Genomic DNA, 45,467 nt, shown 5'->3' with positions numbered 1-45,467 from the left:
CGTCGGCATCGTCGACACCACGGCCGATCAAGCGGTCGCCCTGTGGCGGCTGGTGGCCGAGCGGGCCGTCTGCGTCAACACGACGGCGGCTGGGGGCAACGCAAGCCTCATGACGCTCGGAGATTAATGCTTGAAGGAACTGGCGACTCTCGAGGATTGTACGTTCGTAACTGTGGCAGGACCAGCAGCATGCGATGACCGCAAACGTGCGAAAGATTCGAGATTCGCCGCGCGCTTCACAACACCTCTCGCGCCAGCAGATTCAAACAGACACATCGACTGTTCGGCCATCACGCTGTCACACGTCCATACCGCTAAGGGCTTTCATTCGCGCGCGCAGCCGTGTCGATATCCAGATAGCGCCACACGGTCAGCTCCACCGGGTGCCGCTTGTAATGCTTCAGCCATGGGTGCTGGATGTCGGCAGAAATGGGATGCGTCAATGGAATGATCGGGTTGTGCGCATGCAGGATCTGGTTCATCTGCCGGTACAGATCCTGGCGCGCCTGCGGCTCCGGTGTCGAACGCGCACGTTCCAGCAGATGGTCGTAGGACTTCATGCGAAACCGTGCATAGTTCGACCGGTCCGTATTCGGACCATAAAGCAGCTGCAGGAAATTATCTGCATCGGCATAATCGGCGATCCAGTTCGTTTCAAACATCTGCACCTTTCCTTGGCGCGATGCCTTGATGATTTCACTCTTCTTGTCCGAAACAAAGTGGACGCGGATGCCGATCGATTGCATGACGCGGCGCCACATCTCGTCGCGCAGGCGTCCGGCCACCGTCGCTTCACTGTGCATCGTCAGCGTCAGCGGCTTGCCCTGCGGGTTGCGCCGGTTGCCGTCGGCATCGCGCCTCGTGTAGCCGAACGTATCGAGCAGTTGGTTCGCAAGATGGCGATCCTGGACGACGCTGCTGCGATAGGCTGGGTCGTATCCGATGACGCCGGGCGGCACGAGCGACTCGGCTTTCATGGCGAAACCCTGTTTCAGCAGCCCCACGTCCACTTCGCTGCTGTACGCCATCGCGATCGCCCTGCGCAACGCGATTTTCTCCTTGCTGCCGCCCCCGATGACAGGGTCATCCATGTTCATCCACATATAGTAGGTTTGCAGCACGGGGAAACGATGCAGGCGCATTCCCCGGGCCGCCAGTTCGGGCCGCAGTTTCCCATGCTCGACGACCATCGATGTCATCGATTCAGGCACCTGCTCCACATAATCGAACTGCCCGTCCAGGAAGCCCAGCATCCGGCTTTGAAACTCCTCGGCCACCTTGATGTCGATACGGTCTACCAGAGGCAGCTGCTTTCCGGCTAGCGCTGCTGCGATCGCCCGGTCCTCCGGCCCTCGCCCCGATGTGCCGTCGAAGGCGGTATGGGGCTGCCGGTTCGCGAGGAGCACGATGCGGTCGCTGCGCTTCCACTCGCCCACCCTGAACGGCCCAGTTCCTACCGGGTGATTGCCTGCCTGTCCCGGATAGAATTCGATGACTTCGCGCGCCACCACACCTGTAGCGGGCGCAGCCAGGTAATACAGGAAATGATTGTCCGGCTCACGCAAGCTGATGCGCAGGGTGTAGCGGCCGGTGGCCTGGAGACCGGGCACCGGCGTGTCGTAGTTGAACTGCCTGCCGGCTCCACGCAGGGCCTCATCGCCCGCGATCTTGCCTTCGAACAGGGATAACCAGGGTGAACGCAGCCGCGGGTCATACAGCCGCTTGAGACTGTAGACGTAGTCTTGCGCAACCAGTTCGCGCCGTTTGCCCTTGAACGCGGGGTCGGGCGAAAAATAGATGCCGGGACGCAGACGGAAGGTATAGGTCCGGCGATCCCGACTGACGTCCGGCAAACCCATGACCGTGTTTCCACGCAGCGCAATCGGCCGTGCCAGGTAATCATAGCGAAGAAGCGGATCGAACACGTTGTCGATGAGACCGAGTGTGACGATATCCGAGGCGGCTGCCGGGTCCATCCCGCTTTCGCTCGTGTTGAGGTAGACGCGCAACACCTTGTCCGTCGCTGCCGGCTCGGCCCAGCACGCCGGCCCAAGCAGGACCAGCAGCACATGCAGGCCGGTCAGGAAGTTTTTCAGCATACCGTTCATGGTACGCGCCGGAAATCGCGGCGTACCTGGGCCCGGTCGCCAAAGTCGAAATGCCACCACTCGCTGTCGATGCCGCAAAAGCCGGCGTCAAGCATGGTATCCCTCAGCAGGCGCCGGTTGCCGAGCTGCTCGGCGTTGAGCATGCCGCGCACGAAATGCGCGGTCTCCAGGGCGGGATGGGCCAGTTCCCCCATGTAGTCGAAGGGTGTTCCCATATCGAGTTCGTCGCCGTCGGCCCCTACCAGGCACAGGTCGACCGCCATGCCGAACGAATGCATGGAACCTTGTGCCGGGTGCGCCAGGTAACGCTGCAGCCCGGTCCCCTCCAGCGCCGCCCACATCTGTTCCTGGACGTGCTGGGGACGAAGCGCATCGAGAATCTTGAGGCGTATACCGGGGGCCCGGAGGCGAAGCAAGGCGACTGCATGCCGCAGCCCTTGCGCGGCGGACGCATGAAGCCAGGCATAATCGATGCTTCCATACAAATTGCGCTGTGCGAAATTGTCGACGGATGCATAGCGCAAGTCGACGACAATGCCGTCGATGCTGGACAGATGCCGGAACTCTGCATCCGGCCTCCACTTTGAATCACGGCTTGTTTTCATCATGAGACTTTCCCCTTGCAGCTTCGACTGCAACGGATGGGCTTGCCGGATCGCCGATCCGGCGCCGAGCGCAGCGATGCAGCCGTCACTCGGGACTTCCTGAGGCATCTTCGATGTCATATTCACTTTCGAGTAATAAAAATCTGCGGCCCACAAGACCGATGCGACCGGACGCAAACCGGTCTTGTCGCTTGGGTGCGTCGCGAGAATGCCATTCACGACCATGGCGCTCGATCCTCCCCCATCGACATTGATCGCATCCTGCGCACCGAGCTCCAGCAACATATCGGCCAGCTCGTCCAGGGTGAGCCCGACGCTATGTTCGCTTCTGCCGTCGACGACCAGGAACAGGACGCGTCCGCCACCAAGCACAGCCACGGCGGTGCGTGGGGCCCGGACCTCGGCCTGGATGCCGCTGTGCGCATCGAAGCCCTCCTCCCGGTCCCGGACATGCTTCACGCCCCCTTGCACCAGGACTGGACCGCCTCCGATCGCCCACACGGGATTCCACGCTAGTGGAACATCGTCCGGCCCGACCACCCGGATTTCCGTGCGCCCGTCTGCCATCTTTCCCAATGCGGCACGCGCGACCGGCTTCGCATTGCCAGCCCGGACCAGGTGGCCGACTCCTCTGGCGCGTACTACCGAATCCTCGACCGCCAGGCTCAGGATCGAGCGGGCGTCGAAATATCCACCATTGATGACCACGGCCGGCTGCCGTGCCTGGCGCTGGGCGAATTCGAGTGGTGTCAGCCGGTGCTGCCCGAACGAAGCGCTGCGCCACTGCGCGGGTGTTTCGACGAGCGCATAGACGGCACAAAGATTGTCGCCGGTGCCGCGGAAGACCTTGATCCCAGCCGGCAGGGCACGATTCAATGCGGTATCCGGCCGCCAGACCACCCCCGATGCCTCGCAGCACAGGCAGATCGCCCAGGTACAAGCGAGCAGCAGGCCGCGTACCGGATACCCCGACAGTCGCACGCCGCGCATCATGCGCTTTCACCCAGCCCTTCGAGGGCGAGCAGCTCATCGAGGCGCTGGCGTCGGCGTATGAGGCGCTCTTCTTTTCCATCGATCAGTACCTCGGCCGCCAAGGGGCGCGAGTTATAGCAGGATGACATGCTCGCCCCATAGGCACCGGCATCATGGAAAACGACGGTGTCGCCGACATCGGCGGGCGGCAGCGGCACCGCAGCCACGACGCCATCCGGGGTCTGCGTAAACACGTCGCCGGATTCGCACAAGGGTCCCGCGACGATCGCAGGACTTGTGCCGGATGCATCCTTTACATGACCGTCCGGGCCGAGCACCGTGATTCCGTGATAGCTTCCGTACATGGCGGGCCGGGCCAGGTCATTGAAGCCGGCATCCACCAGCACGAAGCGGTTCGCACCAGCTACCTTCGTGGCGCGCACCTCCGCCATCAGGACCCCGGCTTCGGCCACCAGGAAGCGTCCCGGTTCGATCTCGAGTTTCACCGCATGGCCCAGGTAGCCCTCGATTTCTTTCCGGGCCGCGTCCCACAGATGAAAATAGTGCCCGGTATCGACTGGCGCCTCGCCCTCCCGGTATGGAATCGCAAGGCCGCCACCGGCCGAGATCGATTCCAGATCGACATCGGCCCGACGCACCAGGTGGACCATGGATTTGCAGACCTCGAGCAGGTGGCCGTAGTCGGCTCCCGAGCCGATATGCATGTGCAGCCCCACCAGGTGCAGTTGCTGGCGCCGGAGCGTGGCGAGTGCATGCGGCAGGTCCTCGTGCCAGATCCCATGCTTGCTGTTTTCTCCGCCGGTATTCGTCTTCGTGCTGTGCCCATGGCCGAATCCAGGGTTGATGCGAAGCCAGACGCGGTGGCCGGGGTTGACCGCTCCCAGCTGCTCCAGCATATCGACCGAACCCGCATTGACTTCGATGCCATGCTCGACGACCAGCTCCAGACTCCCCCGGTCGAACACATCGCAGGTGAATACGATCTCGGACGCGTCGTAACCGGCTGCCAGGGCGCGCCCGATCTCGCCGGCCGAAACGGCATCGACCAGCACGCCCAACCCGTGCAGCAAGCGCAGGATATGGGTATTCGAACATGCTTTCTGCGCGAAGCGGATGACGTCGAATGGCGCCAACTGCGCCACGCGCTGGGCGATGATGTCTGCCTGGTAGACCCATACCGGGGTACCGGTCGCGACGGCGATGCGATGCAGTCGGCGAGGGTCGTCGATCAAATCTGGATACATGCTTGCTCCATATTGGCGAAGGAAGGGCCTGCGGCGCCGCCGATGCGCGGCTGTGCCAGCAGGAGACGCTGCGTGTAGGGATGCGCCGGCTGCCGGTACAGGGTGTCGGAATCTGCCATCTCGACCACCCGTCCGTCGGACATCACCATGACCTGGTCGGAGATATGCTTGACCACCGCCAGATCGTGCGAGATGAAGAGATAGCTCATGCCGAATTCGTCTTGCAGGTCTTGCAGCAGATTCAGCACCTGTGCCTGAACGGAGACATCCAGCGCCGACACCGATTCATCGCAGATAAGGAGGTCGGGCTGCATCGTCAGGCAGCGAGCGATCGCGATCCGTTGGCGCTGTCCGCCTGAGAATTCATGAGGGTACTTTCCAATGGAACGGCTTGGCAACCCGACCTTGTCCAGCAGGGCCCGTGCCATGCCGGCCCGTTCGGCCGGACTGGCGCCGAGCCCATGGATGCGCATCGGTTCCGTGAGAATATCGCCGACGGTGAAACGTGGATTCAGGGACGCATACGGATTCTGGAAGATGATCTGGATCCGGCGCTTGACTGCCATGTATTCCTTCCGTCCCATCGCAAGGAGATCCTTGCCTTCGAAGTGGACCTTGCCCGACGTCGCCTGGTGCAGCCGCACCAGGGTCAGGCCGAGCGTGCTCTTGCCGCAGCCCGATTCGCCGACGATTCCCAGGGTGCGCCCACGGGGCAGGATGAAGGACACGTCCTGCACAGCCTTGAATTCCCGCGTACGAAACAAGCCGTCACGCACGAAGAAGCTCTTGCACAGCCCGTCCACGACGAGCAGCGGCGTATCGCCGGCAGCATAACCTCGCCGCCGGTCTGGCAGTCGGTCGCTGGAGAACTTGCCGCACAGGTGATCCTCGATGACCGGCAGGCGCACGGGACGCCGGTCCAGGCGCGGCCGGCATTCCAGCAGTGCCCGGGTATAGGCGTCCGCCGGTTGTTCCAGCACCTGCCGCACCGTCCCGGTCTCCCGGACTTCGCCGTGGCGCATGACGACGACATGGTCCGCGAATTCGGCCACCAGGGCGAGGTCGTGGGTAATGAAGAGTACCGACATCCGGCGCTTGCGTTGCAGGCTCCTGATCAACTCCATGACGCTGCGCTGAACCGTTACATCGAGCGCCGTCGTGGGTTCATCTGCGATGAGCAAAGTCGGTTCACAGGCGACTGCCATGGCGATCATGACGCGCTGCTGCTGCCCCCCGGAGAGATGATGAGGATATGCGTCGATCTTTTTCTCCGGCTGGGGTAGCCCCACTTCTGCCAGAAGGCCCAGTGTGCGCTCGCGTGCCTGGCGGGCGCCCATGCCCATGTGCTTGCGCAGTACTTCGCCGATCTGGAAGCCGACCGTGAGAACGGGGTTCAGCGACGACATGGGGTCCTGAAAAATGATCCCGATGTCCTTGCCACACAGGGCCCGCCGCTGCGCTGGAGACAGCGCCAGCAGATCGCGCCCCTGGAAGCGGATGCTGCTCGCCTCACCGACGGACGCCTGCGGCGCCGGCAGCAGGCCCATGACCGCAAGTGACGTGACGGATTTCCCGCTGCCGGACTCTCCCACCAGGGCGACGGTCGCATGATGCGGGACATCAAAGCTGACTCCCTTGAGCGCCTCGAAGGTCTCGGTCTTGTCCAGCCTGAAGCTGACCCGAAGGTCTCGTACTTGAAGCAACATTCAGGTTCCTATGTCATTTTGGGGTCGAGGGCGTCACGGAGCGCGTCGGTGAGCAGGGAAAACGAGGTGACCAGCAGCGCCATGGCGCCTGCGGCAGCTGCGAGCTGCCACCATATCCCCAGGATCAGCTCGTTCTGGGCTTCGTTCAGCATGCTGCCCCACGAGACGACGCCGACCGGGACGCCGAACCCGAGGAAAGAGAGGATGACTTCGGATTTGATGGATCCGACCACCAGGATCGATAGCTGGACCAGTGCGACGTGGCTGACGTTCGGCAGGATGTGACAGACGATCTTGCGGCAGCTCGATGCGCCGATGGCTTCGGCTGCCATGACATACTCGCGCGCCTTGTGCTTCATGTATTCTGCGCGGATCAGACGATACGGTCCGGTCCAGCCCGTTAATCCAAGGATCAGTACGATCGTGCCGACGCCGCGTTGCTGCAGCACCGCGGCCACGGTGAGAATCATCAGGATGCTCGGGATCGACGTGAATATGCTGTAGAACCAGAGGAAGAAGTCGTCTACCTTGCCTCCGTGGTAGCCGGACAGGGCGCCGAACAAGGTCCCCAGTCCCACCGCGAGAACGGCCGCGACGACCCCCACGGCGATCGACGTCTCGGCGGCCTTGACGGTCTTCTTGAGCACGTCACGCCCCCACTTGTCGGCGCCGAGCGGAAGCGGTTCGCCGGGGGACGCCTGCCGCTGGTCCGTCGCCTGACGGCGCTCGCGCAGCCGTGCCAGCTCGTCCGAGAGCGGATCGTATTCGTTCGCCGCGGCCGGCACCTGGCCGCGGGGCATCGCATGGCTGCCCGCCGCAGCGTCCAGGAACGCGGGTTGTGCGTAGCTGACGGCGACTTCCCTGTCCCAATCTGCGGCAATCAGGCCCCCAAGAGACATCATCAACAGGACGCCGAAGCATCCCAGCACACCCATCGAGAGCAGCGCGATACGGTCGGCGCGCAAACGGCGCCAGGCCAGGCTCCATGCACCAGGCGATTCACGTTCTATGGTCATTCGATCAATTCTTATCTATTCAGACTAGTGTTGGCCGCTGTCGCCGGGCGACAGACAGGCCGCACGGGGGAGCCGACATTCAGCGCAGGACGATGCGAGGATCCACGGCGCGATACGCGAGATCGGCCAACAGATTGAACACCATGGTCGCCGCCGCCACGTACACCGTGATGGCCTTGATGACCGGGAAGTCGCTGCGCTCGACGGCGAGAATCACTTCCCTGCCGATTCCCGGAATGCCGAAGAAGCGTTCCAGCAAGAACGCACCGATCAACAGCGAGGGCAGATTCGCCATCACATGCGTAATAATGGGAATCGACGCATTGCGCAGCACATGGATCCACATCACCCGGGATTCTCCCAAGCCTTTGGCGCGCGCCGTGCGGACGTACTCCTGCCCTGCCTCGTCGAGCACGAAGCTGCGGTACAGGCGCAAGGTGGGTGCGATCGCGACGGTCAGGCCGATGAGGATCGGCAGCGGTGCGTAGCGTCTCAGGTTCTCGCCGAGGTCGTCGGTCCAGCCCTGGACGGGAAACAGGCCGAGCTTGAACGCGAGTCCGTACTGGAAGACGATGATGTACACCAGAATACTGACCGACATTCCCACGGTACACGCGACCATGACGGCGCGGTCGGTCAGGGAACCCCGAACGAAGGCGATCGACAGCGCCAGTGCGACACCGATGAGCGTCTCCAGCAAGGTCAGTGGAACCAGCACGGTCAGCGAAGGTCCGAGGCGGGTGGAGATGATCGACGATACGGGCTCGCCCGTGCTCCAGGCCTGGCCGAAATCGAATGACACGATCTGCTTCACGAAGATCCAGAGCTGGGTATGCGCAGGCTGGTCCGTACCGAGCTGCCGGCGTATGTTGGCGATCTCGCCGGCGTCGGCCATTTTTCCAGCCAGCAGATAGGCCGGGTCCCCTCCCACCCAATTGAAGAGGACGAATACCAGCAAGACGACGCCCGCCATCGTTGGCAACATCTGAACGAGTCTGCGGACAATGAATGTAAACATGAGTCATCCTAAAGTTGCGCACGGGACGGCATGCGTCCCGTGCGCCGGCCCTGTCAGCGACCGCTGTGACGGGGATAGTTCTCGAACGATCGTTGAGGAGGCCGGTCGGCCGCCTGCGTGACGGCGACCGGCTCCTGCGGAATCGCTACCGCTTCGAACGGCCGCAGCGCTGCCGCGCCTGACGGTTCTCGCGCCTTTGCAGATGCAGCGCCGGCGGACGGCACCGGCACCGCAGCGTCAGCGTGGACAGGCATCTGCGAGCGCGCATGCCAGGCGGCACCCAGCCAGATGCCGGCGGCAAGCGCTGCGACCGCCGCAAGCCAGCCTCCGGCCACCTTTCCGATCCGGCTCATTCGAAGATGTGCAGCCATAGATCGTTACCGAGGCCGTTGTCGTTGATGGCCCGCTCGAAGGCGTCTTTCGGGTATTTTTGGTTCTTGCCCGAAACGCTGGTATCGTAGCTTCCCTTGACCAGCAACCATTTGCCATAGGGGTCGTGGACGGTGTAGTTCACGCCGTCGTAGCCGGTCACCACCAGGATATGGCCGGGATTGGTGAACCAGCCGTGCACGATCGTGGGCTTGCCCTGGCTGGCGCGCTGGCGCAGCTGGTCGAAGGTACCTGTCTGGGTGCCGTAATCGCGCAAACGGCTGCCCTTTTCGGCGGCGATGGTATTGAAGACGGCGGCGAGGGTCGGCACGGTCTGCTGGACGCCGAAGCGGTTGTTCAGGTAATCGGGGGTGCGCTGTCCCAGGTTCGCCGCGCTCGTCAGGCCGTAGAAGTCCGTGATCATGGCCATCGAGGTAATGCTGCAGGTGCCGCCCGGGTTGGAGGCGTTGGCCAGCTGCGACCAGTAGGGAACGACAGGGCTCGGTACCGGCTCGGAAGGCGTGGCAAGGTAGTTGGTCACGGTATTGTTTCCGGCACCGCAGGCGGCCTCGGTGAACGTGTTGCGATTCCAGTCGATCTGCGCCCAGTCGTTCCAGATAGCGGTCGGCGTTCCGCCGCCCGGAATGCGCCAGATCGACGCGTTCGGTCCCGCCACGTTCATGAAGGTCTCGAGCTGGGGACCGGTGATCTGGTCATACTCGGTCGAGACGATATTCCAGATCGGCTTGGCCGCGCCCAAGCGCCTGTATTCGCAATTGGTCGCTTCGATCCATTTCTTCGGATCGGCCATGTAACTGCTTCCCCAGACCTCCAGATAGGTTTGCGGCATATGGAAGTCGACATACTTGTCGATCAAATCGACGCGCATGCCGTGGTACTCCGGGTTGCCCCAGGTCGTCGCCCCGATCGGGAAGCTGGACGCGGCGCCGGCGATCAGCCCGGCAGTCTTGGCGCGGTCGCGTGCGGCTTGGAATTCCTGGAACAGCGTTTCGAGCGTGCCGGTCTGGTTGTTGAATTCCACCTCGACGTCGCTGACGAAGCCCACATAACCGTACTTCGCGGCCTGGTACAAGGCATCGGCCTGCGCGGTCGCGTTGTTCGGCCGGTTGTACGCCCAGGCCCATGGTTCGATGCCGCGCGCGCGGTAAATGTCGGTCGTCGACTTCAAGCAGGCATCGGGGAACAGCGAGCAGGCCGAAGCGCCGTCCGCGATCTTGATGTAGATCCGCTTGACGCCCAGCGCCTTGAGCTGGTCGGCGATCTGGGTGTGGGTCTTGCCGAGCTGGTCGGCATAAAAGAGCCAGGCGCCGTACTTGTTGCCGACCGCCGGCGCCGGCGCCGACGTACTCTTCACGCGCAGGTAGAAGTCCGAGTTCCAGCGGTTGAGGTAGCAGGCCGATCCGCCGCCGAGCGATTCGCAGATCGAGACCTCCTCCGCCGTGAAGTTCCCATGCACGTTGTTCGGTACGCCGTTGCCTTGCTCGAAGCAGTGGCCGCCGTAGGTCGGCGAGCGGACCGACCCCACAGGACAACTGCCGGTGCCCCGCAGGTTCTGGGCGAAGGTCCTCGACCAGCGTTGCACATTGACGGTCTTCCCGTTGACCAGGTAAGGATAGGTCGCCGTGCATGAACCGCCCGCCCCGGCGTTGACGCATCCCTGCACCATCTGGGCAGTAAATGGCCCGAAGGTGTTGGTGGGGGTGACACATGCCGTCGCCGCCGCGTCGAATACCGCCCCGTCGGGACAAAGCGCATGCGCATTCGATATGCCGAACATCAGCGCCGCTCCTGCGGCGAAAGATCTCCAAAATCGCATTTCCGTCTCCTGATGATAAGGCCGCAGCAAGGAAGCCGGGACGAGGGAATTCGCCCGGCCCGGAACGGCCGTGAACCCGTCTTGCGGGTATTTCTGGTTTTTATGTGACTATCTAGCGCGGCGCAGCCCGCAGCACCTGCTTGTGCAGCGCGGTCAGCACCAGCTCCTCCTGGCGCGACAGGGCGGAATAGCTGCCCGGGGTCGCGGCCGGATTGCTGGCGGTACCGCCGATGAGGACGACCATGCCGCTGCGTTCCTCGAAGTTCACGGCGAATACAGAGAGCAGGCCGTAGGCTTCGCCCAGGTGTCCCCAGGCGGAATAGGCCCCGCCCGGCACCAGGCTGCTGCCCGCGCCGGGTGCGCGATCGAAATGCTGGGCGCCGAGCCCCCACTGCGAGAACAGCCCGTGATGCGTGTCGCCGTTGCGTAAGACCGGGTCGTAGCGCCACTGTGTGGAGAACATCTCCCGCAGGCTTGCGGGGGCCAGAAACGCCTTGCCGCGGTGGCGGCCCTCGTCGAGCAGCATCAGCACGATCTTGCCGAGATCATTGGCCGATGCACGCAGCCCCCCGGTCGGGCTGAATACGGTTCCATTGCTGCCGATCACATAACTGTCCAGTCCGGGCGGCTCGGCCGCCTTGCCAGCGCTGAGATCGTCCACCTGTGCGACCCAGGGACCAAGGGGATTCCATCCTGACGAGGCGGGGCTTTGCTTGCGATACAAGGTAGCCAGGCGGCTGGCCGCTGAAGGCGGGAGCGCAGCAACATTGAAGCCGCCGTCCATGTCCAGCGGCGACAGGACGAGACGCTGCATCAGTCGGTCGAAGCGCTCACCCGTCGCGGCCTCCATGACGGTTCCGATCACGCCCCAGTTGAGGTTACTGTAGGCGAAATAGCTTCCTGGCCGATGCTGGTCATCCCAGACGCGCGGCTTGTCCTGCAGGGCCTTCTGGAGTGACAGCGTGGCGCTCCAGCTGTACCCTCCTTCGTCGCGCAAGGAGGATGTATGGCTCAGCAGCATCCGCAAGCTGAGCGGCTGCTCGGGGAAAGCCGGATTACGCAGGCGGAAGCCGAGGTAATCGGAAACGTCCCGGTCGAGCGCCAGCTTGCCTTGTTCGACAAGGCGCATGACGCCCAGGGTAGTGACGAACTTCGATACCGACGCGATGCGATACAGGGTATCGGGGTCGGCAGCCCGGTTCAGCGCCGGGTCGGCCGGGTGGATGAACCGGTAGCCCCAGCCCTGCCGGTAAGCGATCTGGCCGTCCCGAACCGCAAGCACGGCCAGGCTGGGCATTCCGTGCACGGGGTCGGCTACGACTGCGGCAAGGCTGCGGTCGAGCTGCCCCTCCCCGGTGGAGTGCGAAGACGCCAGCCTGGACGGCGGGACCGAGCAGGATGCCATGCACATCGACAGGCACAGGCAGCCGGCAGTTTTCCAGTGTGCGATGCGCATGGCGTGACCCGGTCTTAATAGAACTGATAAGAAAGATTGACGCCAACCGTGCGCGGCTGCGCGAGGATCGGCCGCGCTCCCGTAATGCCGATCGGCTGGGAGGAAACCTGCGCCTTGCTGTTCGCGATGTTCCGCACCCACAGCCCGAGGTCCCAGTTATCCTTGCTCAGCGAAACGTTGCCGTTGAACAAGGAATAGGAAGGGAAGACGGTGGCCGGGACGCCGTTCGTATCGCGGTTGGTGAGCACCGCACCGACGTAGCGGGCATTCAGGCCGGCGCTCAGGTACATCCCGTTGTCGAAGAAGGTGTTGTAGCGAACGCCGGCATTGTGCTTCCACTTCGCCCCGCCGCCCAGGCGGTCTCCTTCATACCAGGTGGTGCAGCCGGTCGTGGTCGACTGGTACAGGCAATGCTTCTTGGTTTCGTCGAACTCGCCCTTGTTGGTGGCGGCGGCGTAGCTCACGCTCCAGTTGGCGTTGACCTTGAAGCGGCTGCTGAATTCGAAGCCCTGGGTATGCGCATCCGGACCGTTCGCGGTGCCGTTGATGGGGAAGCCGTTCTCGACGTCCTGGCTGCGGTAGGTCTGGGTATCGTTCCAGTCGATCCGGTAGATGCTCGTCTCGATGTACAGCTTGCGGTTGAACAGGTACCCCTTGATGCCGAGTTCCTTGTTCAGCGTCGAGTCGGGAGCGTATTCGTTGCCGACCTTGGTGATCTTGTTCGCACCGAAATCGCGGAAGCCATTGACCCCTCCGCGGCGATAGCCCTCCGACAGGGTGGCGTAGGCCAGCAGATTATCGGTGAACTGGTAGGAGGCGTTCAGCTTGTAGTACGATTGTCCGCTGTCGCTCGTGGTGTTGGTCTTGTCGCTGTTTACCAGGTCATAGGTGAAGTCCTTGATGAAGGAACGCGCCGTGTCGTCATACTTGAACAGGCGCCCGCCGACGGTGAACAGCCACCTGTCCGTCGGCCTGTACCCGACTTCACCGAATACTGCAGTTTCCGAATACTTGCTGGCCAGGTCCTCCGTATAGCCCTCGTCGACGCGTCCTCCCTTGGTGGCGCGCTTGATGCCGTTGTAGGCGTCCAGCCCTTCCATCATTTCCGAGAATTTCAGACTCTTGTTGGTACGGGTATAGAACACGCCGGCAATCCAGCTGAATGGACCGTCGCCGTTCGAGGTCAGCCGCGTTTCGTGGCTCAGGCCCGTGTAACGGTTATCGAAGGTCATATAGGCAGAGCGGCCGCTGCTGATCTTCGCGCCGGAGTCGCCGAGCAGGTAGTAGAACACGTGCCCACGGTCGGTGTAGTCGGCCTGGCCCGCGCGCTCGTCGCTGAAGTAGGAAGTCGAGGAATGCAGCTTTGCAAAGCTGAAGTTCCAGTCCAGGTCGATCGAGTCGAGCTTGAACTTGCGGTCCGAGAATTCCTCGTAGCGGGACAGGATGGTATGGTCGTTAACCGCGTAGGGCGTCTTGAACGGATCCGTGTAGAGCGAACAGGGATCCTTGCCCTCCTTGCCGCAACGGTCGCCGTAGCGGTCATTGTTCCAGATCGCCAGCTTTTCCTGCGGCGTAGCGGCATTCGCGATGCCCAGCGGGGTCAGGCTGGCGCCGCTGGTACCATGCGCCAGCTGATCCTGCTGCGTGTGGGCGAAGGTCAGCGACACGTCCTTGTGGAGCTGCCACAGCAGGCTGACCCGCCCGCCGTTCACCTTCTGCCAGTCGTCGTCTTCATAGACGTTCCGGTTGGGATCGGGCTTGGTGACCCAGGTGCCGGCGCCGTTGTTCACGTTCCATGGCGGATTCGAGACGCGGTCGGTATATCCCTTTTCGTCGAGCCGGGCGAGCGATGCGCGCAAGGCGAGCCGCTGGCCCAGGGGCAGATTGACGACGACGTCGGTATCGTTGCTCACGCCGCCATGCTTGGTCTGGTAGAAGCTGGTATTGACCCTGAACTCGGTCTTGTTCAGCCTAGGCTGGTTGGTAATGTAGCGGACAGTCCCACCCAGGCTGCCGCTTCCATACAGCGTGCCTTGGGGGCCGAGCAAGGTTTCCACGCGGGCGATGTCCTTGATGCGGTAACCCATGAATGGCAAGGCAGTGTCGTCCAGGTAATAGGCCAGGGTGGAACGGACGAACTGCTCGATGTTGTTGGCGTTCACCGGCGACACATTCAGCCCGCGCACGGTAACGGAATCGGTGAAACGGGCGCTGTTGCCGGGTGCGCTGATGCTGACGCTTTCCTGGATCAGGCGCTTAGCGTCCGTAATGTTCTCTCGGCGCAGCGCTTCTTCCGAGATGGCGCTGACGTTGTACGGCACCTTCGAGGCCAGCTCGCTGCGCTTGGATGCGGTTACCACGACTTTGGTGATCTTGTCATCTTTCGCCTCGAGCTTCGCGGCGTTCGCGTTTTTCGCATCTTGTGCGGCGGCGGCTGTCGCCGCGACCGGCGCAGCAGGCGCTTCCTGTGCCATGACCTGATGGGCGTACGTTGACAGTAGCGCTGCAGATATGGCTGCGGCAAGCGTGCTTGGTTTGGTCTTCAATGGAGTCTCCCCTCGTTTGTTATGGTTTCTCATCGACGGCATGTGATTTTGCTTAGCCGAAACCATCTTAAGCGGGAGCTTTTTCTACTTGAATAGCCGAGCCCGAAAGTTCAGTTGCCTGGCATGACAAGCAATGAAAGGACAATGCGCCGTCGGGAGGGCGTGCAAAAACTGGTTCTGCCTATGGAAAGCAGGTGAAAGGCGACCCGGGCCGCTGGTCCTGCAGGAATATGGCGCAGTGCGATTCAAGCACATGAAATGGTCGCTTCATGCCATAACTTCAAGATATCGGCCGCCAGGGAGTACAGGCGCGCCGTGCACACTCGCCGATCGCATCGATCAGCGCGAGTGCTTCGCGCGGCAAGTCGGCTTCCTCACGCTGCAACAGCCAAAGGCAGACCGGAAACCGGGGAATGGAGGGTCGCGTCTGCAGGCTCATTGATCTCGCGGTAAAGGGATCGATCAGGCTGAGTCCATGGCCGGATGCGGCAAGGGCAGCTGCCAGCTGGTGTGTTTGCGCGACCGTCGGCCGATTCCACGTAAGGGCATGGGCATCCACGGCGGCCAGCACCATGCATTCGAGGGGGTCGCTGGGTGCAATGCCCACGAGCTGGTCAAGTATCTCGGCCAATGGCAGCGCATCGTTGCAACCCTGCTGCCAGGTACCGGGCCGGGCCGCCACCAGCATATGGTATTCTGCCAGCAGGCGTGCCTGGATCCCTTCCGTCTTCGGGTTCTGCAAGCTGATTCCGAAGTCGGCCTCGCCCAGCAGGATCCGGCGAAGCATCGCGGCCGTGTGATCGCTCGACACCTCGCAGTCTGCGTAAGGAAAGTGCCGGCGCCAACGCATCATGGCATCCGGCAGAAGCGCCGTGGACAGTGAAGGCGTCGCCATCACGCGTACGAGCCTGGCCGCGCGACGCGGCAAGGCGGCGGCAACGCGCCGCACCGACTGCAGATGCAGCACAAGCTTGCCGGTTTCCAGGTGGAGCGTTCGCGCCTCGGGGGTCGGCACCAGCCTTCCGGACTGCCGAATGAACAGCGGGAGTCCCAGCTGGAGTTCGAAGTGCTGGAGCACCTTCGACACCGAGCCCTGAGAGATGGAGAGCGCCGTGCTTGCAGCGCTTATCGTGCCGACTTCCATGAGGGTGTTGAATACTTCCAGATGGCGCAATCGCATCAAGGCTCCGTACATGTTAAGCGTCGATATTCACCGGACCGGCAGCAAAACCTGGAACCATCCAAGTTTTTCCTTATCGCAAGTGCCAGCACCCGCGTGCTTTTGATACACTCGGACAAGACCGCGATCATGCGGAAAATCATGTTAGCGTTCCGATTACATTGCAAGAATGACCAGCGCAACAAGTACATTTGAGTCCAGGGGCAAGCAAGCAGAGGGTGTCAGCCAGTTCATTGGCGCGGTTACGGACAGCGACATACGGCTGTTGCGGATTTTTTGCACCGTCGTCTCGGCTGGCGGATTGTCTGCCGCAACCGGCGAACTGCAGGCAGACCTGTCGACGGTCAGCCGATATCTGAAGGAGCTGGAAGACACCGTCGGCACGCGTTTGTGCAATCGCGGCCGCTCCGGATTTTCATTGACGCCGCATGGCGTGCTCGTGCACAGCGCGGCACAGGAACTGTTCCGCGCCCTTCAGACTTTCCGCGAGGGGATCAACAGCCTGCACGCGGATCCGGTGGGTGAGCTCAAACTCGGCGTCATGGACGCACTCCTGTCCGATCCTCAATTCCGCATGCCCGCGGCATTGCACGCCTATCGATCCAAGGCACCGCGCGTCCGTATCAGCCTGTCGGTCAGCAGACCTCTGGACATCGAGCGGCAGGTTCTCAATGGCGCACTCGATGCCGGTGTCGTCGCATCGGTCGAGCGCCTGGCCGGCTTGCGCTACCATCCCCTGTACAAGGAAACGAGCAGCCTGTACTGCTCCGAACGCCATCCGCTGTACTTCAAAAACGATCCGGCGATCCATGTCGGCGATATCGGACTCCTCGACCTCGTCGAGGATCCCTATACCGAGAGCATGCCGGAACAAGCCTGGGCCTCCGTTTTCCGGCGCGCAGCAAGGGCGGACAGCCTGGAGGGAGTCGCTCTCCTCGTCAAAAGCGGCGACTATGTCGGCTTCCTGCCTGACCACTACGCGCACATGCTGAAATCGACCGGCGGCTACCGCAGCATCCGTCCGGACCTGTTCCGCTATGAGCAGGGGATCGACCTCGTCTGGCGCAACGGTCCGATGAACCCTTTTGTCCAGGGCGTTGTTGCTGAACTGTTCGCAGGTATCGTCGTCTCTCCGTCGCGACCGTCAAGCAGCGCCTGACGCCCGGATGATACGCGCCAGTTTCTCGAACAAGGGATCGATCTGCGCTTCGGGCACGGCCGCGTAGCCGAGCATCAGCCCTTTTCTTGCCGTGGCAGGATCTGCATAGTAGGCAGAAAGCGGACGCGTCAGGATCTGCTCGCTTCCCGCAGCCGCGCTGACGCGCGCGTCGTCCGCGTCGTCCTTCAGCCCCAGGACGAGATGCAGTCCCGCAGTGCCGCCGCTGATCGCCGCGCCGGCGCCGAGGTGGTGCCGGATCGCCCCCTGGAGGCAACGCAGCCGCTGCGCGTACAGCTGCCGCATGCGCCGGACATGCGAGGAAAAATATCCATCCCGGATAAAGTCGGCCAGAACCGCGTGCAGGAAGCCCTGTCCATCACGGAACAGCTCGGCATTTGCGCGCACGAAACTCGGTGCCAAGGGTGGGGGCACGACCATGAAGCCGATGCGAAGACCCGGGAACAAGGTCTTGCTGAAGGTACCAAGATAGATTACCCGGTCGGCCTGGTCCAGACCCTGCAGCGAGGCCAGCGGTGGCCCCGCGTAGCGGAACTCGCTGTCGTAGTCGTCTTCGACGATCCACACCCTGTGCCGGGCCGCATACTCCAGCAGCAGGCGGCGGCGGGTCAGGCTCATCACGGACCCGAGCGGGTACTGGTGCGACGGGGTCACGAAGATGAAGCGCGGAGGCGTGCGCATCGCCGCGTCATCGAGGCGCATGCCTTCACCGTCGACCGGGACGGCACGGGGCTGCAGTCCGCTCGAACGGATCACGTTGCGGGTGCCCCAGTAACAGGGATCTTCGACCCAGGCGCTGTCGCCGCTCTCCCCCAGGAGCATGGAAACCAGCTGCATCGACTGGTGCGTGCCCGTCGTCACGATCACCTGGTCGGCGGTGCAGTTGACCGAACGTGCCGTGCGCAGATGGCCGGCGATGGCCTCGCGCAAGGGGCGGTACCCGGCGCCATCGCCATAGGTCAGCAGGCCCGGCGCGGCGCAGCGCCAGTGCCGCTGCTGAAGCTTGTTCCAGACCTCGTGTGGGAAGCGGGTGAGATCCGGGATGCCGGGCATGAACGCGCCCCACTGCATCGCGCCGGCCCCGACGCCCGACAGCAGCCTGCTGCCGCGTGCGCTCAGCGCCCCCGCCAACTCTTCCTTCTCCGCTCCCGGACGCGCACATGCCAGGCGCGCCATGTCGGGCTCGGTATCGGCCACGTAGGTGCCGTCGCCGGTGCGCGCCACCAGATAACCCTCCGCGCCCAGCTGTTCGTAGGCGTAGCTGACGGTATTGCGCGACACCGCCAGGTCTGCCGCCAGTGCGCGCGAAGGAGGCATCCGCAAGCCGGCGTCAATGACACCGGCGAGGATACCGTCGCGCAGCAAGGCATAGATCTGCCGGTTCATCGGCTGGCTCGCGCCGCGTTCCAGGTGCGTCTGCAGATAGTCGGAAATCGATACCTCACTCATATTGGCTCCATTGATTAGAGGCCAATGGCCCTATCTCATGAGTCCATCATATCCTACGATAGTTCCGCCAAGAACTTTTATCAGGGAGATACCATGAATAACGCCGAGCTGGCACAGCGCAAGGCCGCCGCCACTCCACGCGGCGTCGGTGTCATGTGCGATTTTTATGCCCAACGCGCCCACAATGCGGAGTTGTGGGATGTCGAGGGCCGCCGCTTCATCGATTTCGCCAGCGGCATTGCGGTGCTCAACACCGGCCACTGCCACCCCCGTCTGATGGCGGCCATGCGCAAACAGCTCGAGAAGTTTACCCACACGGCCTACCAGATCGTTCCTTACGAGAGCTACGTCAGTCTGGCCGAGCGCATCAACGCCCTGGCGCCGGGAGACTTCGCAAAGAAGACCGCGCTGTTCTCCACCGGCGCCGAGGCGGTGGAGAACGCCATCAAGATCGCCCGCGCCCACACGGGCCGCAGCGGTGTGATCGCCTTCAGCGGCGGTTTTCATGGCCGCACGATGATGGGGATGGCCTTGACCGGCAAGGTGTTCCCCTACAAGGCGGGGTTCGGGCCCTTCCCCGGCGAAACCTATCACGTGCCCTTCCCGGTGCCCCTGCACGGCGTTCGCGTGGAGGACTCGCTGGCGGCGATCGGGGCGCTGTTCCGTTCCGACATCGATCCGCAACGCGTAGCGGCGATCATCATCGAGCCGGTCCAGGGCGAGGGAGGCTTCTATCCAGCTCCCCCGGAGCTCATGCGGGCCCTGCGTCGTCTCTGCGACGAGCACGGCATCGTACTGATCGCAGACGAAGTACAGACCGGCTTCGCCCGCACCGGCAAGACCTTCGCAATGCAGCACTATGATGTCGCGCCCGACCTGACCACGATGGCGAAGAGTCTTGCTGGGGGCATGCCGCTGTCTGCCGTGTGCGGACGCGCCGAGATCATGGATGCACCGGCTCCGGGCGGTTTGGGCGGAACCTATGCCGGCAACCCGCTTGCGGTCGCCTCGGCCCATGCGGTGCTGGACGTGATCGTGGAAGAGGGCTTGAACGAACGCGCCGTGGCATTGGGCGCGCGCCTGGCGCGCGTGCTGAACGGCCTGCGCCGGTCGGTACCCCAGATCGCCGAAGTGCGGGGATTGGGCGCCATGGTGGCCGTCGAATTCAACAAGCCGGGAAGCGGCGAGCCGGATCCGGATTTCACCAGGAAAGTCCAGCAGCAGGCACTTGCCTCGGGACTGCTCCTGCTGAGCTGTGGGGTATTCGGCAACGTGATCCGCTTCCTGTTCCCGCTCACGATCGAGGAAGAGGTGATGGAAGAAGCGCTTGCCATCCTCTCCGCGGCCATGCACGCCTGAAACCGACCAGGAGAAGAACGACATGCCAGTCCTGAAAGATCCCGGCTTGTTCAAGCAGCAAGGCTATATCGACGGCGTCTTTTGCGACGCCGACGATAAGCGTGTCATCGAAGTCAGCAACCCTGCCAACGGCGAGCTGCTCGGCACGGTGCCTGCCATGGGCGCCGCAGAGACGGCACGCGCAGTGGCGGCAGCCGATGCGGCGTGGCCAGGCTGGCGCGCCAGGACCGCCAAGGCGCGCGCCGGCATACTGCGCGCCTGGTACGAGCTGATCATGGCTCATGCCGAGGACCTGGCCCTCATGATGACGCTCGAGCAGGGCAAGCCGCTCAAGGAAGCCCGGAGCGAAATCGGATACGCCGCGTCCTTCATCGAGTGGTTTGCGGAGGAAGCGAAACGGGTGTCCGGCGATACCCTGCCCTCGCCCTGGGACGACCGGCGCCTGCTGGTTATCCGGGAGCCGATCGGTGTCTGTGCCGCCATCACGCCCTGGAATTTCCCGGCTGCGATGATTACCCGCAAGGTCGGGCCGGCGCTGGCGGCGGGCTGCACGATCGTGCTCAAGCCGGCCGAGGCAACGCCCTACTCGGCGCTGGCGCTGGCGCTGCTGGCCGAGCGCGCCGGCGTGCCTGCCGGTGTGTTCAACGTGGTCACCGGCGAGGCGCGCGCCATCGGCGCCGAACTGTGCGCCAATCCGGTCGTACGCAAGCTCAGCTTCACCGGATCGACCGAAGTGGGCCGCATCCTGATGCGGCAGTCGGCACCCACCGTCAAGAAGCTGTCGCTGGAACTGGGCGGCAACGCGCCTTTCATCGTATTCGCCGACGCCGATCTCGATGCAGCGGTCGAGGGCGCGATCGCGTCGAAGTATCGCAATGCCGGCCAGACCTGCGTCTGCGCCAACCGCATCTACGTGCAGGACGGCGTCTATGACGCCTTCGCGGAAAAGCTTGCCTCGGCCGTCGCGCTGCTCAAGGTAGGCCCCGGCATCGGGCCGGACGTCGACCAGGGCCCGCTGATCGACAACCGCGCGCTGGAAAAGGTCGAGCGGCACGTGAGCGACGCCCTGGCCAAGGGAGCGCAGCTGCTCGTGGGAGGCCGCCGTCATCCACTGGGCGGCACGTTTTTCCAGCCGACCGTGCTGGCCGGCGTGACGAGTGACATGCTGCTGGCGCACGAGGAGACGTTCGGCCCGGTCGCTCCGCTGTTCCGGTTCCATGCCGAAGACGAGGTGCTGGAACTGGCAAACGCCACCGAGTTCGGCCTGGCCAGCTACTTTTATACACGCGACATCGCCCGGGTCTGGAGGATGGCCGAACGCCTGGAGTCCGGCATGGTCGGCATCAATACCGGCCTGATCTCGAACGAAGTGGCGCCCTTCGGCGGCGTCAAGCAGTCGGGCCTCGGCCGCGAAGGATCGACGTACGGCATCGACGACTACCTCGTCGTGAAATACCTGTGCATGGGCGTCGGCTGAGGCGGCGAAGGAAACTTTCCGTTTTTTCAATGTTCAGTTGCACAACCAGCTATTCTTCGAACCCGATGGCAAGGCTAGACTTCCGTCATCATTGCGCTGCAAGCAGGAGCCCCGAGTGACGAACGCCATAAGAAAACATTTCGAAGACGTCAAGCTGTTCCCCTATTGGCTGGACAGTCCGGCAGCGCCGCCGGTCGAGCGCGAGCTGATCGGCCCGCTCGAAGCGGACCTGGCGATCGTGGGCGGCGGCTTCACCGGCCTGTGGGCTGCCATCCAGGCCAAGGAACTGATGCCGCACCTGGAGGTGGTGCTGATCGAAGCCGGCAAGGTCGCCTATGGCGCCTCGGGCCGCGCCGGGGGCATCATTTCCACGTCGATCATGCACGGCCTGCCGAATGCCACCCGGGTGTTTCCGAAGGACCTGGACATCCTGGAGCGGTTCGGCCACGAAAACCTGGACGGTTTCAAGGCCAGCGTGGCACGCTACGGTATCGATGCCGACCTGGAATGGAATGGCGAAATGACGGTGGCGGTCGATCACAGGCACCTTCCGCACCTGCGCGAAGACTATGAATTGCATCGCAGGCACGGTCACGACGTCGTCCTGCTGGACCGCGAACAGGCCCAGGCCCAGCTCGCGTCCCCTGTCTACGCCGGAGCGATGTGGTCGCGTAACCGCAGCGGCATCGTCCATCCGGCCAAGATGGCCTGGGGCCTGAAGGCCGCGGCGCGCTCCCTGGGCGTGCGCCTGTACGAGATGTCGCCGCTCACCCGACTGGAAGACTGCGGAGACACGATGCTGATCCATACCCAGGCCGGACGCGTACGCGCTTCCCGCGTCCTGCTCGGGACCGGTACTGCGCAGGTGGGAATCAGCGACATCCGAAGCCGCGTCATGCAGGTGCGCGATCATGTCGTGGCGACCCACCCGCTGACGCGCGAGCAGATGGACCGGATCGGCTGGAAGAACCGCCAGGGGGTCTACGATACCCGTACCCAGCTGAACTACTACCGCCTGACAAAGGACAACCGCATCATCTTCGGCGGGCTGGTGAGCTACCATTTCGGCGGCAACGACAATCCCGCGGGCGACCGTAATGAAGCCACTTATTTCAAGCTCGGCCAGGCCTTCCTCAAGACCTTCCCCCAGCTGCGCGACGTCGGCTTTTCGCATGCATGGGGCGGGCCGATCGACTACTGTTCGCGCGGCGCCGTATTCACACGGCGCTATTTCGGGGACAAAGTGGTGTACGTGGCCGGCTACACCGGTTTCGGCATTGCCGGAAGCCGCTTCGGCGCTCTGATGGGGCTGAATATCCTGTACGACCGCGACACGCCTGAACGCAGGCTCGACATCTCGACCCAGGGCCCGTCCTGGATCCCGCCCGAGCCTTTACGCTGGGCCGGCGCCAAGATCACCTTCCACGCGTTCGACGGCGCCGACGAACAAGGCGGCTGGAAGCGGATGTGGATCAACGGGATCAAGCGCATCGGCTTCCCCATGTAGCCCCCCGTCCGTGCCACTTCCCCGACAAACAAGGACCCATCGCATGCAAACACCCGAATTCAATCAACCGCTGGGCGGCAACGTCATGCCGCGCAGCGGCGGCATCGCCACCATGATGCGCCTTCCCCACGTCGCCACAGCGCGAGACCTGGACGTCTGCTTCGTCGGCGTGCCCTTCGACCTCGGCACCTCCAACCGCAGCGGCGCGCGTCTCGGACCGCGCCAGGTGCGCAGCGAGTCCGTACTGTTGCGTCCATATAACATGGCGACCCGCGCCGCGCCCTTCGATTCCCTGCAGGTGGCGGACATCGGCGACGTGGCGATCAATCCCTACAACCTGCTCGACTCGATCGACCGGATCGAGCAAGCCTACGACGCCATCCTGGCCCACGACTGCACCCCCATCTCGCTCGGCGGCGACCATACCATCACCTTGCCGATCCTGCGCGCCATCGCCCGCAAACATGGACCGGTGGCGCTGGTGCACATCGACGCCCATGCCGACGTCAACGACACCATGTTCGGCGAGAAGATCGCCCACGGTACGCCGTTCCGGCGCGCGGTCGAAGAAGGACTGCTGCAATGCGAGTACGTGACCCAGATCGGGCTGCGCGGCACCGGCTACGAAGCGGAGGACTTCGACTGGTGCAGGCGCCAGGGTTTCCGCGTGGTGCAGGTCGAGGAATGCTGGAACCGCTCGCTGGCGCCGCTGATGGAAGAAGTCCGCAGGCGCGTGGGCGATCGTCCGGTTTACCTCAGCTTCGACGTGGACGGCATCGATCCGGCCTTCGCGCCCGGCACCGGCACGCCGGAAATCGGGGGGCTCACGGTCACCCAGGGCCTGGAAATCGTGCGCGGCATGCGCGGCCTGAACATCGTCGGGGCCGACGTGGTGGAGGTCGCTCCGGCCTACGACCACGCCGGTGTCACCTCGCTGCTGGCGGCCAACCTGGCGTTCGAGATGCTGTGCGTGCTGCCTGGCGTGAAGTATCGATAGGACCCGACGCCATGACCTTGATTGAATCAAGCCGGCATTTCATTACCGGGCCGGCCGAGCTGGCCAGGCAGCTGCGGGACGGCACTGCCTTGACCCTCCCGGGCGCCCTGATCCACGGCGTCTGCGAAAGCGGCACCGGCGCGCAACAGCCCGTATTCGACCCATCGACCGGCGCCCCGGTCGCCTGGTTCAACGCCGCGCAGCCGGGCCAGGTCGAACGCGCCGTGCAGGCAGCGAAGCGGGCGTTGCCCGGGTGGCGCAGCCATAACCGGCTGGAACGGGCGCGGGTGTTGCGCGCGATCGCCGCACGCATCGAACAGGATCGCGATGTCCTGGCCACGCTCCAGATCCATGGCAACGGCAAGCCGGCCGGCGAGGCCGAGGTCGACGTGCTGGACGCGATCAACACCTTCCGCTACTACGGCGACCTGTGCGCCGGCATGAACAAGCTGCAGGCCGAGGACCTGGACCTGGGCGTCGGCAGCTACAGCGCGAGGATGCACTACGAACCCTGCGGCGTGGTTGCGCTGGTGGTGCCATGGAACTTCCCGATGGTGACCACCGCGTGGAAGCTGGCCGCCGCACTCGCCGCGGGCTGCACCGTGGTCCTCAAGCCCAGCGAACTGACCCCGGTCGCCGAGCTGGCCCTGGCCCGCCTGGTCCACGACGCCGGCCTGCCGGCCGGGGTGCTGAATCTCGTGTGCGGCGGTCCGGAGACCGGACGTGCGCTGGTGCGCCACCCGGACATTGCCAAGGTGTCCTTCACCGGCAGCACCGAAGTCGGCGCCGCCGTCATGCGCGACTGCGCAGACCGTACCGCCCGTGTCAGCCTGGAACTGGGCGGCAAGTCGGCGCTGATCGTATGCGCCGACGCCAACCTGTCGCTGGCCGCCGAGCTGGCCCTGGGCGGCGCCTTCTGCAACGCCGGACAGATGTGTTCCGCCACCTCGCGCATCCTGGTGCAGGAAAGCGTGTACGACGAATTCCTCTCGCGCATCCAGGCCGGCGTGGCCGCCGTCCAGGTCGGAGGCCGCCTGCACCCGGAGGCAAATATGGGGCCCTTGATCAGCGCGTACCAGAAGGAACGTGTTGAACGCTACATCGAGGCTGCCCGCGCCGACCGTATCCCCCTGGTGGCCGAAGGCGCTTTGCCTGCCGGCATCGAAGGCGGCTACTTCGTAGCGCCGCGGGTCTATGCCGACGTGACGCCCACCCATCCCTTGTGGACCGACGAGATCTTCGGCCCCGTCGCCTGCCTGCGCCGCTTCAAGACCACCGACGAGGCGGTAAGGATCGCCAACGACAGTGAATACGGCCTGGTCGCCACCATCGTGACCGAGGACGCGCAGCTGGCCGACTCCATGTCGCAGAACCTGCAGGTGGGCCTGGTCTGGATCAACACTCCCCAAGTGATCTTCACTGGCACGTCCTGGGGCGGATTCAAGCGCAGCGGCCTCGGACGCGAACTTGGCGTCGCCGGCATGCGCGCCTTCCAGGAAACGAAGCAGGTGCTGCGCACAAGCTGAAGCAACGATACATTCGACACGAAGCACTACGATATCCAGGAGACCAACATGAGCAAGACCGTAGCCGACATCATCGTCCTCGACGCAGGACTCGCCCAGTTCCAGAAACTCGACTATGGCATGGACGAAGGCGACTGGCGCGCCGCCAGTGGCCGCAACGCCGCATATTCGGTCGGTCTGTGGGAAGGAAAACCGGGGGAAGTCGATTTCCCCGCCATGCCCTACGACGAAGCCTGCTGGATCGCGGCCGGCCGCATCGCCTTGATCGACCAACAGGGTGGACGGCGCGAATTCGGCCCCGGCCAGGGCTACCTGCTGCCCAAGGGCTTCGCCGGGCGCTGGGTCACGCTGGAGGAGGCGCGCAAGTTCTACGTCGTGCTGGAGTAAGCGCAGCGGCGATCCGCCACCCGCCGCGAGAGGCGCCGGACGATCGGCATGCCCGATGCCCTGCCCTTCCAGACCACCAGGAGAACCGACTTGATCACAGCGACATCCTCCCTGATCCGACGTTGCACCAGCTTCGGGGCCGCCGCCTTGCTGGCCTGCTCCAGTGCGTGCGCCCAGGAAGAGAAGGTCCTCAACATCTATAATTGGGCCGAGTACATTGGCCCCGAAACGGTCGCCAATTTCGAAAAGGAAACCGGCATCAGGGTGCGCTACGACGTCTACGACAGCAACGAGATCCTCCACGCCAAGCTGGCCGGTGGACGCACCGGTTATGACATCGTGGTGCCGAACTCGGTCTGGGCCAGGATGCAGATCGACGCCGGCCTGTTCCAGAAGCTGGACAAGCGCCAGCTGAGTAACCTGGTCAACCTCGATCCCGACATCCAGGGCCAGATCGCCAGGATCGATCCAGGCAACCAGTATCTGGTGAGCTGGCTGTGGGGTTACACCACGATCGGCATCAACGTCGACAAGGTCAAGGCGGCGCTCGGCAAGCAGCCGATGCCGGCCAATTCCTGGGACCTGCTCTTCAAACCAGAGTACGTCTCGAAGCTTAGTTCCTGCGGCGTGTCGATGCTCGATGCCGCATCCGAAGTGCTGCCATCGGCCTTGCACGCAATCGGCAGGAACCCCTATTCGAGAAACCAGGCCGACTACCAGGCTGCCTTCGCGGCATTGCAAAGGATCCGGCCCTACGTTACCCTGTTCTCGACCACCGGCTATATCAACGACATGGCCAATGGATCGGTATGCGTGGCCCTTGGCTGGTCCGGCGACATCAACGCGGCGCGCCAGCGTGCCATCGACAACCGCACCGGACAGAATATCGAAGCCCTGGTGCCACCCAACGGTGGCCTCCTGACCTTCGAGTCGATGGCGATCCCGGCCGATGCCCCCCACCCGAAGAACGCCCATCTATGGATCAACTACATCCTGCGTCCGGAAGTGCATGCCGCGATCACCAACAAGGTCCTGTACGCGAACGCGAACAAGGCGTCGCTCAAGCACGTCAAGCCGTCCATCGCCGGCAACAAAGCGGTATTCCTGGCGCCGGATGACATGAGGAAAATGGTCGCCCCCGATACGGTCGATTCGTACACCAGGCGCCTGATGACCCGCCTGTACACCCGTTTCAAGACCCGGATGTGAAGCCGTGGCGGCCCGGCCGCCGCAAGGCGCGATACACATCCCCGGATGCACTGGAGAAGATATGGCGGAACATAATCAGTACAACAGCTTGCGCGACAATGGCAGCTTCCTGTCGATCGAAGGATTGACCAAGAGGTACGACCAGTCCGTAACGGCGGTCGACGATATTCATCTGAGCGTCGGGAAAGGCGAGATCTTCGCCCTGCTCGGCAGCTCGGGCTGCGGCAAATCCACCTTGCTGCGCATGCTGGCCGGCTTCGAGACGCCGAGCTCGGGCCGCATCCTGCTGGCGGGGCAGGACATCGCGGCCCTGCCGCCGTATGAACGTCCGATCAACATGATGTTCCAGTCCTACGCCCTGTTCCCACACCTGTCGGTCTGGGACAACATCGCGTTCGGCTTGCGCCGCGAAGGCCTGCCGAAGCGCGACATCACCGAACGCGTCGAACAGAACCTGCGGCTGGTCCAGCTGGACGCCTATGCGCGGCGCAAGCCGCACCAGCTGTCCGGCGGCCAGCAGCAGCGCGTGGCGCTCGCCCGGTCGCTGGCCAAGCGCCCACGGCTCCTGCTGCTGGACGAACCGCTCGGGGCGCTCGACAGGAAGCTTCGCGAGCAGACCCAGCTCGAGCTGGTGCGCATCATCCAGCAAGTCGGCGTCACATGCGTCATGGTGACGCACGATCAGGAAGAAGCGATGACGATGGCTTCGCGCATCGCCATCATGAACAACGGACGAATTCTCCAGGTGGGCACGCCCGAAGACATCTACGAATCGCCCACTTGCCGCTTCGTGGCCGATTTCATCGGCAACGTCAACCTGTTCGAGGGCAGTTTCGCCGATGTCCGGCCCGACCACGCCCTGATCCGTACCGGCAACTGCGCGATTCGCGTCGGCCGAGGCGTCGCCGGCGCGCGGGGAGCGGCTGCAGGCGTGGCGCTGCGGCCGGAAAAGATCTCGATCTCGCGGCACCCGGTCGACCAGCGCCATAACACCGTGCCCGGCACGATCGAAGAGTTGTCCTACTACGGCAAGCTGACCACCTTTCATGTGCGCCTGGGCGACGGCCAGCGCGTCAGGGTGACGCACCTGAATCACTACCGCCACGACGACCTCGGCTTCAACCCGGGCGACGGGGTGCACCTGTACTGGAGCGACGACGCGATGGTCGTCGTCACCCAGTAGGGGCATGCGGATGAGCGCATTGCGATTCTCCCTGCTGCGCCATGGCGGTCGGCGCCTGGTGCTGGCCCCACCCATGCTGTGGCTGCTCGCCCTGATAGGCATTCCGGCACTGATCGTCCTGCAGTTCAGCATTTCGCAGATGGACGTCGTCACTGCGGCCCGTCCCTGGTCGTACGCGGACGGCGTGCTGAACCTGCGTGTCGACTTCAGGAACTACCTGTTCCTGTTCAGTGACCCGCTGTACGTGTCGGCTTATCTGTCGTCGGTCAAGTATGCCCTGGTTACCACCGCATGCTGCCTCCTGATCGGCTATCCCTTTGCCTGGTTCATGGCCCGTTCGCCCGAACACCTGCGGCCCTTGCTGCTGATGGCCGTCATGCTGCCGTTCTGGACTTCCTTCCTGATCCGCATCTATTCATGGAAAGGCCTGCTGGCCAACAACGGCGTTGTCAACAACGTGCTGCTCGGCCTCGGCATGATCCAGGAGCCGCTCGCGATATTGCACACGCCGTTTTCACTCAGCTTGGGAATGGTCTATACCTACCTTCCCTTCATGATCCTGCCGCTTTACACCACCCTGCAAAAGCTCGACTGGCGCCTGCTCGAGGCCGCTGCCGACCTGGGGGCGAAGCCCTGGCAGACGTTCTGGCTCGTGACCGTGCCGCTGTCGAAGAACGGCATCATTGCCGGCGCCATGCTGGTGTTCATCCCCTCCGTCGGGGAATACGTGATCCCGGAGCTGCTCGGCGGTCCGGAAACCTTGATGATCGGACGCGTCCTGTGGGATGAGTTCTTCGGGAATAATGACTGGACCATGGCCTCGGCCGTCGCCGTACTCATGATCGTTCTGGTGCTGGTCCCGATCGCGCTATTCAACAAGGCGCAGGAACGCAGTGCGGGAGGCCGGCGATGAACAAGTGGTTTCCGCGCGCCTGGATGGCCGCCGTGTTCGCCTTCCTTTACCTTCCCATCGTGTCGCTGGTCGTGTTCTCGTTCAACGAGTCGCCGCTGGTGACGGTATGGAGCAGGTTCTCCCTGAAGTGGTACGAGGCCCTGCTGCGCGACCGCGAACTGTTGGATAGTCTCTTCCTCTCGCTCAAGATCGCCTTTTTCTGCGGATTGCTGTCCCTGGTGCTCGGCACCCTGGGCGCCTACGCTTTGGTGCGATTCGGAAGCTTTCGGGGCCGTACCCTGTTTGGCGGCATGCTGAACATGCCATTGGTGATGCCCGAGGTAATTCTCGGCCTGTCGGTCATGCTGCTGCTGGTATCGGTGCAGGACTGGTTCGGCCTCGGCCAGCGCAGCTGGATTGCGATCCTCGTCGGCCATACCCAGCTCGGCATGGCCTATGCCGCCGTCGTCATCGCGGCACGCTTGCGCGAACTCGACGCTTCGCTCGAGGAAGCGGCGCAGGACCTGGGAGCGCGTCCGCTGCAGGTGTTCTTCCTGGTCACCCTGCCCCTGATCGCTCCGGCACTGGTCTCGAGCTTCCTGCTGACCTTTACACTGTCGTTCGACGATGTGGTGATCTCCGCCTTCCTCGCCGGCCCCGGTGCTACGACTATGCCGGTGGTAATTTTCTCGCGCGCCAAGTTTGGGATGAACCCGACCATTAATGCAGTTGCGGCCGTGACAATCCTTGTCGTCACGCTCTGCGTGATTCTGTCGACACTGGCTGAAGCAAGGAGGCGACGCCCGCGTCTGCGAGAGCAGCGCGCGGGTTTGGCGGCTCGGCCAAACCGAGCATGCGGGGAGGAGGCCCTGCTTGACCTGCCGAGGGCGCCGTCTTCCCGGTCTGCCGCGCCGGGCCTGTCGCATTTACGGCAAGAACAACCCGAGCAGAGCCCATAAGGGAATCCGCTCGACATCGCTCGAGACCTACGGCATACGCGGCCTCGCCGGACACAAGGCTTTTTGATCGAGCATACGGGTAAGATGACAAGCCGTTCCGGCAGCGATGAATGCAACGGAATCGCTTGTCGGCAATAAAGGCGGCTATTGGCGCCGGCGCCTTGCGCGCTTGAGTCGGCCCTCTTTTACTTGGGGCCCTGAGGGTGCGCGGGCGCCGCTGAACAACGCGGTCATTCGACCGCCTTGACCATCGATTCGATCACCTTCTTGGCGTCGCCGAAGACCATCATCGTGTTCGGCTGGTAGAACAGGTCGTTGTCCAGGCCCGCGTAGCCGGAAGCCATCGAGCGCTTGTTGACGATGATGCTCTTGGCTTTGTAGGCCTCGAGGATCGGCATGCCGGCGATCGGCGATTTGGGATCCTTGGCCGCCGGGTTCACCACGTCGTTCGCGCCCAGCACCAGCACCACGTCGGTCTGGCCGAACTCGCCGTTGATGTCTTCCATCTCGACCACCTGGTCGTAAGGCACTTCGGCCTCGGCCAGCAGCACGTTCATGTGGCCCGGCATGCGGCCGGCCACCGGGTGGATCGCGTAGCGCACCTGGACGCCGTGCTCGGTCAGCTTGTCGACCAGTTCCTTCACCGAGTGCTGGGCGCGCGCCACCGCCAGGCCGTAGCCGGGGACGATGATCACCGATTCCGCATTCTGCAGGATGAAGGCGGCGTCGTCCGCCGAGCCGGATTTCACCGGTCGCTGCTCCTTGGCGCCGTCCTCAATCACCACCGCCTCGCCGCCGAAGCCGCCCAGGATCACGTTGAAGAAGGAGCGGTTCATCGCCTTGCACATGATGTACGAGAGGATCGCGCCGCTCGAGCCCACCAGCGAGCCGGCGATGATCAGCATCGAGTTGTTCAGCGAGAAGCCGATGCCCGCCGCCGCCCAGCCGGAATAGGAATTCAGCATCGACACCACCACCGGCATGTCGGCGCCGCCGATCGGGATGATGATCAGCACGCCCAGCACGAAGGACAGCGCGGCCATGATGATGAAGGGGGTCCAGGCCGGCGCCACGTTGGCGTCGAAGCAGAACATCAGACCCAGCGCGATGATCGCGATCGCCAGCACCAGGTTCAGGATGTGCTGCCCGGCGAAGCGCACCGGCGCGCCCTGGAACAGGCGGAACTTGTACTTGCCCGACAGCTTGCCGAAGGCGATCACCGAACCCGAGAAGGTCACCGCGCCCACGAAGGTGCCGATGAACAGTTCCAGGCGGTTGCCGAAGGGGAGCGGGGTGTCGCGGGTGGCGATGTTGAAGGCCCAGGGCTCGGACACCGCGGCGATCGCGATGCAGACCGCGGCTAGGCCGATCAGCGAGTGCATCGCCGCGACCAGCTCCGGCATCTTGGTCATCTCGACCTTCTTCGCCGCCACCGCGCCGATGGCGCCACCGACCACCACGCCAAGGATCACCAGCGGGAAACCCATGCCGCGGCCGGTCGCCAGTTCGGCCTGCAGCTTGAAGATCAGGGCCACCGTGGTCAGCACGGCGATCGCCATCCCGGCCATGCCGAAGGTATTCCCGAGGCGCGCCGTCGACGGCGAGGACAGGCCCTTGAGCGCCTGGATGAAGCAGATCGAGGCCACCAGGTAGAGCAGGGTCACGGCATTCATGCTGATGAAGTTCATGCCCGTTCCTCCGCCGCAGCCTTGGCAGCCGGATCGCCGGACCGCTTGGGCTCCTTCTTCTTGAACATCTCGAGCATGCGGCGCGTGACCATGAAGCCGCCGAACACGTTCACCGCGGCCAGCGCCACCGCGAGGGTGCCGGATACCTGCCCGGCCAGCCCTTCGGTGAGGCCGGCGGCCAGCATGGCGCCGACGATGATGATGGCCGAGATCGCGTTGGTCACCGCCATCAGCGGCGTGTGCAGCGCGGGGGTGACGTTCCAGACCACGTGGTAGCCGACGTAGATCGCCAGCACGAAGATGATCAGGTTGATGATGGTATGGCTGATTTCCATGCTTTTCTCTTATCGTTATTTGCGCAACACTTCGCCGTTCGCGCACATCAGGGTGGCGCGCACGATCTCGTCCTCGCGGTCGATCGCGAACTTGTCTTCCTTGTCGATGACCAGCTTGAGGAAGTCCAGCACGTTGCGGGCATACAGCGCCGAGGCGTCGGCCGCCACCATGGAGGCCAGGTTCGGCTCGCCGATGATGTGCACCCCGTGCTTGATCACCGTGCGGCCCAGCTCCGTCAGCGGGCAGTTGCCGCCCTGCTCGATCGCCATGTCGACGATCACCGAGCCCGGTTTCATGGCTTGCACCGTCTCTTCGGATATCAGGGTCGGCGCCTTGCGGCCCGGGATCAGGGCGGTGGTGATGATGATGTCGGCCAGCTTGGCGCGCTCGTGCACCAGCGCCGCCTGGCGCTGCATCCAGCCGGCCGGCATCGGCCGCGCGTAGCCGCCCGCGCCCTTGGCGATCTCGCGTTCCTCGTCGGTCTCGTACGGCACGTCGATGAACTTGGCGCCGAGCGACTCGACCTGCTCCTTCACCGGCGGGCGCACGTCCGACGCTTCGATCACGGCGCCCAGGCGCTTGGCGGTGGCGATGGCCTGCAGGCCGGCCACGCCGACGCCCATGACCAGGACCCGCGCCGCCTTGACCGTGCCGGCCGCCGTCATCAGCATCGGCATGAAGCGGCCATAGGTGTTCGCGGCCAGCATCACGGCCTTGTAGCCGGCGATGTTGGCTTGACTCGACAGCACGTCCATCGACTGGGCGCGCGTGATGCGCGGCGCGGCCTCGAGCGCGAAGGCGGTCAGGCCGGCGCCGGCGAGCGCGGCGAGGTTCTCGGTATCGAAGGGGTTGAGCATGCCGACCAGGACGGTGCCGGGCCGCATGCGGGCGCGCTCGGCGCCGTCGGGACTGCGCACCTTGAGCACCATGTCGGCGCCCAGCGCGGCCGCGGCATCGACGATGCCGGCACCGGCCGCCTCATAGGCGGCGTCGGGAATCGATGCCCTCAGCCCGGCGCCGGCCTCGACCAGCACCTGGTGCCGCGCGGCCAGCTTCTTGACGGTTTCGGGAGTTGCAGCAACGCGGGTCTCGCCCGGCCTGGTCTCGGCCGGTATGCCAATTTTCATGAATCCCTCCTTTCAGAGGACGTTCGTCCAAGCCGAACTTGAATTTGTTATGAGTTGGATCCGCAGCTTGCCAACAGGCGCAACAATCCTGCTGGCTTACTGAGATTCAGACGTGCCACTAAGCGAAGCTTCGTGCCTGGACTGGTCTCGCCAGCGCTGGTGCATTTGCACAATGCATCGAAACTGTCGAAAACAGATCTTTCGGGTTATCGAGCGATGGTATCAATGCGATCTTTTCGCCGATGCCATGTGCCGTAGCACTGTCGAACATGAAGCGCAATGCCGAAAAATCTTCAAGGGCAAAGCCGACAGAATCGAAAACAGTGACATCGCTTGTTGAAGTGCGCCCTGTTGCCGAGCCCGTAAATACTTCCCAGAGTTCGGTGACAGGGAAGTCGTCCGGCATCTGCTGGATTTCGCCTTCAATGCGTGACTGAGGCGCATACTCGACGAATACCCTTGCGCGGGTCAGAATATCGGGGTGGAGCTCCGTCTTGCCTGGGCAGTCGCCGCCGACGGCGTTCATGTGCACGCCGGGTGCGATCATATCGGGCGTCAGGATGATCGCCTGTGCCTTGTCCGCGGTCACCGTTGTGATGATATCGGCGCCCTGTGCTGCCTCGGCGGCACTTGCACAGCACAGAATCGTGAAACCATAACCGGTGAGGTTGGAGATCAGCTTCGCGGTGGCTGCCGGATCGACGTCGTAGAGTCTGAGCGTATCGATGCCGACCAGGAATTTGAAGGCGAGTGCCTGAAACTCGCTCTGTGCGCCATTCCCGATCAGAGCCATGGTACGGCTATCGCTGCGCGCCAAAGACTTTGCGGCCAGTGCGGACATGGCGGCGGTGCGCAAGGCGGTGGTGAGCGTCAGTTCCGACAGGAGCAGCGGCGCCCCGGTGTCGACATCGGCGTAGACGCCGAAGGCCATCACCGTCGACAGTCCGATTCCCGTGTTCTGTGGATGACCGTTGACGTATTTAAATGCGTAGCGGTGATCGTCCGAAACCGGCATGAGTTCGATCACACCGAATTTGGAATGATTGGCGACACGTGCGGACTTGTCGAAGTCTTGCCAGCGTGAGAAGTCTTCGCGGATGTTCGCAGCGATGCTGAGGATGGCGTATTCCAGCCCGACTTTGCGTACCAGGGAGGCAGCGTCGGGGGCACTCAAGTAGAGCGTGCCAGTTGTGGAAAATTGATTTACGGCGGAGTTAATCATGGTATGAGGCTACATTGGTAGAAAGAATTAATTAAGAGGAATCAAGTTCTGCTCAAAAGGGGCGACAAGTCATCTTGCTAGCTGATCGATCCGCCCCACCGGACCAACGGGTCACGCTGCCGTCAGCGCATCCCATCGGGCGCTGCGCACCGGCCAGGCAGTTCCGCCTGGCGGTGGCAAGCTTCGACTAGAACCTGTAGCCGACTGACAAGCCGAACGTGCGTCCCTGCGCGTAGGTCACCAGTTGCGAACGGTGGTTACCATAGACTGCGCGGGTGATGACTGCCTCGTCCTCGATGTTGTTGACGAAGGCTTGCACCGTGACGTTGCCGTCGGCTGTCTTGAAGGTCAGCCTGAAGTCGGTCTTGGTGTAGGCATCGTTCTTACCGAAATTCGGCGTCAGGTCGCTGAGGATATAGCCGGAGTTGTAATAGGTCTGGATCTCCGGGGTCAGGGTCCCCAGGTCGCCCAGGAGGAAGTCGTGGGCGAAGCCGAGCTGGAAGGTATGCTTCGGCGAGAACGCTTTTTCGCTGGTGTAGCGCGTACCGTCGCGCCCACGCCCGGCAATGACGTACTTGAACTGCGGCACGCCACCGACGACCGTCTGGTTGCCACTGGCATCCGTCACCGGGACGAAACGGTTCGCATCGGTGCGCGGGTTGGGGAACGGCGTACCCTGAACTCCATTGGACTCGCCGGTCGATGGAACGCAGCTTGGCGTGATGCCGCAGAAGCTGGCTGCGCCGCCATAGTTGAAGGTATTGACCGCGTAGTCGATTTCCTTCGCGTTCAGGTAGTTGTACGCCAGGTTGATACGCATCGCCTTGGTCGGACGGAAGGCAGCGTCGAGATCCAGGCCATAGGCGCGGTCTTTGCCGATGTTCTGCACCAATGCAATGGTGCTGATGAGTGGAGCATTAGGATTCGGGATCGACGTTTGTGCGTGGAGATCGGTATAGTCGTTGCGGAAGACAGCCGCATTCAGCGTCATGCGATTGTTGAAGAACGAGTTCTTCGTACCGATCTCGTACGCCTTCACCTTTTCCGGCGCGAACGCCAACAGTGTCGGCACGCCGCCGATCGTCACCGGGCCCGTATTGAAACCGCCAGCGTGGGTGCCGGTCGAGAAGCTGGCATAGATCATGTGGTCGCGATTGAACTTGTAGTCCACCGCTTGACGGAAGCTGGTGTAGCTCACCTTGTTGTTACCACAAACGAAGTTGTACGCCTTGTCGACAGGGGTCGTGGAGACCGACGCCGGGTTGGCTGCAATGAACCCGCCGCAGGTGTAATCGATAGGATCGTTAATACCGAACACCAGATAGCCGCCCGGTCCGGTTGCGCCGGCATTGAAGCGCGACGACTTCAGTTCCTTTTTGTCGGTGGTGTAGCGCGCGCCGGAAGTCAGGGTCAGCTTATCGAAGAAGGTGTAGGAAGCCTGTCCGTACACTGCCGTGGAGCGGGTATTCTGTTCAGCCGTGTTGAAGCCGTCTCCCGTAAATCGCTGATCGAAGCCGGCGCCGGACGTGGCGTACCTGAAGTCGAACGGATAGTACTTTTCTCCCGCTGGTGCGGTGGCGGCGTTATAGGCGCGATTGGTCTCCGAGGTGTTGTGATCGCGCGCCGTGTCATCGAAGTAATAAGCGCCCGCGATCCACTGCAGCGGACTGGCATCCTTGTTGTTCGACAGGACCTGCAGTTCCTGGGTAAACGTCTTGGACGTGGTCTTGTAGTACTGATAGTTCAGCAGCACAGGGGTCAGGCTTCCGACGCCCCGGTTGACGTCGAAATCGCTGTAGCTGGTAATCGAACGCAGGCGTACGGAGCCGGTGTCGTAGTTGATCGTGGCACCGTATTGCTTCTGGGAACCATCGCGCATGTTCTTGCCGGCATAGTTCACCGTGTACGGGTCGGCGATGGTCGCGATGCCCACGTCCGCGCCATTGATGTCGGGGATGCCGTCGCGATAACGCGAATCGTAGAACGCCGGCGTGCCGGTCCAGCTGTTGCCGTTAAAGCCGTTGGGCAAGTCGTAGGTAACGCCGTTGTAGGTCAGCGACTGGCCGGGAGCCCGGATCATGTCCCGGTCGACCAGGGCGCCGACGTACTTGTAGCCAAAGCCACCCAGGCCCGCGCCGCCGAGATCGAGATAGGAAGCGCGCAGCAGCACTTCGAGCCCGGGGACGGAAGCCGGCGCGAAGCGCAGTGTACCGCGGAGAAATTTCTGTTCTTCGCCGCCGAAATCGCCGCCGGTCCCGATGTTTTTGACATAGCCGTTCGATTTCTCGGTCAGGCCCGCAATGCGCAGCGCCAGGCCTTCGCGCAGCGGAACGTTGACAAAGCCTTCCAGACGCTTCTTGCCGAAGTTTCCAACGAGCGCATCCACGCCACCTTCGAAATGGTCGGTCGGCTGAGCCGAGTGAAACACGATGTTGCCGCCGAAGCTATTGCGGCCATACAGCGTACCTTGCGGGCCTTTCTGCAATTCGACACGCGCCAGGTCGACGACTGGCGGCACCTGACTGGTACGCGACTGGTAGATGTCGTCGACGTAAATGCCGAAGCGCGGATCGCCATTGGCCGCGACGTTCTCGGTATAGGTGCCGCGCATTGCCGGGCGCAGGTCCGACCCGGAACGTCCCATCCTTACACCCGGCATCAACTGTTCCAGGCGGTCCACGGTCGTGACGTTGGCATTCTTGAGCTGCGTGCCGCTCAGCGCCGAAATCGACAAGGGCACTTTTTGCAGGGACTCGGAGCGACGCTGCGCGGTGACCGTCACCACCGCGACGCCGGATTCGCTTTCCGCTGCGGTTTTCTTGGATTCTTCCTGCGCATGCACGCCCATAGGAAACATGCAGATCGGTACCGATGTGCAGATGAGCGCGCGGATCTGGCTGGAAAGTTGTGACCTTTTCATTATATATCTCCCCTCTAAGACAATAGCCTGTCGGCAAAAGTGATTTGTTGCAAACGAAGTCTTCAACTAAGACATGTATCTTGATGAATCTAAAGCTGTTTTACACCTGCCTGGACAGCGGCTCCAGGCAAACGATCAATTTTATGCATTCGTAGTCACGACGACACGCGCGAAAGCAAAGGGTTGGTGAAATACTGCAGGTCCTCGAGGATGTCCAGACCCATCTGATCCAGCATGTGGGGAATGTCGATCATCACCCAGTTATCGACGATCTTGTTGTTCTGATCGAGCCAGTACCAGTCGCCTACGCGCATCTCGACCTTGCGCCCGCTCGGCGGCAAGCCAAGCCACTGCCCGCCCGTATGAGTCGCATAGATCGACGGCCAGCCCGCGGTGACGGCAAACCCACCGTCCCCGAGGCGGGTATAGTGGCCCGGCCCGTCTTCAGGTCCGTTTTCATCACGCTTGATGCCTGCGCGGTCAGGGAAGGCCTTCAGGAACAGCGCTCCGTGGAATTCGCGGAATCCACGCAGGCCTCGGGCCGATCCGATACCGGCTGGACCATACCAGTTCATGTTGTCATGCCAGTGAGGGCTGTGGAGGGCAGCAGACGATTCTAGAGTCAGCTTTTTCCCGGAGGGCGGCAAGCCCACCTGCATCTCGCGCACGATCCGCAGGGACTGCGCGCCGCGCTCCGGATCGACGCTGTCAAACGTCGCGCCACTTCCCATCGCCGGCAAGGGCCATTGTTCGGCCGAGCCAGGCATCTGGCGCAGCGGCCAGAAGCCGGCCTGTCGCATCAGATCGGGAATGTCGAGCAGGATGTAAGCCTTGGCGAATTTTCCATCCCGTACGATGACATTCAAGGCGAACCGCAGATAGGCCATGCCATGGGTCGGCGGAATGGTCAGCCACTTGGCGTCGAAGGTGCCCAATACATAACCGAGGGTACTCACCTGCTCGCGTCCCTCGTACTCGCCGGCGATTACCTGGCCCAGCCGTTGTTCGTAGTCGGGAAACGCGCGCTTGAGCGGAGCCCAGAACTGCTCTGCGACATTGGCCAGCCCATCGATGCGATTAAAAGGATGGAAGATTTCGAAGCGGCAGTCGGCGTGGCAGTAACGCTCGAGGACGGCAGTAATGTCTTGCACGGGCGTATCCGCCAATTCGGTCAGGAAGCGCGCGGTAAGTTGTTTGTTGGCGAGGTGATTACTCATACTTTGTCTCCATAAAAGGCGTGCTTGTCTGCCACAGAAAATCAGCAACGACAGCGGCGGTAACCAGGCAAGCTGTCGTTACCCAAACGGTGTAAAAAGGATCGACGGCGCGGGTACGGCGCCATCGATCAAACGGAGCCGGGAACCTTGTCGGGAACAGGCAGCGCCGGATTCTCCAGCTCCGCCTCGCGCTGCAGCACCAGCGCCGCCTTGGTGTCGTCGTGCGTTTTGCGCGTGACGCGCAGCATGCCGTAGAAGACCGCGGCGATTAACCCGGGAACTGTCGAGAGCACGAAGGCGGCAGCCAGATCCATCAACACCGGCTGCGGCACCTGGCCCGGCGTCGCCTTCACGGGGAAAGCGATATACGCCAGAACGAAGCCCGCCAATGCCGTCCCCAGCGCCTGGTCGACCCGAGCGAACAGGGTGCGCGTCGAATACAGGATGCCTTCCTGGCGGATGCCGTACTTCAGTTCGTTTTCATCCGCAATGTCGGCCAGGGCGGAGTAGATCGTGGTCGTCATGATGCTGTACGGCGCGTGCTGCAAGGTGGAGAACGCGATCAGGATCGCCAACAGGCCCGGCGTATCGCGGGTCAGTATGCCGAAGTAGCCGAGCGCCAGCGGCAGCGCGGGGCCGACGCTGTAGACGATCAGCGCCACCGTGCCGGTCCAACGCTTCTCGAAGCGGCGGTGCAGCGCCGTCACCGCGGCCGAGCCGAAGGCATAGCCTGCGAGGCTGCCCAGCGCGAAGAACGCGATCTGGTCGTTCTTGAGGCCCCAGAAGAAGGTGGCGCCATAGAGCCACAGCCCGCCGCGCACACCGTTCATGAGCGACTGGAAGAAGAAGCCGATGAGCAAGACCACGTAGTTGCGGTTCGTCAGCGCACGCCCCATGTCGCGCACCCACTCGGCCAGGCCGAAATGCGGCTGCATTGGCTTGGCCTGGGCGACATACGGGATGCGTTTGCTGGTGATCAGGCTCGACACGAGCAGGCAAACGATGATGACAGCGGCGACCGTGGTCGCGAATACCGGCCAGCGCGCAGGGTCGAGCGCGCCGTTCGGATAGCCGGGCCCGGCGCGGAAAAACCAGGCAAAGCACAGGACCCAGCCAAGCGTGTCGCCGATCCACAGGAAAAACGTGTTGTAGCTCATGATGCTCGAACGTTCCAGGTAGTCGTCCGACATCTCGGCGCCCAGCGCAAGATGCGGCGTATGGAACATCGTCATGCACTGCAACAGCAACACATTGATCACCGCCAGCCAGATCAGCATGGCCAACTGACTCATGCCCTGTGGCGGATTGAACAGGAAGAAGAAGCACAGCGCGGCCGGCAGGATCGATGCAAACATGAAGGGGTGGCGGCGACCGAAACGCGAGCGCGTTCGGTCCGACCACGAGCCGACCAGTGGGTCGAACAGCGCGTTGACGACCAGACCAAGTGAGAGCGCGACGCCAACCTTATCGGCCGGCAAGCCAAGGACTTGGTTGTAGAAGAGCAGGAGGAAGCTGCTGGTCGTGGTGTAGACGATGGCCTCGGCAGTGCTGCCGAGACCGAAGGCCATTTTCATCGGCGCCTTGACAGGAGGCGCAACGCGTTGCGGGGCAAGGTGTTCAGCCATGACTGACTCCTTCAAATCGAAGCAGACCCGGCGAACTGCCGTGCCTGTACCGTGCCGGGCGCCGGCTCATCCGGTCACCCGCGGCAGCCACGGTGCCTGCTGGGCAGCAGCCTCGCCGGCCAGGTCGCGCACCATCGCATAGCCGGCCATGGTCCCGGACGCCAGCTGGAAACTGGCCGCCGCCAGGGAGAATCCCGCACTTCGCTGGGCCAAGGGACCGAGACGGTGCACCGCGAACAAGGCCGCGCCCTGCTCGCCCTGGCTGAACGCCCGCAGCAGGAATGGCCGGACGCGGTAGTCGCCCGGTCCATTGCCCGGTTCCCAGTGACGCGCCAGGTCACAGCCGATGGCGTGAACGGCGCCGGCGCCCTCTTCCGACAACTGAGGATGGTCTTCCCGGCGCCACGCCAGTTCGCGGCGCGCCTGCCACAGGTCGGTATCGAAAGGCACGCCGACGGCCGGCTCGGCCTGCGCCGGCTGGCCGGGACCCAAGCGCCAGATGCGCGCGATGTCTTCGCCGTACAGATCGGCGAACACGGCCTGCTCACCGATGAACACGGCAATGTGACCCGGAACGCGAATTACCTGGGCCAGCGCCGGAATCTCGAGCGGCGCCTGGCGGAAGCTCTGGACGATCGCTTCTTCGCCGTACACCTCGACGCCGAAGGCTTCGAGGCGGCAGGCTGGCAGCAGCTCGCCATGCGGGCGCTTGCCAGCTGTAATATTACTCAATGCCGTCAATGCATTCATGCTCCCAGCCCTCCGCTAATCTGGCGCAGCACCGCCAACTCGTCAAATACCGTGATGTCCTCGATGATCGTTCCAGCCCGAAGCCGGTAATGCGAGATCGCCAGCACCAGCACCTCGCGGCCGGTCGGAGCGCCCCACACACCGCCGCCGGCATGCACGCCCGTCAGGCACCAGCGCAGGGCAACCGCAATGTCGCCGTCCGGCAAGGGCCGCGCTGCGATGTGGTCGATGGTGAATGCAGGCCGGTGCAAAGCTCCTCGCAACTGGGTGAGGCAGCCGATCCAGTAGCCGCGACCATAGCCGTGGCGATTCGAAGGCCAGCGGATCTCGGCGGCCGGGGAAAACGCTCCCGCTGCCTCACCGAACAGGTCATGCCGCAGGGCCTTGATCAAGGCGTTGGCGGGCACTCGCGCCGGATGGTCGGCCGCGATCGGCACATCGCCGCCCGCTCGCACGCGGTCCATGTCGGCCCTGCGCCATTGATGGCGGGACTGGTCGCCTTCGCGGTCGGCCGCGGCCTGCCGCTGTGCCAGCTGCCACGGGTCCCCGCCGACCTGCCAGACAGCCCGCAGGTTATCGCGTACCAGCCATTCTTCGACGATGCGGTTTTCGCGGCACAGGCAATCGGCGATCGTGCGTGCGCCGGCCTCGTGGCGCGTCGCCGGGCCCAGCGTGGCATCGTCTCCCAGGTGGGTCGAGCTGCTGACGATGCGGTGCGAGCTGTACAGGTTGCCGTCGCCGTCGTCGCTCCAGATGACGTCCTCGGCGATGACCTGGCGGTCGCTCGACATCGCCAGCGCGCCGATGGTGTTCTGCACCACCACTTCGCTGCCGACCTGCGGACCGGCAAGCGTGTGCATGACGCAGTCCTCGCTATAGTGCGTGCGGCAGAGCCCGATTTCCTTCTGCTCCCAGATGCGGTGGGTGCAGCGCACGATGTAGTCGACGAAGTCGCGGTACACGGGCTCGTAACCGGGCAGTTCCTGGCGGCGCGGGCCTTCCTGGATCAGGTCGGCGAAACGCCGCCCGACCGGCGAGCGCACCTGTGGGTGATCGTTCCAGGCACTCATGAGCGATACGCCTGTACAAGTACGCCGACTTCGTCGAACACCATCCACTCTTCGACAATCCGATCGCCTGCAAATCGCATATGGCTTATCCCCATCATGAAGACCGGACGGCCGGCCGGACAATCACCGAGCACGCCGCCCGGTGCGGTGGTTCCTTCATAGACCCAGCGCACGGCGACGATAACGCCATCGTTTTCTTCGCTGTGGCAGACATGTTCGACCCGCAGGACCCCATCGGGTATGGCGGCCTGGATGTGGAGATGGAGCGCACCGATGTTGCGCGCGCCCTGGGCAACCCGTCCTCCTCCGGCATGGACGGTGGCGGTGGCGGCATAGTAGCGGTCGAGCCAGTCGAAGCGCTTGAGGTTCCAGATATTGTGGAACATGTGCCTTGCCCAGCCATCGAGCGTATCCGTCGGCAGATCGAGCAGCTTGCGCGGAACCTGGCCTTCGAGGCGGGTTTCGGGCGACACGATGTAGGATTCGAGCGCACGGCGTTCCGCAGCGCGCTTCGCCACCTCGTGGGGATCGAAGCCCAGCTGGCGCACCTGGGCTCCGCTGTCGCGCACCAGCCATTCCGTATGAATGCGGTTGTCGCGCACCATGCAGTCGGCGGCGAAGCGGATCGACGAGCGGCGGCCGGTGCCGGGCCCCAGGCTGCTCCAGCCGACATGCGTGGAGCGGCTGTGTCCAAGATGCGAGGTATAGAAGCTATCTTCTTCGTTGCCGCTCCAGGCGACGTTGAGATGGTGAATTTCGCCATCCGGGAACGCGTTGAGGGTGGCGATGGTGCCGGCGATGACTTCCTCGACCGAGCGCACTACGCCGTTCGACGTATAGACTGTACAGCTGGCGTCGTACGTATCGTAGATGCGCCCGACCGCCCGCTCCATCCAGATCTCGTCGGTGATCCGGACGATGTAATCGACGATATCGACGAATTGTTCTTCGAAACCGCGCATCGGCTGGGACCGCGGCCCCAAAGGAGAACGCAATTCCGCAACATCGCACTGGCGAATGCGTGTGACGCTCGGCCGCTGGGGTAAGGTAAATGGAAGGTTCATTTTGGGTCTATACCTCGTATGAATCTGGAAAAAAACCTGCGCATCCGAGTTTGGCGGAGAAATCATGACAGCAAACACTGCCGCCAAGCCCTGTCACCCAGAAATTTTCGCAAGCGTGTTGCATGCGAAGTCAAAGCGACGCTATCGACTTCACCGCGCTACGTTCTCTACTATCAGGGCTCTCCGTTGAGCACCCTTGCAACCAATAATAGATTCTTTTTGCATTCGAAGTCAATGCGTTTAATGCGTTGTTGTGAAAAAATAGTTTCAACCTCAAGGGAGAGGCTGATTGCAGGCCCGTGCAGACCAGCAGCCCCCACTGCCTTCGCCTGCCGACGGCGAGGGCGGGCGCGCGGAATTCCTGCTGCTCGACTGAAGATATCCCTGCGCCAGCTTCGGCTCAGTCATGGCTTGGCCAGTGCAAAGGCTGACGGAGCTCGCGGGAATCACGGATGCGCTCGCACACAGCGTGATCACACGCCGGTCGCCCACTCGCGGCCGTGATCTCCAGCCTGACGAGTTGCCCCTTCCCAAACTGCGCCAGCAGTTCGTTGCGCGCCGCATTCGCGCGCTGGTGCGTGTGGCATCATGAGCCCGCACCAACGACGCCAACGGCCGGGCCTGGCCATATCAGGCACCCGGCATGGGGTCGCCAGCCTGCGCTCACCTGGCTGCAGGCATAGGTCGCCCGGCCGCATGGAACCCGCCCTCCCGGCTTCTCAAGCGAGGCCCAACCCATCAAGTTCACTGCACCACATTAAGTGCAAGATTACTGCCCGAGCACCTGCATCCACAGGGCGACCTCGTCGAGGAGCACCCACTCGCGCAGGACCCTGCCGCGGAAGAACTCGACGTGGTTGATGCCAAGTAACTCGACCTGCCGCCCGGTGGCGGGACCCAGCATGCCGCTCCCCGAATGCACGGCTTGGGCCCGCCAGCGCAGTGCAGCCCGGTCCGCGCGACCACCCCCACGTTGCATGGCAAGATGCTCGACAGTAAACTCCTGCACGTGCAATGCGTCGAAAAGCGTGCCCCAGTACGTCGCCACCTCGTGCTGCCCGAAACGGGCCTGGTTTCCCGGGCCGATGTGGTGCACGGCATCGTCGTACGCAGCAGCAAGCGTGCCACCGCCGCGGGCGAGATTTTCCAGGGTGCGCGCGTATTGCAGCGCCATGGAGTCGGTGCTTATGTGGGAGATATAGCCACCAGGCGCCGGCCCGGCGGCAGGCTTGCGCCATCCGCCCGCCCTGTCGAGCCAGCGCTGCGCCATTTCACGGGGCTGGATGCCGATCTGCCGGGCGATCGCTCCCTGGTCGCGCACCAGCCACTCGTGGATGATCCGGTTCTCCCTGCAGACACAATCGGCGATGGTGCGGGCATGGATCGGCTTGCCGGTCGGCGGTCCGAAAATGCCGTCCCCGAGGTGGGTCATGGTCGAGATGATGCGGTGCGAACTCAGGAAGCCCCCGATCTCGTCGCCGGAAACGATGATGTCCTCGGCGAGCAGGCGGCGGTCGGGGAATTGCGCCAGCGTGGCACGGGTGCCCGCAACGACAGCAGCCAGCTCAGTGCTCACCGCGGCCGGAGTTTCGACGACGCAGGGATCGGAGTAGTAGGTGGCAATGTCATCAATGCGCCCTCCCTCCCAGATGCGTTCAGTGATGACCCGGATGTAATGATCCAGATCGACGAATTCCTCATCGAACCCTCGCATGCCACCTGCCCCTTCACCCATAGCCACTCCTTCAGTATCGTTGTTGGACTTCGAATGCAAAGAGTGTACCAAGATTTCATCTGGCTGCGAGCAAGCTATTTCACACAAATTTGGGGAAAGTGCAAAATATTGTTTGCATTCGCAGTCATTGCGACGCATGGATGAAGCTTGTTTCAAGTAAAGTAATCATTCCGGGCAGCCAGCATGATTCGGGGCCGCACCCAAGGCAGGCCGGCAGAGAAGCAACGCGACATTGCGAGCTTCGGCGAGAGCTGACGACCGGCATGTAACCGTGACCGGCTGTGCAGAGATGGCCGCTTCCATCCGCCGGTCCACCGCACATCGCAAGCCAAGGTCGCGACGACAGCTCGCGTCAGGCCGCCCCGCCAAGCCCCCTCGGTCGGCTCGCATGTGAATTCTGAGGTGTACTGTCAATAACGGACACGCATGTCTTAAGCCGCCTGCGGCTGTTCGCTGAAGGATTCGGCGAACAACGCTGGCGGAACAAAGCCGATGCGGGAATGGCGCCGCTGT

The 45,467-nt window shown here is 63.2% G+C and carries 34 protein-coding genes; 11 read left to right on the top strand and 23 right to left on the bottom strand.

Going from position 1 to position 45,467, the window contains the following annotated elements; genetic code table 11:
* Positions 1 to 314: 314 nt before the first annotated feature.
* The 11 genes from AC56LK_RS23830 to AC56LK_RS23780 all read right to left on the bottom strand — a co-directional run bounded on the left by AC56LK_RS23830 (position 315) and on the right by AC56LK_RS23780 (position 16,078).
* On the bottom strand, positions 315 to 2,108 hold the full coding sequence (locus tag AC56LK_RS23830; protein ID WP_497186936.1) for an ABC transporter substrate-binding protein: 1,794 nt from the start codon (positions 2,106 to 2,108) through the stop codon (positions 315 to 317).
* Entirely contained in the window at positions 2,105 to 3,706 is a 1,602-nt protein-coding gene (locus AC56LK_RS23825) for a phosphodiester glycosidase family protein (protein ID WP_497186935.1), read from the bottom strand. The genes AC56LK_RS23830 and AC56LK_RS23825 overlap by 4 nt, the downstream gene beginning before the upstream one ends.
* Positions 3,703 to 4,950, bottom strand: a complete 1,248-nt coding sequence (lysA, locus tag AC56LK_RS23820) for a diaminopimelate decarboxylase (RefSeq protein ID WP_497186934.1) — start codon at positions 4,948 to 4,950, stop codon at positions 3,703 to 3,705. The genes AC56LK_RS23825 and lysA overlap by 4 nt, the downstream gene beginning before the upstream one ends.
* The gene (locus tag AC56LK_RS23815; protein WP_497186933.1) at positions 4,935 to 6,656 is read right to left on the bottom strand and encodes an ABC transporter ATP-binding protein; all 1,722 of its coding nucleotides are present in this window, start codon (positions 6,654 to 6,656) and stop codon (positions 4,935 to 4,937) included. Before AC56LK_RS23815 ends, lysA begins: the two co-directional genes overlap by 16 nt.
* 8 nt (positions 6,657 to 6,664) lie before the next feature.
* Positions 6,665 to 7,672: an ABC transporter permease gene (locus AC56LK_RS23810; RefSeq protein WP_497186932.1), complete on the bottom strand. Its 1,008-nt coding sequence runs from the start codon at positions 7,670 to 7,672 to the stop codon at positions 6,665 to 6,667.
* 79 nt (positions 7,673 to 7,751) lie between these two features.
* Positions 7,752 to 8,690: an ABC transporter permease gene (locus AC56LK_RS23805; RefSeq protein WP_497186931.1), complete on the bottom strand. Its 939-nt coding sequence runs from the start codon at positions 8,688 to 8,690 to the stop codon at positions 7,752 to 7,754.
* A gap of 53 nt (positions 8,691 to 8,743) precedes the next feature.
* Positions 8,744 to 9,043 carry a hypothetical protein gene (locus AC56LK_RS23800; protein ID WP_497186930.1) on the bottom strand — a complete coding sequence of 100 codons (300 nt, stop codon included), beginning with the start codon at positions 9,041 to 9,043 and terminating at the stop codon, positions 8,744 to 8,746.
* Positions 9,040 to 10,857: a C39 family peptidase gene (locus tag AC56LK_RS23795; protein ID WP_497186929.1), complete on the bottom strand. Its 1,818-nt coding sequence runs from the start codon at positions 10,855 to 10,857 to the stop codon at positions 9,040 to 9,042. Before AC56LK_RS23795 ends, AC56LK_RS23800 begins: the two co-directional genes overlap by 4 nt.
* Before the next feature lie 151 nt (positions 10,858 to 11,008).
* Entirely contained in the window at positions 11,009 to 12,352 is a 1,344-nt protein-coding gene (locus tag AC56LK_RS23790; RefSeq protein ID WP_497186928.1) for a serine hydrolase domain-containing protein, read from the bottom strand.
* Between the two features lie 14 nt (positions 12,353 to 12,366).
* Complete coding sequence (locus tag AC56LK_RS23785) at positions 12,367 to 14,826, bottom strand: TonB-dependent receptor (RefSeq protein WP_497186927.1); 2,460 nt, start codon at positions 14,824 to 14,826, stop codon at positions 12,367 to 12,369.
* Positions 14,827 to 15,178: 352 nt separating this feature from the next.
* Positions 15,179 to 16,078 carry a LysR family transcriptional regulator gene (locus AC56LK_RS23780; RefSeq protein WP_497186926.1) on the bottom strand — a complete coding sequence of 300 codons (900 nt, stop codon included), beginning with the start codon at positions 16,076 to 16,078 and terminating at the stop codon, positions 15,179 to 15,181.
* A gap of 169 nt (positions 16,079 to 16,247) precedes the next feature.
* Here AC56LK_RS23780 and AC56LK_RS23775 point away from each other — a divergent pair, with 169 nt between their 5' ends.
* Positions 16,248 to 17,237, top strand: coding sequence for a LysR family transcriptional regulator (locus AC56LK_RS23775; RefSeq protein WP_497186925.1), 990 nt, complete (start codon positions 16,248 to 16,250; stop codon positions 17,235 to 17,237).
* Here the strand turns inward: AC56LK_RS23775 and pdxR are convergent.
* Positions 17,223 to 18,704, bottom strand: coding sequence for a MocR-like pyridoxine biosynthesis transcription factor PdxR (pdxR, locus tag AC56LK_RS23770; protein WP_497186924.1), 1,482 nt, complete (start codon positions 18,702 to 18,704; stop codon positions 17,223 to 17,225). The genes AC56LK_RS23775 and pdxR overlap by 15 nt on opposite strands.
* Before the next feature lie 93 nt (positions 18,705 to 18,797).
* Here pdxR and AC56LK_RS23765 point away from each other — a divergent pair, with 93 nt between their 5' ends.
* From AC56LK_RS23765 to AC56LK_RS23720, 10 genes are all read left to right on the top strand, one after another.
* The gene (locus AC56LK_RS23765) at positions 18,798 to 20,063 is read left to right on the top strand and encodes a 4-aminobutyrate--2-oxoglutarate transaminase (protein WP_497186923.1); all 1,266 of its coding nucleotides are present in this window, start codon (positions 18,798 to 18,800) and stop codon (positions 20,061 to 20,063) included.
* Positions 20,064 to 20,085: 22 nt separating this feature from the next.
* Entirely contained in the window at positions 20,086 to 21,540 is a 1,455-nt protein-coding gene (locus tag AC56LK_RS23760) for an NAD-dependent succinate-semialdehyde dehydrogenase (RefSeq protein WP_497186922.1), read from the top strand.
* Between the two features lie 115 nt (positions 21,541 to 21,655).
* Positions 21,656 to 23,047, top strand: a complete 1,392-nt coding sequence (locus tag AC56LK_RS23755) for an NAD(P)/FAD-dependent oxidoreductase (RefSeq protein WP_497186921.1) — start codon at positions 21,656 to 21,658, stop codon at positions 23,045 to 23,047.
* A 43-nt stretch (positions 23,048 to 23,090) separates the two neighbouring features.
* Positions 23,091 to 24,044, top strand: a complete 954-nt coding sequence (gene speB, locus AC56LK_RS23750) for an agmatinase (protein ID WP_497186920.1) — start codon at positions 23,091 to 23,093, stop codon at positions 24,042 to 24,044.
* Positions 24,045 to 24,055: 11 nt separating this feature from the next.
* On the top strand, positions 24,056 to 25,570 hold the full coding sequence (locus tag AC56LK_RS23745; RefSeq protein ID WP_497186919.1) for an aldehyde dehydrogenase family protein: 1,515 nt from the start codon (positions 24,056 to 24,058) through the stop codon (positions 25,568 to 25,570).
* A gap of 48 nt (positions 25,571 to 25,618) precedes the next feature.
* Complete coding sequence (locus tag AC56LK_RS23740) at positions 25,619 to 25,957, top strand: cupin domain-containing protein (protein WP_497186918.1); 339 nt, start codon at positions 25,619 to 25,621, stop codon at positions 25,955 to 25,957.
* 93 nt (positions 25,958 to 26,050) lie between these two features.
* Entirely contained in the window at positions 26,051 to 27,166 is a 1,116-nt protein-coding gene (locus AC56LK_RS23735; RefSeq protein WP_497186937.1) for a polyamine ABC transporter substrate-binding protein, read from the top strand.
* Positions 27,167 to 27,227: 61 nt separating this feature from the next.
* A complete protein-coding gene (locus AC56LK_RS23730) occupies positions 27,228 to 28,349 on the top strand; it encodes an ABC transporter ATP-binding protein (protein ID WP_497186917.1) in 1,122 nt (373 codons plus the stop codon).
* A 4-nt stretch (positions 28,350 to 28,353) separates the two neighbouring features.
* Positions 28,354 to 29,262: an ABC transporter permease subunit gene (locus AC56LK_RS23725; RefSeq protein WP_497186916.1), complete on the top strand. Its 909-nt coding sequence runs from the start codon at positions 28,354 to 28,356 to the stop codon at positions 29,260 to 29,262.
* Positions 29,259 to 30,200 carry an ABC transporter permease gene (locus AC56LK_RS23720; RefSeq protein ID WP_497186915.1) on the top strand — a complete coding sequence of 314 codons (942 nt, stop codon included), beginning with the start codon at positions 29,259 to 29,261 and terminating at the stop codon, positions 30,198 to 30,200. Before AC56LK_RS23725 ends, AC56LK_RS23720 begins: the two co-directional genes overlap by 4 nt.
* A 230-nt stretch (positions 30,201 to 30,430) precedes the next feature.
* Here AC56LK_RS23720 and AC56LK_RS23715 read toward each other — a convergent pair whose 3' ends face one another.
* From AC56LK_RS23715 to AC56LK_RS23665, 11 genes are all read right to left on the bottom strand, one after another.
* On the bottom strand, positions 30,431 to 31,888 hold the full coding sequence (locus tag AC56LK_RS23715; protein WP_497186914.1) for an NAD(P)(+) transhydrogenase (Re/Si-specific) subunit beta: 1,458 nt from the start codon (positions 31,886 to 31,888) through the stop codon (positions 30,431 to 30,433).
* A complete protein-coding gene (locus AC56LK_RS23710; protein WP_497186913.1) occupies positions 31,885 to 32,223 on the bottom strand; it encodes an NAD(P) transhydrogenase subunit alpha part 2 in 339 nt (112 codons plus the stop codon). The genes AC56LK_RS23715 and AC56LK_RS23710 overlap by 4 nt, the downstream gene beginning before the upstream one ends.
* A 15-nt stretch (positions 32,224 to 32,238) precedes the next feature.
* Complete coding sequence (locus AC56LK_RS23705) at positions 32,239 to 33,351, bottom strand: Re/Si-specific NAD(P)(+) transhydrogenase subunit alpha (protein WP_497186912.1); 1,113 nt, start codon at positions 33,349 to 33,351, stop codon at positions 32,239 to 32,241.
* A 118-nt stretch (positions 33,352 to 33,469) separates the two neighbouring features.
* Complete coding sequence (ocd, locus tag AC56LK_RS23700; RefSeq protein ID WP_497186911.1) at positions 33,470 to 34,573, bottom strand: ornithine cyclodeaminase; 1,104 nt, start codon at positions 34,571 to 34,573, stop codon at positions 33,470 to 33,472.
* Positions 34,574 to 34,760: 187 nt separating this feature from the next.
* Complete coding sequence (locus tag AC56LK_RS23695) at positions 34,761 to 37,493, bottom strand: TonB-dependent receptor (protein ID WP_497186910.1); 2,733 nt, start codon at positions 37,491 to 37,493, stop codon at positions 34,761 to 34,763.
* 155 nt (positions 37,494 to 37,648) lie between these two features.
* Positions 37,649 to 38,710 carry a nuclear transport factor 2 family protein gene (locus tag AC56LK_RS23690; RefSeq protein ID WP_497186909.1) on the bottom strand — a complete coding sequence of 354 codons (1,062 nt, stop codon included), beginning with the start codon at positions 38,708 to 38,710 and terminating at the stop codon, positions 37,649 to 37,651.
* A 128-nt stretch (positions 38,711 to 38,838) separates the two neighbouring features.
* Positions 38,839 to 40,335 (bottom strand): MFS transporter, encoded by a 1,497-nt coding sequence (locus AC56LK_RS23685; RefSeq protein WP_497186908.1) that lies wholly within the window; start codon positions 40,333 to 40,335, stop codon positions 38,839 to 38,841.
* A 66-nt stretch (positions 40,336 to 40,401) separates the two neighbouring features.
* The gene (locus tag AC56LK_RS23680; protein WP_497186907.1) at positions 40,402 to 41,067 is read right to left on the bottom strand and encodes a hypothetical protein; all 666 of its coding nucleotides are present in this window, start codon (positions 41,065 to 41,067) and stop codon (positions 40,402 to 40,404) included.
* Between the two features lie 14 nt (positions 41,068 to 41,081).
* The gene (locus tag AC56LK_RS23675) at positions 41,082 to 42,155 is read right to left on the bottom strand and encodes an ester cyclase (protein ID WP_497186906.1); all 1,074 of its coding nucleotides are present in this window, start codon (positions 42,153 to 42,155) and stop codon (positions 41,082 to 41,084) included.
* On the bottom strand, positions 42,152 to 43,117 hold the full coding sequence (locus AC56LK_RS23670) for a nuclear transport factor 2 family protein (RefSeq protein WP_497186905.1): 966 nt from the start codon (positions 43,115 to 43,117) through the stop codon (positions 42,152 to 42,154). The genes AC56LK_RS23675 and AC56LK_RS23670 overlap by 4 nt, the downstream gene beginning before the upstream one ends.
* An 871-nt stretch (positions 43,118 to 43,988) precedes the next feature.
* Complete coding sequence (locus AC56LK_RS23665) at positions 43,989 to 44,954, bottom strand: nuclear transport factor 2 family protein (RefSeq protein ID WP_497186904.1); 966 nt, start codon at positions 44,952 to 44,954, stop codon at positions 43,989 to 43,991.
* Positions 44,955 to 45,467: the final 513 nt, after the last annotated feature.

The sequence above is a fragment of the Telluria sp. ZB4P36 genome (assembly GCF_059685865.1).
This window is presented reverse-complemented; position numbering and strand designations above follow the sequence as displayed.

Bases quoted from the DNA above. Each gene is read 5' to 3' on its own strand.
- AC56LK_RS23695 (WP_497186910.1), bottom strand. From the start codon at position 37,493: ATGAAAAGGTCACAACTTTCCAGCCAGATCCGCGCGCTCATCTGCACA.
- AC56LK_RS23685 (WP_497186908.1), bottom strand. From the start codon at position 40,335: ATGGCTGAACACCTTGCCCCGCAACGCGTTGCGCCTCCTGTCAAGGCG.
- AC56LK_RS23760 (WP_497186922.1), top strand. From the start codon at position 20,086: ATGCCAGTCCTGAAAGATCCCGGCTTGTTCAAGCAGCAAGGCTATATC.
- AC56LK_RS23745 (WP_497186919.1), top strand. From the start codon at position 24,056: ATGACCTTGATTGAATCAAGCCGGCATTTCATTACCGGGCCGGCCGAG.
- ocd (WP_497186911.1), bottom strand. From the start codon at position 34,573: ATGATTAACTCCGCCGTAAATCAATTTTCCACAACTGGCACGCTCTAC.
- AC56LK_RS23740 (WP_497186918.1), top strand. From the start codon at position 25,619: ATGAGCAAGACCGTAGCCGACATCATCGTCCTCGACGCAGGACTCGCC.
- AC56LK_RS23785 (WP_497186927.1), bottom strand. From the start codon at position 14,826: ATGGCACAGGAAGCGCCTGCTGCGCCGGTCGCGGCGACAGCCGCCGCC.
- AC56LK_RS23665 (WP_497186904.1), bottom strand. From the start codon at position 44,954: ATGGGTGAAGGGGCAGGTGGCATGCGAGGGTTCGATGAGGAATTCGTC.
- AC56LK_RS23830 (WP_497186936.1), bottom strand. From the start codon at position 2,108: ATGAACGGTATGCTGAAAAACTTCCTGACCGGCCTGCATGTGCTGCTG.
- speB (WP_497186920.1), top strand. From the start codon at position 23,091: ATGCAAACACCCGAATTCAATCAACCGCTGGGCGGCAACGTCATGCCG.
- AC56LK_RS23795 (WP_497186929.1), bottom strand. From the start codon at position 10,857: ATGTTCGGCATATCGAATGCGCATGCGCTTTGTCCCGACGGGGCGGTA.
- AC56LK_RS23775 (WP_497186925.1), top strand. From the start codon at position 16,248: ATGACCAGCGCAACAAGTACATTTGAGTCCAGGGGCAAGCAAGCAGAG.
- AC56LK_RS23790 (WP_497186928.1), bottom strand. From the start codon at position 12,352: ATGCGCATCGCACACTGGAAAACTGCCGGCTGCCTGTGCCTGTCGATG.
- AC56LK_RS23720 (WP_497186915.1), top strand. From the start codon at position 29,259: ATGAACAAGTGGTTTCCGCGCGCCTGGATGGCCGCCGTGTTCGCCTTC.
- AC56LK_RS23690 (WP_497186909.1), bottom strand. From the start codon at position 38,710: ATGAGTAATCACCTCGCCAACAAACAACTTACCGCGCGCTTCCTGACC.
- AC56LK_RS23730 (WP_497186917.1), top strand. From the start codon at position 27,228: ATGGCGGAACATAATCAGTACAACAGCTTGCGCGACAATGGCAGCTTC.
- AC56LK_RS23705 (WP_497186912.1), bottom strand. From the start codon at position 33,351: ATGAAAATTGGCATACCGGCCGAGACCAGGCCGGGCGAGACCCGCGTT.
- AC56LK_RS23815 (WP_497186933.1), bottom strand. From the start codon at position 6,656: ATGTTGCTTCAAGTACGAGACCTTCGGGTCAGCTTCAGGCTGGACAAG.
- AC56LK_RS23805 (WP_497186931.1), bottom strand. From the start codon at position 8,690: ATGTTTACATTCATTGTCCGCAGACTCGTTCAGATGTTGCCAACGATG.
- AC56LK_RS23765 (WP_497186923.1), top strand. From the start codon at position 18,798: ATGAATAACGCCGAGCTGGCACAGCGCAAGGCCGCCGCCACTCCACGC.
- AC56LK_RS23715 (WP_497186914.1), bottom strand. From the start codon at position 31,888: ATGAACTTCATCAGCATGAATGCCGTGACCCTGCTCTACCTGGTGGCC.
- pdxR (WP_497186924.1), bottom strand. From the start codon at position 18,704: ATGAGTGAGGTATCGATTTCCGACTATCTGCAGACGCACCTGGAACGC.
- AC56LK_RS23675 (WP_497186906.1), bottom strand. From the start codon at position 42,155: ATGAGTGCCTGGAACGATCACCCACAGGTGCGCTCGCCGGTCGGGCGG.
- lysA (WP_497186934.1), bottom strand. From the start codon at position 4,950: ATGTATCCAGATTTGATCGACGACCCTCGCCGACTGCATCGCATCGCC.
- AC56LK_RS23810 (WP_497186932.1), bottom strand. From the start codon at position 7,672: ATGACCATAGAACGTGAATCGCCTGGTGCATGGAGCCTGGCCTGGCGC.
- AC56LK_RS23670 (WP_497186905.1), bottom strand. From the start codon at position 43,117: ATGCGCGGTTTCGAAGAACAATTCGTCGATATCGTCGATTACATCGTC.
- AC56LK_RS23800 (WP_497186930.1), bottom strand. From the start codon at position 9,043: ATGAGCCGGATCGGAAAGGTGGCCGGAGGCTGGCTTGCGGCGGTCGCA.
- AC56LK_RS23710 (WP_497186913.1), bottom strand. From the start codon at position 32,223: ATGGAAATCAGCCATACCATCATCAACCTGATCATCTTCGTGCTGGCG.
- AC56LK_RS23825 (WP_497186935.1), bottom strand. From the start codon at position 3,706: ATGATGCGCGGCGTGCGACTGTCGGGGTATCCGGTACGCGGCCTGCTG.
- AC56LK_RS23725 (WP_497186916.1), top strand. From the start codon at position 28,354: ATGCGGATGAGCGCATTGCGATTCTCCCTGCTGCGCCATGGCGGTCGG.
- AC56LK_RS23780 (WP_497186926.1), bottom strand. From the start codon at position 16,078: ATGCGATTGCGCCATCTGGAAGTATTCAACACCCTCATGGAAGTCGGC.